Source organism: Thalassotalea sp. G2M2-11 (assembly GCF_017168195.1).
Taxonomy (GTDB): Bacteria; Pseudomonadota; Gammaproteobacteria; order Enterobacterales; family Alteromonadaceae; genus Thalassotalea_E.
The window spans coordinates 230686-288356 of record NZ_JADNYL010000004.1 but is presented as its reverse complement, the minus strand read 5'-3'; the positions used below and the strand labels follow the sequence as shown (position 1 = coordinate 288356).

General features: G+C 40.6%; 56 protein-coding genes and 2 riboswitches (1 of these 58 running past the window's edge). Of the genes, 27 read left to right on the top strand and 29 right to left on the bottom strand.

The window, feature by feature from the left end; translation table 11 throughout:
- Positions 1-63: 63 nt before the first annotated feature.
- A riboswitch (TPP riboswitch) is annotated at positions 64-213 on the bottom strand.
- Positions 214-347: 134 nt separating this feature from the next.
- From IV514_RS15235 to IV514_RS15225, 3 genes are all read left to right on the top strand, one after another.
- Entirely contained in the window at positions 348-2027 is a 1680-nt protein-coding gene (locus IV514_RS15235; protein ID WP_206486165.1) for a M1 family metallopeptidase, read from the top strand.
- Between the two features lie 216 nt (positions 2028-2243).
- Positions 2244-3203, top strand: a complete 960-nt coding sequence (locus IV514_RS15230) for a tetratricopeptide repeat protein (RefSeq protein ID WP_206486164.1) — start codon at positions 2244-2246, stop codon at positions 3201-3203.
- Positions 3204-3432: 229 nt separating this feature from the next.
- Complete coding sequence (locus tag IV514_RS15225) at positions 3433-4320, top strand: tetratricopeptide repeat protein (RefSeq protein ID WP_206486163.1); 888 nt, start codon at positions 3433-3435, stop codon at positions 4318-4320.
- A gap of 11 nt (positions 4321-4331) precedes the next feature.
- On the opposite strand, the gene IV514_RS15220 is transcribed toward IV514_RS15225, so the two are convergent.
- Positions 4332-5963, bottom strand: a complete 1632-nt coding sequence (locus IV514_RS15220) for a methyl-accepting chemotaxis protein (RefSeq protein ID WP_241242400.1) — start codon at positions 5961-5963, stop codon at positions 4332-4334.
- 394 nt (positions 5964-6357) lie between these two features.
- On the opposite strand from IV514_RS15220, the gene IV514_RS15215 reads away from it, so the two are divergent.
- Complete coding sequence (locus IV514_RS15215; RefSeq protein ID WP_241242421.1) at positions 6358-7839, top strand: carboxypeptidase; 1482 nt, start codon at positions 6358-6360, stop codon at positions 7837-7839.
- Between the two features lie 126 nt (positions 7840-7965).
- Here the strand turns inward: IV514_RS15215 and IV514_RS15210 are convergent, their stop codons facing one another.
- The 3 genes from IV514_RS15210 to IV514_RS15200 all read right to left on the bottom strand — a co-directional run bounded on the left by IV514_RS15210 (position 7966) and on the right by IV514_RS15200 (position 10563).
- Positions 7966-8406 carry a hypothetical protein gene (locus IV514_RS15210; protein ID WP_206486161.1) on the bottom strand — a complete coding sequence of 147 codons (441 nt, stop codon included), beginning with the start codon at positions 8404-8406 and terminating at the stop codon, positions 7966-7968.
- 166 nt (positions 8407-8572) lie between these two features.
- Entirely contained in the window at positions 8573-10312 is a 1740-nt protein-coding gene (locus IV514_RS15205; protein ID WP_206486160.1) for a sodium:solute symporter family protein, read from the bottom strand.
- Between the two features lie 2 nt (positions 10313-10314).
- Positions 10315-10563: a DUF4212 domain-containing protein gene (locus tag IV514_RS15200; protein WP_206486159.1), complete on the bottom strand. Its 249-nt coding sequence runs from the start codon at positions 10561-10563 to the stop codon at positions 10315-10317.
- A gap of 294 nt (positions 10564-10857) precedes the next feature.
- Here IV514_RS15200 and IV514_RS15195 point away from each other — a divergent pair, with 294 nt between their 5' ends.
- The 7 genes from IV514_RS15195 (at position 10858) to IV514_RS15165 (ending at position 15716) form a co-directional block, all read left to right on the top strand.
- Positions 10858-12714 carry a putative nucleotidyltransferase substrate binding domain-containing protein gene (locus tag IV514_RS15195; protein ID WP_206486158.1) on the top strand — a complete coding sequence of 619 codons (1857 nt, stop codon included), beginning with the start codon at positions 10858-10860 and terminating at the stop codon, positions 12712-12714.
- Positions 12715-12724: 10 nt separating this feature from the next.
- Positions 12725-13423: an exonuclease domain-containing protein gene (locus tag IV514_RS15190; protein ID WP_206486157.1), complete on the top strand. Its 699-nt coding sequence runs from the start codon at positions 12725-12727 to the stop codon at positions 13421-13423.
- A gap of 30 nt (positions 13424-13453) precedes the next feature.
- Positions 13454-13939 carry a gamma-glutamylcyclotransferase family protein gene (locus IV514_RS15185; RefSeq protein ID WP_206486156.1) on the top strand — a complete coding sequence of 162 codons (486 nt, stop codon included), beginning with the start codon at positions 13454-13456 and terminating at the stop codon, positions 13937-13939.
- A 145-nt stretch (positions 13940-14084) separates the two neighbouring features.
- On the top strand, positions 14085-14543 hold the full coding sequence (locus IV514_RS15180; RefSeq protein ID WP_206486155.1) for a GNAT family N-acetyltransferase: 459 nt from the start codon (positions 14085-14087) through the stop codon (positions 14541-14543).
- 16 nt (positions 14544-14559) lie between these two features.
- A complete protein-coding gene (locus IV514_RS15175) occupies positions 14560-14880 on the top strand; it encodes an antibiotic biosynthesis monooxygenase (RefSeq protein ID WP_206486154.1) in 321 nt (106 codons plus the stop codon).
- Positions 14881-14946: 66 nt separating this feature from the next.
- The gene (locus tag IV514_RS15170) at positions 14947-15285 is read left to right on the top strand and encodes a tRNA-binding protein (RefSeq protein ID WP_206486153.1); all 339 of its coding nucleotides are present in this window, start codon (positions 14947-14949) and stop codon (positions 15283-15285) included.
- A gap of 23 nt (positions 15286-15308) precedes the next feature.
- The gene (locus IV514_RS15165; protein ID WP_206486152.1) at positions 15309-15716 is read left to right on the top strand and encodes a GFA family protein; all 408 of its coding nucleotides are present in this window, start codon (positions 15309-15311) and stop codon (positions 15714-15716) included.
- 68 nt (positions 15717-15784) lie between these two features.
- Here IV514_RS15165 and IV514_RS15160 read toward each other — a convergent pair whose 3' ends face one another.
- From IV514_RS15160 to IV514_RS15150, 3 genes are all read right to left on the bottom strand, one after another.
- Positions 15785-16036 (bottom strand): DUF465 domain-containing protein, encoded by a 252-nt coding sequence (locus tag IV514_RS15160; protein ID WP_206486151.1) that lies wholly within the window; start codon positions 16034-16036, stop codon positions 15785-15787.
- 12 nt (positions 16037-16048) lie between these two features.
- A complete protein-coding gene (locus tag IV514_RS15155; protein ID WP_206486150.1) occupies positions 16049-16363 on the bottom strand; it encodes a TraR/DksA C4-type zinc finger protein in 315 nt (104 codons plus the stop codon).
- 128 nt (positions 16364-16491) lie between these two features.
- Complete coding sequence (locus IV514_RS15150; protein ID WP_206486149.1) at positions 16492-18774, bottom strand: DPP IV N-terminal domain-containing protein; 2283 nt, start codon at positions 18772-18774, stop codon at positions 16492-16494.
- A 342-nt stretch (positions 18775-19116) separates the two neighbouring features.
- On the opposite strand from IV514_RS15150, the gene IV514_RS15145 reads away from it, so the two are divergent.
- On the top strand, positions 19117-20175 hold the full coding sequence (locus tag IV514_RS15145; RefSeq protein WP_206486147.1) for a DcaP family trimeric outer membrane transporter: 1059 nt from the start codon (positions 19117-19119) through the stop codon (positions 20173-20175).
- 109 nt (positions 20176-20284) lie between these two features.
- Here the strand turns inward: IV514_RS15145 and IV514_RS15140 are convergent, their stop codons facing one another.
- Both IV514_RS15140 and IV514_RS15135 read right to left on the bottom strand, forming a co-directional pair.
- Positions 20285-24307: an ExeM/NucH family extracellular endonuclease gene (locus IV514_RS15140; RefSeq protein WP_206486146.1), complete on the bottom strand. Its 4023-nt coding sequence runs from the start codon at positions 24305-24307 to the stop codon at positions 20285-20287.
- 475 nt (positions 24308-24782) lie between these two features.
- The gene (locus tag IV514_RS15135) at positions 24783-27116 is read right to left on the bottom strand and encodes a Tex family protein (protein ID WP_206486144.1); all 2334 of its coding nucleotides are present in this window, start codon (positions 27114-27116) and stop codon (positions 24783-24785) included.
- Between the two features lie 287 nt (positions 27117-27403).
- Here IV514_RS15135 and IV514_RS15130 point away from each other — a divergent pair, with 287 nt between their 5' ends.
- Positions 27404-28057, top strand: a complete 654-nt coding sequence (locus IV514_RS15130; RefSeq protein ID WP_206486142.1) for a hypothetical protein — start codon at positions 27404-27406, stop codon at positions 28055-28057.
- Position 28058: 1 nt separating this feature from the next.
- On the opposite strand, the gene IV514_RS15125 is transcribed toward IV514_RS15130, so the two are convergent.
- From IV514_RS15125 to IV514_RS15100, 6 genes are read right to left on the bottom strand one after another with little or no spacing between them, the layout of a single operon-like run.
- Complete coding sequence (locus IV514_RS15125) at positions 28059-29297, bottom strand: hypothetical protein (protein ID WP_206486141.1); 1239 nt, start codon at positions 29295-29297, stop codon at positions 28059-28061.
- Positions 29297-30019 carry an anti-sigma factor gene (locus IV514_RS15120; RefSeq protein WP_206486140.1) on the bottom strand — a complete coding sequence of 241 codons (723 nt, stop codon included), beginning with the start codon at positions 30017-30019 and terminating at the stop codon, positions 29297-29299. Before IV514_RS15120 ends, IV514_RS15125 begins: the two co-directional genes overlap by 1 nt.
- Entirely contained in the window at positions 30004-30552 is a 549-nt protein-coding gene (locus IV514_RS15115; protein ID WP_206486139.1) for a sigma-70 family RNA polymerase sigma factor, read from the bottom strand. The genes IV514_RS15120 and IV514_RS15115 overlap by 16 nt, the downstream gene beginning before the upstream one ends.
- A gap of 60 nt (positions 30553-30612) precedes the next feature.
- Positions 30613-31689, bottom strand: a complete 1077-nt coding sequence (locus IV514_RS15110; RefSeq protein ID WP_206486137.1) for a hypothetical protein — start codon at positions 31687-31689, stop codon at positions 30613-30615.
- Positions 31673-32476: a hypothetical protein gene (locus IV514_RS15105; RefSeq protein WP_206486136.1), complete on the bottom strand. Its 804-nt coding sequence runs from the start codon at positions 32474-32476 to the stop codon at positions 31673-31675. Before IV514_RS15105 ends, IV514_RS15110 begins: the two co-directional genes overlap by 17 nt.
- A gap of 58 nt (positions 32477-32534) precedes the next feature.
- Positions 32535-34544 (bottom strand): hypothetical protein, encoded by a 2010-nt coding sequence (locus tag IV514_RS15100; RefSeq protein WP_206486135.1) that lies wholly within the window; start codon positions 34542-34544, stop codon positions 32535-32537.
- A 125-nt stretch (positions 34545-34669) separates the two neighbouring features.
- On the opposite strand from IV514_RS15100, the gene greB reads away from it, so the two are divergent.
- The 3 genes from greB (at position 34670) to IV514_RS15085 (ending at position 36140) form a co-directional block, all read left to right on the top strand.
- A complete protein-coding gene (greB, locus tag IV514_RS15095; protein WP_206486134.1) occupies positions 34670-35140 on the top strand; it encodes a transcription elongation factor GreB in 471 nt (156 codons plus the stop codon).
- 183 nt (positions 35141-35323) lie between these two features.
- A riboswitch (cyclic di-GMP riboswitch) is annotated at positions 35324-35416 on the top strand.
- A 111-nt stretch (positions 35417-35527) separates the two neighbouring features.
- The gene (locus tag IV514_RS15090; protein ID WP_206486132.1) at positions 35528-35710 is read left to right on the top strand and encodes a hypothetical protein; all 183 of its coding nucleotides are present in this window, start codon (positions 35528-35530) and stop codon (positions 35708-35710) included.
- A gap of 16 nt (positions 35711-35726) precedes the next feature.
- Positions 35727-36140 (top strand): hypothetical protein, encoded by a 414-nt coding sequence (locus IV514_RS15085; RefSeq protein ID WP_206486129.1) that lies wholly within the window; start codon positions 35727-35729, stop codon positions 36138-36140.
- 66 nt (positions 36141-36206) lie between these two features.
- Here the strand turns inward: IV514_RS15085 and IV514_RS15080 are convergent, their stop codons facing one another.
- Entirely contained in the window at positions 36207-37058 is an 852-nt protein-coding gene (locus IV514_RS15080) for a peptidylprolyl isomerase (protein ID WP_206486127.1), read from the bottom strand.
- Between the two features lie 97 nt (positions 37059-37155).
- Between IV514_RS15080 and IV514_RS15075 the strand changes: the two genes are divergently transcribed.
- The 8 genes from IV514_RS15075 (at position 37156) to recG (ending at position 45957) form a co-directional block, all read left to right on the top strand.
- Positions 37156-37866 carry a DUF445 domain-containing protein gene (locus tag IV514_RS15075; protein ID WP_206486125.1) on the top strand — a complete coding sequence of 237 codons (711 nt, stop codon included), beginning with the start codon at positions 37156-37158 and terminating at the stop codon, positions 37864-37866.
- A 258-nt stretch (positions 37867-38124) separates the two neighbouring features.
- Complete coding sequence (locus tag IV514_RS15070) at positions 38125-39312, top strand: amino acid aminotransferase (RefSeq protein ID WP_206486123.1); 1188 nt, start codon at positions 38125-38127, stop codon at positions 39310-39312.
- Between the two features lie 150 nt (positions 39313-39462).
- Positions 39463-40092 (top strand): guanylate kinase, encoded by a 630-nt coding sequence (gene gmk / locus IV514_RS15065; RefSeq protein WP_206486121.1) that lies wholly within the window; start codon positions 39463-39465, stop codon positions 40090-40092.
- Positions 40093-40146: 54 nt separating this feature from the next.
- Positions 40147-40428, top strand: a complete 282-nt coding sequence (gene rpoZ, locus IV514_RS15060) for a DNA-directed RNA polymerase subunit omega (RefSeq protein WP_206486120.1) — start codon at positions 40147-40149, stop codon at positions 40426-40428.
- 165 nt (positions 40429-40593) lie between these two features.
- Positions 40594-42702, top strand: coding sequence for a bifunctional GTP diphosphokinase/guanosine-3',5'-bis pyrophosphate 3'-pyrophosphohydrolase (gene spoT, locus IV514_RS15055; protein ID WP_206486118.1), 2109 nt, complete (start codon positions 40594-40596; stop codon positions 42700-42702).
- Between the two features lie 16 nt (positions 42703-42718).
- Positions 42719-43108: a RidA family protein gene (locus IV514_RS15050; protein WP_206486116.1), complete on the top strand. Its 390-nt coding sequence runs from the start codon at positions 42719-42721 to the stop codon at positions 43106-43108.
- Positions 43109-43134: 26 nt separating this feature from the next.
- On the top strand, positions 43135-43842 hold the full coding sequence (gene trmH, locus IV514_RS15045) for a tRNA (guanosine(18)-2'-O)-methyltransferase TrmH (RefSeq protein ID WP_206486114.1): 708 nt from the start codon (positions 43135-43137) through the stop codon (positions 43840-43842).
- 15 nt (positions 43843-43857) lie between these two features.
- The gene (recG, locus tag IV514_RS15040; protein WP_346776935.1) at positions 43858-45957 is read left to right on the top strand and encodes an ATP-dependent DNA helicase RecG; all 2100 of its coding nucleotides are present in this window, start codon (positions 43858-43860) and stop codon (positions 45955-45957) included.
- Positions 45958-45992: 35 nt separating this feature from the next.
- Here the strand turns inward: recG and IV514_RS15035 are convergent, their stop codons facing one another.
- The 13 genes from IV514_RS15035 to IV514_RS14975 all read right to left on the bottom strand — a co-directional run bounded on the left by IV514_RS15035 (position 45993) and on the right by IV514_RS14975 (position 54990).
- Positions 45993-47249: an HD domain-containing phosphohydrolase gene (locus IV514_RS15035; RefSeq protein ID WP_241242397.1), complete on the bottom strand. Its 1257-nt coding sequence runs from the start codon at positions 47247-47249 to the stop codon at positions 45993-45995.
- Positions 47250-47731: 482 nt separating this feature from the next.
- Positions 47732-48346 carry a DUF2238 domain-containing protein gene (locus IV514_RS15030; RefSeq protein ID WP_206486315.1) on the bottom strand — a complete coding sequence of 205 codons (615 nt, stop codon included), beginning with the start codon at positions 48344-48346 and terminating at the stop codon, positions 47732-47734.
- Between the two features lie 36 nt (positions 48347-48382).
- Positions 48383-48802 carry a hypothetical protein gene (locus IV514_RS15025; RefSeq protein WP_206486112.1) on the bottom strand — a complete coding sequence of 140 codons (420 nt, stop codon included), beginning with the start codon at positions 48800-48802 and terminating at the stop codon, positions 48383-48385.
- A 57-nt stretch (positions 48803-48859) separates the two neighbouring features.
- Positions 48860-49711, bottom strand: coding sequence for an alpha/beta hydrolase-fold protein (locus tag IV514_RS15020; RefSeq protein ID WP_206486110.1), 852 nt, complete (start codon positions 49709-49711; stop codon positions 48860-48862).
- 96 nt (positions 49712-49807) lie between these two features.
- Complete coding sequence (locus tag IV514_RS15015; protein ID WP_206486108.1) at positions 49808-50194, bottom strand: hypothetical protein; 387 nt, start codon at positions 50192-50194, stop codon at positions 49808-49810.
- Positions 50195-50326: 132 nt separating this feature from the next.
- The gene (locus IV514_RS15010; protein WP_206486107.1) at positions 50327-50680 is read right to left on the bottom strand and encodes a DUF1428 domain-containing protein; all 354 of its coding nucleotides are present in this window, start codon (positions 50678-50680) and stop codon (positions 50327-50329) included.
- Positions 50681-50733: 53 nt separating this feature from the next.
- The gene (locus tag IV514_RS15005) at positions 50734-51333 is read right to left on the bottom strand and encodes a class I SAM-dependent methyltransferase (RefSeq protein ID WP_206486106.1); all 600 of its coding nucleotides are present in this window, start codon (positions 51331-51333) and stop codon (positions 50734-50736) included.
- 20 nt (positions 51334-51353) lie between these two features.
- The gene (locus IV514_RS15000; protein WP_206486104.1) at positions 51354-52106 is read right to left on the bottom strand and encodes an SDR family oxidoreductase; all 753 of its coding nucleotides are present in this window, start codon (positions 52104-52106) and stop codon (positions 51354-51356) included.
- Between the two features lie 111 nt (positions 52107-52217).
- Entirely contained in the window at positions 52218-52850 is a 633-nt protein-coding gene (locus tag IV514_RS14995) for a DUF6058 family natural product biosynthesis protein (RefSeq protein ID WP_206486102.1), read from the bottom strand.
- Between the two features lie 12 nt (positions 52851-52862).
- Positions 52863-53459: a glutathione S-transferase family protein gene (locus IV514_RS14990; protein ID WP_206486100.1), complete on the bottom strand. Its 597-nt coding sequence runs from the start codon at positions 53457-53459 to the stop codon at positions 52863-52865.
- 143 nt (positions 53460-53602) lie between these two features.
- Positions 53603-53950 carry a hypothetical protein gene (locus tag IV514_RS14985; RefSeq protein WP_206486098.1) on the bottom strand — a complete coding sequence of 116 codons (348 nt, stop codon included), beginning with the start codon at positions 53948-53950 and terminating at the stop codon, positions 53603-53605.
- A gap of 340 nt (positions 53951-54290) precedes the next feature.
- Complete coding sequence (locus tag IV514_RS14980) at positions 54291-54473, bottom strand: hypothetical protein (protein WP_206486096.1); 183 nt, start codon at positions 54471-54473, stop codon at positions 54291-54293.
- Between the two features lie 121 nt (positions 54474-54594).
- Complete coding sequence (locus IV514_RS14975) at positions 54595-54990, bottom strand: DUF4019 domain-containing protein (protein WP_206486095.1); 396 nt, start codon at positions 54988-54990, stop codon at positions 54595-54597.
- A 326-nt stretch (positions 54991-55316) separates the two neighbouring features.
- On the opposite strand from IV514_RS14975, the gene ubiE reads away from it, so the two are divergent.
- The 3 genes in view from ubiE to ubiB are tightly spaced (at most 3 nt apart) and all read left to right on the top strand, a layout consistent with a single transcriptional unit that may run on beyond the window.
- Positions 55317-56108, top strand: a complete 792-nt coding sequence (ubiE, locus tag IV514_RS14970; RefSeq protein WP_206486093.1) for a bifunctional demethylmenaquinone methyltransferase/2-methoxy-6-polyprenyl-1,4-benzoquinol methylase UbiE — start codon at positions 55317-55319, stop codon at positions 56106-56108.
- Positions 56109-56111: 3 nt separating this feature from the next.
- Positions 56112-56780, top strand: a complete 669-nt coding sequence (locus IV514_RS14965) for an SCP2 sterol-binding domain-containing protein (RefSeq protein ID WP_206486092.1) — start codon at positions 56112-56114, stop codon at positions 56778-56780.
- Positions 56773-57671: the 5' portion of a ubiquinone biosynthesis regulatory protein kinase UbiB gene (ubiB, locus tag IV514_RS14960; protein WP_206486091.1), read on the top strand. The gene runs 667 nt beyond the window's last position; only the first 899 of its 1566 coding nucleotides appear in the window; its start codon is at positions 56773-56775; the stop codon falls past the right edge of the window. Before IV514_RS14965 ends, ubiB begins: the two co-directional genes overlap by 8 nt.

The window sequence follows — 57671 nt, the reverse complement described above, 5'->3', positions numbered from 1 at the left end:
TAGAATGCAAAAGTGTTACAAATAAAAAGACGGAGTGTAGAGTGGAAAAGCCCCCTATGATTTCAGGCGCTTTACTTTGTTCCCTTACGCAGATATTAGTCTGATCAGGTTCTACGGATCCCGCTAATGCGATCTCAGCTTTATCTTTATTATCAACATCCATAAAATACTGATGAATGTATCAATAAACACAAAGCACTCCGACAAGTGTTGGCCGACAATTTAAGAGAATATTGTCCGAGATGCAAGTAAATAAGCGACAATTCTTGCTCATCCAACGCATAACGATATACATTATACGCGTTTTATTGTACTGATAAGCCAAGTTCAACATAAGAAGAATTACCATGAAATTACTATCAAAATCAGTTGTTATCGGTGCGGCTCTCGTCTGCTCACAACTTAGCTCTGTAAGTTTTGCCGATAATTTATTGGGCACCGCTAATAAAGGTTCTCGCCAAGATGTACTTAGAGGCGCTATTACCCCTGAAAGAGCCTGGTGGGATTTAAGTCATTACGATTTAGCCATTCAGGTTGATCCGAAAGCGCGTACCATTGCCGGTAGCAATACCATGACCTACCGTGTATTGGCACAGCAAAAAGATTTACAAATTGAATTACAAGCGCCAATGACGCTGAATAAAGTGACTCAAAATGGTAAAACACTCACCGTTAAAAAAGATGGCTACAGTTATTTCATTCAACCATTAACAGGGCAAAAAATAGGTTCTGAGCAAACAATCACACTACATTTTTCGGGTACTCCAAGAGTTGCAGAACGCGCACCTTGGGATGGTGGTATTACCTGGAGCAAAGATGAAAATGGTCTCGACTTTATTGCCTCCAGCAACCAAGGCATTGGTGCCAGCATTTGGTGGCCGAATAAAGATCATGGCTATGATGAGCCCGATAATGGTGTTGATATCCGCGTAGAAGTGCCAGAACATTTAGTCGATGTCTCTAATGGTCGATTAATTAACACCACACATAATAAAGCCGCAAAAACCAAGACCTATCACTGGCGAGTAGTGAACCCAATTAATAATTATGGCGTTAACATTAATATTGGCGATTACGTGCATTTTGGTGAAAAGTATCAAGGTGAAAATGGTCAACTTGATATGGATTATTGGGTGTTACGTGACAATTTAAGCAAAGCGAAAAAGCAATTTAAAGATGCCAAACGCACTATAGAAGCGCTCGAATACTGGTTTGGCCCTTACCCCTTTTATCAAGACAGCTATAAGTTAGTTGAAGCCCCTTATTTAGGCATGGAACACCAAAGCTCTGTCACTTATGGTAATGGTTACCAAAATGGTTACTTAGGGCGTGACCGTAGCGATGCAGGCCCCGGCATGTTATTTGACTTTATCATTGTCCATGAATCAGGCCACGAATGGTTTGCCAACAATGTCACCAGCAAAGACATTGCTGATATGTGGATCCATGAAAGCTTTACCAACTACTCTGAAAGTTTATTTCTTGAATATCATTATGGCAAAGAAGCCGCATTCAAATATATTCGTGGTCAACGTATCAATATTGCTAACCAACAACCGATTATCGGTCAATACAATATCCATAGCGAAGGCTCCAGTGATATGTATGATAAAGGTGGCAACATGCTTCATACCATTCGCCAAATTGTCAATGACGATAAAAAATGGCGCAATATTTTACGAGGCATAGGTAAAACTTTCTATCATCAAACGGTGACAACAAAGCAAATTGAAGACTTTATCAGTGAAAAAGCCGGACAGGATTTAAGCCCGTTTTTTGATCAATACTTACGAGATAACCGTATTCCAACATTGGAGTATTACCTGAAAAAAGATAGCATCCGCTTCCGTTGGAGCAACGTAAAACCAGGGTTTAATATGCCTGTGCGCGCCTTTATCAATGGCAAAGCGACCTGGATAACACCGACAACTAGATGGAACGAACTTGAAACGCAGGTTAGTGAGAACAACTTTACTATCGATAGTAATTTTTATATCTCGACCTTAAACTTGCAAGGAAATAGTTAAAACAGGTGAAAATGATTGCAGCATCTATCAGGCGGATCTCCATTAGATGCTGTATCCACTGTCAATAAACTTAGCGCAGTTTCGTTTATCTCTCGGTTCAAATTCAGTTGTCTCACAACATTTGAACCGAAATCACTGCTAATCCAATGTTTTTTGTTGAACTATAAGGCTATTTGAGTGATATTTAAATGAACATACGAAATGTATCGATAGTAGATGAAACAACATAAGCAAGCTCATGTTATCAATATCATATTTACTTTAATTTGTTTTAACACATTTCATGCTTATGCAATCGCAACCCCCCCTTATAATAACGAAATTACACTGAAAAAAATCTCCGCAACCTGTGTAAATTCGCCTTATAATTGCCTGAAAAATATCGATAGATTGTTAGATAATACGTCACCCAATAGTCGGATTTTTTTTGAACTATTACAGTACAAATACGAAGCACTATTTAATTTACAAAAAACTCAAAGTTTATATAAAGAAACCAAACAATGGCTTAACCAACCTGAGCTACCTTTTTTATTCCAGATTTCTAATGCCATTTATTTTGCCAAAACAGCCATTAGACTGGAACTAATAGAAGAAGGAATGGAGAGTTATCAGTTTGCTAAGTCGTTACTGGGCCAAATGAATAAAGAGTATCCATCCCCTATCAGGCTTGTGCAATTTGCCAATTTACAAATGCAAATTGACGAATTCGAACAAGCATATGAATTACTATCATCATTAAAACAAAAGTATGCTAATAGTCCTGATGCCTACTTTATGCTTGAACTTAATGGCAACTTAGCGCATGCAGCAAATCAATTGGGCAAAAAAGAGCTAGCACTTTTACAATGGCAAGAAACAGTGAAGTGGGCAGAAATATATGGTAATCAACAACAATTAGCTGTTGTATTATTTAATCTCGCCGATATTTATGAGCAACTAAAGCAATACCCCAAAGCTGCGAATACATTTGCTAAAGCAAATACAATAGCAACACAAGCAGGTGATACAATTAAAGCAAATCAAGCAAATTACCATTTAGTGCGGGTTTTCATTAAACAAAGGCAATATTGCCAAGCAAAAACCTTGTATCAAAGTATCGATGTAAACATTTTGCCTAATAAAGCTATCTATCCATTTACATCTATCCAAAGTCAACTCACATTGTGTCAATAAAATACACAAACTCATTCATTGTTTTATCATATAGCCTTTTGATTTCATTAATTAATAACACATATGTACAAAAACATGTAAAGTTTAGTGCTTTTTATTATTGCTAATTTCCCCTACTTCCATATTATTAACGGTACGGAGTCGTTTCCATCAAAAGTAGTAAATGCGCAGACTAAAACACATTAATTTTAAATATATAGCTATATTTAAGTTATGTCTTTGCCAACTAATGTTTAGTGCTCAGACATCGGCAAATACCAACTTTACGATGATTAAGTCTGTCTGTCAGAAATCCCCTTTTGACTGCATTGCTAAGGCAGATGATTTTTTACAGACGGTTTCACCAAAAAGTCGAATCTTTTTTGATGTTTTACAGTATAAATACGAAGCATTATTTAATTTACAATATGATCAACAGCTTTATGATGAAACCAAGCAATGGATAAATAACGAACAGTTACCCGTTTTATTTCAAATTACCAATGCCATATATTTTGCCAAAACTGCCATCGCGATGGGAGATAAACAAGCGAGTAAAGCACAGTATTTAAAAGCTAAACAGTTACTTGAGCAACTGAATGAGCAATACCCTTCACCCATTCGTTTGGTACAGTTTGCTAATTTACAAATGGTGCTTAAAGAACATCAACAAGCCTATGAGTTATTACTTAGCCTCACCCAAAAATACCAACATAGCCCAGACAGCCACTTTATGTTGGAGTTATTTGGCAACCTTGGCCATGTCACTGACAAGTTAGGCAAACATGAAGAAGCCGTTAGCTATTGGCTAAAAGCAATAACGTGGAGTGAAGTCTATGGTAATACACAACAAATTGCGGTGGTCAGGTTTAATATCGCCAACAGTTATATGCAGCTGAAACAATACCAAGAGGCGGCTGAACATTATGAAAAAGCACTCGAATTAGCACTCACTGCGCAAGATATAGTCAAAGCGAATATGGCACGATTTCGTTTAGTACAAGTGTTGATCGAACAAGACAAACTATGCCACGCAAAACAGCTGTTCGAACAAATTAATGAAGAGGTATTAGCAAGCAGAGCCGAATTCAAGCAGCCAACGGCATTAACCAAGGTACGCGACTGTCAGCCAAACTAAATTTTAACCCGCTAAGTTGCTTTAAAACCTAAACGAAAACCGCCCCAATGCTTACCATTAACAAATATGGGAGCCGAGACATCATGCATGATTTCACCAGTATCACGCTGATATGTTTGCAATAAAAACTTCTGTTGATGGCTACCACAGCGCCGTCCAGTGGCATCATCAAAAATTCGCTTAGTACGATTATGGATCATATCGATCTGATAATCGCCAGTCAGTGGCTGTGAAAAGCAGTTATTATGGGTAGGAAAATAACCGTTAATATCGACAGCGCCAGCATAAATTACCTGTTTATGTTCAGTTAAAATCGGCTCTTGAATGTTAGGTAATAGCTGATCGGTAAAACGGTCAAAATCCGTGCTATATTTTTGCGGATCCGTCCCTGCAATTTTACGATAGTTAAAATTAAACAGCGCTTGTTCGGTGATTTCACCACTCTTAATTTTATCAGCAAATAATTGGCCAACCTTTGATGCAGATTGCTGAGCAATCTTTGCCATTTTATCGGTGATAGAGTGAGTATCAAAATCAGTCAGTTCAACAAATATCGCTTCGGTACAATTGGCGAGTTGCTCACTTTGCTCAGACGCCTGTTGCGTTTCTTGGCCTTTGGTTAATAAAAAATCATGTATGTTAGTAATTGCCGAAGAAATTTCATCAGTGGTGGCATTATGTTCTTGTAGCGCGAAACTAATTTGATCACTTGCCGATGAGGCTTCTGCCATCACTTGATTGGTTTGCAGCAATGAATCAGATAAATTTTCCATCTCTTCAACGACTTGTTCACTTTGTTTCACTACCGCACTCATCACCTGCGTGCTGGCATGTGTTTCGCTACTCACTTGCTTTAACATTTGCGCAATTTGTTCTGTTGCATCTGCCGTTTTACCCGCTAGCGCTCTAACTTCATCGGCAACCACAGCAAAACCTCGCCCTTGTTCACCCGCACGTGCCGCTTCAATCGCCGCATTTAAGGCGAGTAAATTCGTCTGTTCGGAAATAGCATCGATCACATTGGTAATATTTTGAATTTCAGTGGCTTTTTCAGCCAGAGAAGTAATTTTATCTGACGCAACAGCCACATCTTCATTTAGCCGTTTGATGGTAACGACATTGCCAGACAATAGTTCAACCCCCTGCTGAGTTGAGGTCATTGCTTGATTTGCCTGCTGTGATGCTATCGAGGCATTATCATTAATTTGGTTAGTATTTGAAGACATTTGTTCGGCAGCGGTTGCCAATCGGTCAACATCATCACTTGATGCCTGAATCGCTTTTGCCAACTCACCAAGAAAATAGCTTACCTGAGCAGAATTTATCGCTAACTCACTGGCCTTTTTGTCAATACGTTCGCCCGATTGAGTAATGTTATCTTTTAATTGCACAATCGCTTCAGCAATATTCTGTTCAGTCAGCGTTACTCCCAATACCCTCATTGCTGTATATTGATGATTTTTCGACCGCTTAAGTGAGAGTAATTGATAACTGACTATCGCTCCAAGAAAGAGAATAAAGAACAACAGTAATTGCCCCAACAAGGATTCACCCAGTAGTGGTGAAACAATGTAATTTACCAACATAGCAAAGCTAGCCATCATGGCAGCAACTAAAATAACGACAGGTTTCATTGCAAGCATAACTTTTCTCTAACTGATACACTTTCATCATATCGAGAGACAAAGTAAAAAGGTATTCGACTAAGGTCGGCAACTTTTAATAAATCAGATAGTTAACCTCAGGTTTGTATAACAAATAGTGCTATGTTCAATAAAAGAATAACTTAACAGTATCTTAAATTTCTAGCTTTATCTTATTGTTTGAATTCAAGGCTTTTTGGAGCAGGAATAGCTGCTAGAAACACATGACTTATGCAAAGCTGGGGTTAGTTATATTGCTGCCCAACGCATATAACCCCATATTGAACTAAAATCTCTGACAAAAAATTATCTATACGCTAGTGTATAGTTAGTTTTTTGTCTGCCACAATAATAGGAAAAATCCATGCAAACAAAGTTTTTAGCCCAGCTTGTGATGCTGGTATTATTTTTTGCGACAAGTACTGCTTTTGCTAATGAACGAAAATTAGCAATCGATACCAGTAATACCACTAAACATACCACTAAGATCAACGGAAAAAAAATCGCCTACACAGCAACAACGGGCACCCAACCAGTATGGGATAGTGAAGGCCAACCTACCGCAAGTTTATTTTATACCTATTATCAGCGTAGCGACATTAAAGACAGCAGCACACGCCCTTTACTGATTTCTTTTAATGGTGGACCAGGTTCAGCTTCGGTGTGGATGCATGTCGCTTATACAGGACCGCGTGTGCTAAATGTCGATAGTGAAGGCTATCCATTACAACCATACGGGGTAAAAACCAACCCTTATTCTATTTTAGATGTAGCTGATGTCGTATTTGTTAACCCAGTCAATACCGGCTATTCAAGGGTATTACCTGATAAAGAAGGCAAAATGCCATCAAAAGACAAACAAAAGAAAATGTTTTTTGGCGTTAATGCTGACATAAAATATTTAGCCGATTGGATCACCACCTTTGTTTCCCGCAATAATCGCTGGCGTTCGCCTAAATATCTGATTGGCGAAAGCTACGGCACTACCCGTGTTTCAGGCTTAGCGTTAGAATTACAAAATCGTCAGTGGATGTATTTAAACGGTGTCATTTTAGTGTCTCCAACCGACATCGGCATTAAACGAGACGGCCCAGTAAAAGCCGCTAATCGTTTACCTTATTTTACCGCTGCCGCATGGTACCACAAAGCGTTAGCACAAAATCTTCAAGCGCAAGATTTGGCTGAATTATTACCGCAAGTTGAACAATTTACCATTAATCACTATTTACCTGCACTTGCCAAGGGCGCTTTTATAAGCGAGCAAGAAAAGCAGACAATTGCCGAACAAGTCGCCACATACTCTGGTTTATCTACACAAGAAGTATTACGCAATAATTTAGCCATAGAGACCAGTTATTTTTGGAAAGAGCTGTTACGTGAGCGTGAGCAAACTATCGGTCGATTAGATTCACGTTATTTGGGCATTGATGAAAAAGTTGCAGGCTCGCGCCCAGACTACTACGCGGAATTAACCTCGTGGCTTCACAGCTTTACCCCAGCGATCAATTACTACTTGCGTGAAGAACTCGACTATAAAACTGACATTAAATACAACATGTTTGGTAATGTCCATCCTTGGGATCGCACCAATAACCACACCGGCGAACAGTTGCGCCAAGCCATGGCGCAAAACCCTTATTTACATGTCATGGTTCAGGCAGGCTATTATGACGGCGCAACCAATTATTTTGATGCTAAGTATACCTTATGGCAACTTGACCCGAGTGGCAAAATGAAAGACCGCTTATCTTTTAAAGGCTATCGAAGCGGTCATATGATGTATTTAAGACAACAAGACTTAAAAGCTGCGAATGAAGATATTCGTACCTTTATGAAGGCATCACTGCCTAGTCAACAAACGCCTGCTAAATACTAGGGCGTGTTGTTCTTTGGTCGGAATTTGCTCCACAACCTACATTCAGTATCTTTAGCTAATAAGCAATAAAAAGGAGGTGATTATTCACCTCCTTATGTAATGAAACCTTAAACAAATAACTGACCGTTATTTTATCGTTTGTGTATAAAACTCCGCAAAATATTTACCGCCTTTAATCTCGATAATTAATCGCAATTTTTGGCTATTACCTTTATCCGCAATTAAACTGCCCAGCGGTGTTTCACGTTTCCAATAATAAGGATTATCTTTCATTCCCAGCTGATAATGAGTAGGTTGATCATGTTCATCAACAATAAATATAGTGGCGGTATCTAATGGGTAAGTGGCATTAACCGTAGTAATGCCATTGCTGTCCATTACATTCACTTCAAATTCACCCGACTTTAAAATGCATTTTTCATTCTTGACATCACAATGACCAAAAGGCACTAACTCGATGATCTTAGCTTGGCTGGCTTCATGCTCTAAATACATATCCGATAAAATATAACCACACAAAAGAAGAATGGGGGCAACAAAAATAGCAACCTTGACGTGTCGGTTCATGGTTTTTCCTTTAAAATTCAATGTTTTTTATGCTGGTATTATTTTGTTTAACAAACTCAAAAACAAGAGAACTAAGCAAAATAATACAATAATAATTAAAAAATAAAGGCTCCAATGTACTACAAATGGAGCCTTTAAACTGCGTTTACTTGTTCAGTAAACCCAATTAGTGATCTGCTGCTGCTGCACCAGCACCCGTTGGGATACGCATATGGTCAACAAGGTCTTGAATATGCGCTGGCGCAGGACCTGTTACTCTTAGGACAGCAAATGCCACAGCAAAGTTAATTAATGCACCAACTGAACCAAAGGCATTAGGTGAAATTCCGAAGAACCAGTTTTCTCCCATGTCACCTAAGAATGTTGTACCAGGGATAAACATAATACCTTTATGTTGGAATACATACAGCATAGTAACACTGATACCCGCAATCATGCCTGACACCGCAGCTTTACCTGACATTTTCTTAGAGAATATGCCCATCATTAATGCTGGGAAAATACTTGATGCTGCCAAACCAAAGGCTAAGGCAACGGTACCTGCGGCAAATCCAGGCGGATTCATTCCCAGATAACCCGCAAAGAGAATGGCTATGGTCATGGTGATACGACCAGCCCGCAACTCATTCTTCTCGGACATATCAGGCGTAAACACCCCTTTCATTAAATCATGTGAAACCGAGGAAGATATCGCCAACAATAAACCTGCTGCCGTTGATAACGCTGCGGCCAAACCACCGGCGGCCACTAATGCAATAACCCAGTTAGGTAAGTTTGCAATTGCAGGGTTAGCCAATACCATAATGTCACGGTCAACTTTTACCATTTCATTGGTTGCTTTATCCGCAGTGTACTGAACTTTACCGTCACCATTTTTATCTTCAAACTGCAATAGACCCGTTTTTTCCCAGTCTTTGAACCACTGTGGACGTTCGGCATATGTTAGGTTCTCACCCGCTGCTGGTTCAATTGTGTTCATTAAATTGAAACGAGCCATAGCACCAACTGCTGGAGCAACAGTATAAAGTAATGCAATACATACTAAGGCATAACCAGCTGAAGAACGTGCCGCCTGTACCGAAGGCACAGTGAAGAAACGCATGATAACGTGAGGTAAGCCCGCAGTACCGATCATTAACGACATAGTGTAAGCAAACATATTCAATGTGCCGCCTAAATTAGCCGTGGTGTATTCTTTAAAGCCTAAATCAGTAACCACCATGTCTAATTTATCTAATAAATAGACACCACTACCATCAGCAAGCGTACTGCCTAAGCCTAATTGTGGAATTGGATTACCTGTAAGCTGTAAAGAAATAAATACCGCAGGAATGGTGTAAGCAAAAATCATCACACAGTATTGAGCGATTTGTGTATAGGTAATACCTTTCATACCACCTAGAACCGCATAAACCCATACAACAACCATACCGATCACTAGGCCTAAATCATAATCAACTTCTAAGAAGCGTGAGAATGCAACCCCAACACCTTTCATTTGACCGATAACGTAAGTGACCGATGCGATGATTAAACAAATAACAGCTACAATGCGAGCGGTTTTTGAATAATAACGATCTGAAATAAACTCAGGTACAGTAAACTTACCGTGTTTACGCATGTAAGGCGCTAACAACATTGCAAGTAATACATAACCGCCGGTCCAACCCATTAAAAATACTGAGCCACCATAACCTAAAAACGCGATTAAGCCTGCCATTGAGATGAAAGATGCAGCACTCATCCAGTCTGCACCAATTGCCATACCGTTTTGTAGCGGCGTTACGCCACCACCAGCAACATAAAAGTCACTAGTAGAACCTGCACGAGCCCACCATGCAATCGCAAAATAAAGTGCGAAAGTACCAAAAACGGCGATGTATGTATAAAGCTTTAACTCATCCATTTTTAGCCCTCCGAGTGATATTTTTTATCAAGCTTGTTCATTTTGGCACCATACCAAAAGATCAAACCTAAAAATGAATAAATAGAGCCTTGCTGTGCAAACCAGAAACCCAGTTTGTACCCACCTAGACGAATTGCATTTAACGGTTCAACTAACAGCAAACCTAAACCAAATGAAACTGCAAACCAGATAGCAAGACAGATGAATATTAGGCGAATATTTTCTTGCCAATATGACGTATTGTCTTCCATTGTTCTCTCCTAGCATTGGGCTGTATTGCCCATTAATACACGCTTGTTGTTGTTATACGTGTTCTTATACCTGTTATGTTATTAGCTAGATTGATTAATGATTTACTCTACACATAACCATGTCAGCGCTTAAGCAAGAACATAAATCCATAATGAATCTAAGCTAGAATAAACACTAACAAGGAATTTGAAATTCAGGTATTACACTTTAGTCTAGGTAAGGTGAAATAGAGTTGACGATAGGGTGTGAAATGCTCTACAAACAAGGTGTACCTTAATTAATAGAGAAATGTCATGGACAACGACTTAGCCGATATTTCAGCTTTCATACATGAAATCCCACCCTTTGATCAGCTACCACCCAATTTACTGTCACAGGTGATCAGTGCGTGCACTATCTGCTATGTCGAGCAAGGTTATTCGATGCCTCCCAAGCAATGTGGTGCCAATAAGCTGTATATTTTACGAAAAGGCGCACTGACCCATACCGATCATAATGATGAATTATTGGGTAAATACAGCGAAGCCGATATTTGTACGCTATTTTGCCAGCAAGAAAATGAAGGTGACACCAACGTCCAGGCAGAAGAAGATACTTTACTCTATTGTATCGACTATCAGACACTGCATACCATAGTGATTAATTACCCAGCGGTGATCGAATTTTTTAGCCAAAGTGCTGAACAGCGCCTGAAGCGCAAGATGAGCCAAATTAATGAAGAGGCGGTCATCGCTTCCTCGTTAATGAATACTAGCATTAAGCAGTTTTATCACACCCCTGTAACAACTATCGAAAAAAGCGCCTCGATACAACAAGCGGCAATAAAAATGACCGAACGAGGGTTTTCTTGCCTGATCATCACCGAAGATCAAAGTTCCACCAGCAAACCTTTAGGTATTGTCACAGATAAAGATCTACGTCGACGCTGTATTGCACAAGGCCTCGACTATTCATTACCTGTCAGTGAAGTGATGACCACCAATATGCTGACCATTGACAGTCAAAGTAATGCCTACGAGGCATTAATGATAATGACCGCCAAACGAGTACATCATCTGCCAGTAATGAAAAAAGGCAAACCACATGCCATGGTCACCATCACTGACTTAATGAATAACGAGAGTCAAAATGCAGTTAATGTCATTCACATTATTCGCAAAGCAAAAGATGTCGACGAACTTACCAGTATTAGCACTATGCTACCTAAATTACAGATAAAAATGGCAAAATTAGGTACCACAGCAGATCATGCGGGGAAAAGTATTAGCGCCATTACCACCGCCTTTACCATTCGATTAATTGAGTTGGCAGAACAAACGCTTGGTAAAGCACCTGTCGCTTATGCTTGGCTAGCCGCTGGCTCTCAAGGCAGACAAGAACAATTTGCACATTCCGATCAAGATAACGCCCTTATCATTGCTGATGATATGCAACCCGATGATGATAAATGGTTTGCCCAACTGGCTACATTTGTTTCCGATGGGTTAGCACGGTGCGGTTTTGTCTACTGTCCGGGTGACATCATGGCAACCAACCCCAAGTGGCGCCAACCGCAACATGTTTGGCACAGTTATTTTCAACGTTGGGTGAACACACCCAGTCCTAAAGCGTTATTAAACAGTAGTGTCTTTTTTGATTTAACCACAGTACATGGCGAACCATCGTTACTGGCGCAAGTGAGAGAAAAACTACTAGAAAATACCAAAGGGAATAGCCTGTTTCTCGCCCATTTATCGAAAAATGCCTTATCACTCAGACCGCCATTAGGTTTTTTTCGCGACTTTGTCTTAATTAAAAATGGCGAAAATAAGAATGTGCTGGATCTTAAACATAACGGAATTGCCCCAATTGTTGATCTTGCTCGTATTTATGCACTCAATGAAGGAGTGGCTGCTACCAACACTATCGAACGCTTACAACAAGTGGCAGGAACACCTTCATTAACTAAATCGTCAGCGGCAAATTTAATTGATGCTTATGAGTTTTTAGGACTATTACGTATGGAGCATCAGGCAAAGTTATTACAGGCTAATGAGAAACCGGATAATTATTTAGCGCCCAAGCACATTTCAAAACTGGAACGGGAACATTTAAAAGATGCCTTCAAGGTAATAAAAACCTTGCAAGACAGCCGACAAGCAACATATTAAGGATGTCATAATGTTTACTCATCATCCTTTTTTGAAATGGCTCGTCGGTTATGAAATCGAGCGTAAACGTGATTTATTACGAGCGCCTGAAGGCCCGTTAAAAGAGTTTCTTTCCGTGCCTTTTCCCAGTGTCAACAGCTTGCTGAATCAAGCTAACATTGTTTCGGTTGATTTTGAAACCACAGGCCTAGATGCCGTACAAGATAAATTACTGAGTGTCGGTTTTATCGAAGTACAACAACAACAAATTCACCTTGGTAGTTGCTATCATCAAATCATCAATACCCAACAAAAATTAAAAGCTGATAATGTCATCATCCATCAAATTACCGATCAACAACAATTACAAGGGCTACCGTTAGAAACTGTCATAGAAACCTTACTTAAAGCATTAGCCGGAAAAGTCATGCTAGTACACTTTGCACGTATTGAACGAGAATTTCTCAAACAGGCTTGTTTAGAACTCTATGGAGTAGCTCCCTCTTTTCCTATGATTGACACCTTAGTCATTGCCAAACGAAGATTGGATAAAAAAGATGTCGCTTACGATCCCTCTGAGTTACGTTTAGCCAGTTTACGAGCAAAATACCAGTTACCACAATACTCCGCCCACAACGCCCTTAATGATGCCATTGCCACCGCAGAGCTATTCTTAGCACAAACCGCACACTACCCAGATAGCACACCATTAAAGCAAGTGCTATTGTAATAAATAGGTCTAATAAATCAGGGTCACCAGATGAAATATTTCGCCTATGGCTCCAATATGTCATTGTTAAGGTTGCAGGCAAGAGTACCTAGCGCTCAAAAACTAGGTATGTATATGTTAGCGGATCATCAATTACGCTTTGACAAAGTAGGCGCTGATGGCTCTGGGAAAGGTCATGCAAGTGTTTGCCACAATCAGCAGATTTTTGGTGTGATCTATCAAATCAAAAGTCATGAAAAACCACAATTAGATCAAATAGAAGGCTTAGGTCACGGCTATGAAATAAAGTCAGTCACAGTCAACGATCTTAAAGGTAATAGTGTTGAAGCTTTTACGTACTATGCCACCGAGATTGATCCAAGCTTACAACCCTACTCATGGTACCTTAACCACGTACTGGTTGGTGCAAAAGAGTCAGGATTACCCCTAGAATATCTACAAAAAATTCACGCGGTAAAGACGATTTTCGATAGCAACAAACACCGAGAGAGCCGTGAACGGGCAATTTACGGTTAGCTATATAACTTGTATGCATTTATTGAAGAAAGCATTAAGCAACAGCCAAGGTTTCCTTGATATATAAAATATAAACAAACTAGTATTTAAGCCCGTTTTTAGCGATGATGCCATCGGTAACATTTCAACAACGGATAAGTATACAATGGAAATTAAAATAGGCTTACAAAATCATCCGGCTGTTATGCAATTATTGACCGACCATCATCAGGAAATGATGCGTCATTCTCCACCAGAGAGTGTCCATGCGCTTGATCTTGAAGCCTTATCATCCCCTAATATTCGCTTCTGGAGCTTGTGGGATAATGACAACCTAGCCGGATGTTGTGCATTAAAGGCGTTAGCACATGATCACGGTGAAATTAAATCAATGAAAACGGCTAAGCAATATCTCCGTCGAGGCGTTGCTCGTCAGTTACTTCAACACGTGATAAATGAAGCTAAAAATCTAAAATATCAACGTTTAAGTCTTGAAACGGGCACTATGGCAGCATTTACACCGGCCCATAAACTTTATCAGTCATTTGGCTTTACCTCTTGTGCGCCATTTGCTCCATACCAAGCAGACCCTTACAGCACTTTTATGACCCTACAACTCGTCTAACAATGGAATTTCATCAATGTCATTAATTGCATCAACCCCCGAACCTCCTTATTACGCCGTAATTTTTACCTCGACACTATCGAAGCAACAAGAGAACTACGAAAAAACTGCCAAGCGCATGGTAGAACTTGCCCAGCAACAACCCGGTTTTTTAGGGATTGAATCAGCCAGAGAAGCGGTTGGTATCACAGTGTCATACTGGCAAGATCTCGCATCGATAAAACAGTGGAAAGCCAATACAGAGCATTTAAGCGCACAAAAAACTGGGCGCCAGCTTTGGTATCAATCCTTCAGTGTTCGTATTGCCAAAGTAGAACGTGATTACCGTCTTGATTAACCCAAATTCTGCTGTCATAGTCATTGACCAGAACGAACCGAACATGCAAATAAAAAGGACACTACTATGAAGGAATTACAATGGGATGAATTTCAACGAGTGCAACTGTGCGCTGGCACCATAATCGCGGTAGATGATTTTCCTCAGGCGCGTAACCCAGCCTACATACTAAAAGTTGATTTTGGCGACGCCATTGGGGTTAAAAAATCAAGTGCGCAGATCACTGATATTTATCAAAAAGAAGAGCTCATCGGTAAGCAAGTGATGGCAGTTGTTAACTTTCCACCCAAGCAAATCGGTCCAATTATGTCAGAATGCTTAGTAACAGGATTTCACCGAGACGATAATGCCGTGGTGCTTGCGGTACCAGACAAACTAGTGCCTAATGGCACACGCTTAGCGTAACACAGGATTTAAGGTAGGATATTATGTATAAAGGACAGTGCTTATGTGGCAAGGTACATGTTGCCATCACAGGCACAATTAATGAAATCATTCACTGTCATTGCTCTTTGTGCCGTAAAAACAGCGGCACCGCTTATGCAACCAATGGCTTTGTTAAGACCAAAGATTTTATCATCAGCCAAGGACAAGAAAACTTATCACATTTTTCGTTTAAAGCGGGCCGATATCGTCATTTTTGCCAAACCTGTGGCTCACCTATTTACAGCTCGAATGATGACGATCCAAATCGCATTCGCCTCAGGTTAGGTTTATTGGATTCAGAGATAAACGAACGTCCAATCTCTCATAATTTTGTCAGCTCCAAAGCCAGTTGGGATGATTTAGATGCAGATTTGCCACGATACGATGGCTTTGAACCCAGCAGGCAATAACACAACAGATAAAAAAAGGCTGATGCAGAACATCAGCCAAAAACAACGGAGTGTATCAAGGTGCAGTATTAGGCGACTGCTTGCGCCTGTTTTAACAAGGTAAATAACTGGTCTTTTAGGAGTAATCTTTGCTTCTTCTGTACTTCTAAATATTCATCTGAGGTATTTTCTACCCCTTGTTCAATACGATGCACTTCATGATCTTTCTCGTGATATTCTTTAAATAACCGAGCAAAATGTGCATTCGACATTTTTAATTGACGGATCTCTTGCTCAAACTCAGGAAATTCATGATGTAAGTCGTGTTTTTCAATCGTCATAACGTCATCCTTTTATTGTGCACAATCTATACAAGTTGTGGTGTATGGCACCGCTTTTAATCGCTCTTGTGCAATTGCTTCATCGCACTGTTCACATACCCCATAACTGCCATTTTCTATCCGTTCCAAGGCATGAGAGATTAATGAAAGTTCCACTTTTGCCTCATGATGAATACCGTCTAGCACTTCATCATTTTCACTCTCGGTGGTTTGCTCTGAAAAATCTGCCGATCGCCCCTTTTTAAAGTCGGCTTCTATTGCAGCAATGCGCTTACTTAATTCAGCTTTTTTATTGAGTAAACTCTGTGATAATTGGTCTTTCATCATGGCAATTACCTCCTTGGTTTTCTTTATCATAACCAAAGGAATAACTGATATATTGATCTAGCACAATGAATAACTCATCGGTAAAAAAAAGGAGCCGAAGCTCCTTAATCTTTAATATCGGTTAACGATTATTTTAACGTGGTAAAGTTAAACTCTTTTGGTGGGGTTGCCCCTAGTAAGTGTTTAACAAAATAATCCCAACGTTTGCGCATCATATACGGTTCACGGGCAAAGCCATGGCCACGGTTAGGCAAGATCAACATGTCAAAATCTTTATTCGCTTCGATCAAGGCGTCAACCACCGCTAAGGTATTGTTAGGATGAACATTGGTATCCATAGTACCGTGAGCTATTAATAACTTGCCTTTTAGTTTATCAACAATTAGCTGGTTCGCTTGGCTGTCATAATTACTGGTGCCGTCTTCATTTTTTACTTCCAAACCATGCCACTTTTCACCCCATTCATCGGCGTATAGACGGTTATCATGATTACCTGCTTGTGAAACCGCAACACGATAAAAATCAGGATATGTTAACAGTGCGCGCGTTGACGCAAAGCCGCCTCCCGAATGTCCCCAAATACCAACTCGGTTTACATCTATCCATTGGTGCTTTTGTGCCAACTGCTTAATTGCTGACACTTGATCAGGAATACCGCTATCGCCCATATTGCCATAATAAAACTCATGGAAGCTTTTCGAACGACCTGGTGTGCCTAATGCGTCAATCTCAATGACAATAAAGCCCAATTCGGCGATCGCTTGATTATCTCCTCGCGCACTGCGGAAATGACGACCACGAATGCTGCCTACTTGCGGGCCTGGATACAAATAATTGACTACCGGATAACGTTTATTTTTATCGAAATTACTTGGTAAATACATCAAGCCATAAATATCATGTTCACCGTTTCTGTCTTTAACAACAAACGGCGTTGGCGCTTGCCAGCCAGTTGATAACAACGACTCGATATTCATTTGCTCTAACACCGCACCTTTGCCAGTGTCTGTGCTACGGACATAGGTAGTTTCCGCTTGGTTATAACTTGAAACGCGATCGACAAAATACTGACCATTGTCAGACAAAGTAATGCGATGATGCATTTTTTCAGGCGTCAGTAACCTAAGATCAGAACCATCTTTATTCACACTGTATAGGTAATGAAAATACGGATCACCACCTTCACGACCAGCGCCAGTAAAAATTAACTTACCACTATCATGATCAACATTGAGTAATGAAATCACTGTCCAATCACCTTGAGTGATCTGCTGCTTCACCTTGCCAGTGCTAGCATCTAACAAGTAAAGGTGTCCCCAATCAGAGCGTTGTGAAAACCAAATAATTTCATTGCTCTTATCTAAGTAATGCCAACTCACACTTCCGACACCCGATTCGAAAAAAGTCTCTTCGGTTTCTGTAAAAATTGTATTAACTTTGCCTGTCGTGGCATTAGCAATGCGTAATGTGGCTTTTTTATGGTCTCTTGATGAAGAAACAAACGCAAAGTGTGAGCTATCTTGTGCCCAATCAATATCAAAAAGACTACCATCACGGTCAGCGACATGATCGGTGATGGTTGAGCGATGATCATCTGGAGCCATTTCTAATGGGATCACCTTCGCCGATTCAAGGTCAATTACGACACGATGAATTTTGAAAATATGCTCATCGCCTGGCAATGGATACTTCCACACATCAATTTTCGGATGACCAACCTTAGTAGAGACAACCCCCATTTCACCAACGTTACGGCTATCATGCTTAAAAGTGGTTAACTTTTTGGAATCAGGCGACCATTTCACGACAGGTGTTGTGCGACGTACCCAACCTGCGTTATTGGTCGCATAACCAAAGTTTTCAACACCATCTGTGGTTAATTGCGTTTCCTGATCAGAGGCTATATCACGTACCCATAAATTATGTTCACGAATAAAGACGGCACGCTTACCATCAGGTGATAACAATTCATTGGATTTTTTTGCTAACTTGTCTTTTTTACATAAATAACGACTTAGATCACAACGATAGCTTGCATCTTTTATCAATAAGCTAATGCGATTATCGTCAAGGTACTCAAAGGTGCGAAATGGCAGTTTGTTTTTATCCACATCACTTTCTGTGATACGCGCTAACGCTTCAGCCAATTTTTGATGATCAAACGCTAGTTGTTTTTTTTGCGTCGCAACATCAAAGCGATAAAAACGATTTCCTTCACTTGTGTGACTGCGATAGCTTAACCGCTGATCACCGGACCAATGAGGATAGTCGACAGTACCAGTGACTAATTGACTTGTGGTTGCAGATAGCTGTTGCTCAGCACGTTTATAATCATCAACACTGAGTTGTTGTGCATGGCTTACTTGGCCTAGCATTGCTAACACTGCCGTTGCAGAAAGGAGCTTTCTCATAAAATAACCTTGCATTATTATTAGTAATTACCGATATATAGCCAAACAACTTGGCGATACCATCAGCTATTTGTCAAAATTCTCGCGATTCTACCACAACTTTTCAGTAAGAAAATTAACTCACGTTGAGTGAAAGTATTTACGCGGTGAAATCCCGATTTAGCGTCAAAACGCGACTAAAGTCTAATGAATTTGCTCATAATTTAGACTTAGGTCTAATTCCTTAATCAAAGTAAACCATCTACCTTAATAGCCATAACAATATAAATTTCAAAAACAAAGATAACTCTAGCCAACGAATATTCGGTTGTTGTTCAACGGCTAACACACGGGGAAAGTAGAATGTTTAACAGTAAAAAAAGCTTATTGGCTACTAGTTTATTGGTCATAGCTGGCAGTGCCAACGCCGGCTATGAAATTAAATTGTCGGATCAAGACACCATCACCTTTGGCGGTTATATTCAAGGTGATATCCGTTACATTGACGGTAATGCCGCTTCAACACTCACTAATGACGATTTTTGGATTGGTCATGTGGTTAAAGATGACATTTCGAATGTGCGTTTCCATGCAGATTCTACCCGTATCAATACTAAGTATGTTCATGGTGATGTCACTGGCTTTATCGAGTTTGACTTATTTGGCGGTGGCGGCAATGAAAAACTTACCAACTCAAGACATCCGCGTTTACGCCATGCCTTCATTAAATATAAAAACTGGACCGTTGGACAAACTTGGTCAACCTTTGTTAATACCAGTGCCATAGCTGAAGCTGCTGATTTTGGTGGCCCACTGGTTGCCTCAGCGTTTATTCGTCAAGATCAAGTACGTTACACTAACGGTAATTTTCAGGTGGCAATTGAAAACCCAGAATCATATGGCGGCTATGTAGGCGCTGGGGGCTATGGTTCAAAAGATTCTGTGCCTGATGTTATCGGTAAATATACCTTTAAAGGTGATTGGGGTAATGTATCTGTTGCTGCAGTAGCTAAACAACTTGAAACCGCGATGGGTGAATCAGAATCTGCTTTAGGTTACGGTATTGCTGGTCGTATCAAAACCGTCGGTAAAGATGATTTACGCTTTCAATTCCACGGTGGTAATACGGGTCGCTACGTAGGTGCAGCAGCAGCAACTGATTTAGTTGGCGAAGAAGTCGAAGAATCCACCGCAATATTAGTATCATATCGTCATTTCTGGACAGAAGATTTACGTTCTAATTTCTTCTACGGTAACCAAGAAACGGATGAATCAGATCGTGACCGTACTCACTGGGGCATCAATATCTTCAAACAAATCAATCCAAAACTGTCTTATGGGCTAGAAGTGGGTAATTTTGAAGCAAAAGATCTAACGGCAGATTCTGATTATGCGCAATTTTCTGTGAAATATGTCTTGTAATGACATTATTCACGTAACGTGCTTGCGTTAGTTAACCTCGTTTTTTGAGGTTGTTTGTGGGGAAGCTTAGCTTCCCCTTTTTTATGCTTATCTCATAATATCAGTTGAACTAATTATGATAATAAGCTTTCATATCCACGCCTTGATATCGGCCACCACGAATACGGATATACCAAGTACCTGCCTGTGGCGCATCAAACACACAAGATTGTGTGCTACCTTTTTCTGTTGATTGACAATCAAAGTGACCATAGGTTGGCTTTTTATTGTGCTCAACAAACAACTGTACGTCACCACTACCGTTTTGTGTGGTGATTTCTAACATTTTCATTCCAGCGGGCAAATCAAAACTATAGGTTCTCCAGCCTGGATTACCTGACAAATTATCCCAAGTCACGTCAAATTCTTGATAAGTATCGAGCGCAATCACTACTGGGTCGTGATCAGAAGCACGATAAGCATTGTTGGCATACAAATTTGCCAACTGATAGTCAGACTTATACTCCATATTGTAATCAAGTGTTCGCGGCTCATCGGCATTAATATGCCAGTCAGTAATAGCCTTTACTTTCTTACGCATTGTCGGGGATGAAAAGGCGTGGTCTAAACTGCCAGATTCGCCACGATACACATACGAATAGGATTGATCACCGTGAAACTCTTGCATTAAATGTGCAAAGCCTGCTGCTTTAAAAGTATTAATAGGGTCTTCCATGCTGTAAGCATTCATATCCCCAAGAATAATAGTATCTGCTTCATCAATCCCTGTTGGCTGAGTATCTAGCCATGCTAATAACGTATTAACTGCCAACACGCGGGTGGCATTCCAACATCCTTGACCATCGTTTAAGTCTTTATCATCACCTTGTGCTTTTCGACAGCTGCCTTTTGAGCGCAAATGAGTCACTACAAGGTTGAACTCATCTTGATTAGATAAATCTTTAAATGTTTGTACAACCGGAGGGCGGTTACCGTAATCAAATGGAGCTTGAGTGGTAAATGTTGCCGTACCGACTTCAGCCACCTTATCGCTACGATAGATGATGCCTGAGCTAATTTGATCGGTACCGACATTATCAACATGTAAATTAACAAATGCCCATTGACCCTCAGCCGCATTGGCGTTTAACCCATTCACCAGATCCTGAATGGCACTAAACTCACCAAAGCCATCGTTTTCTAGCTCCATTAAGCCAACAACATCTGCGTTCATGGCAAGTAACGCTGAAATTAACTTATCACGCTGGCGAACAAATTCTTCCGCAGTATCTGCTCCACGTGACGTTGGGAAGCCTGCTCCTTGACCATCACCATTAAAAAAGTTTAAAACATTGAAGCTTGCAAGGGTTAAATCACCTTGTGCTGCTAGTTCAGGTGTCGCTAAACGTGGATTAGCATCAATAAAATTAAGTGCTTGGGTCGGTTGTAAACGATATTGTTTATAAGCATAGGTAATGACCCCTTCAATCCCCGCAACTTGAGTACCAGCACGTAAACTGTTATCAGCACTTAATTCAGGTGCTGGATAAGGCACTGAGTCTGCGTTTTGTACGGTTCGACCATCATCAATTAATAACTGCTTAAGCTTATTATCAGCTTTAACTTGCATCGCCGCTTCACCAGGGCTAGCAATTTGCGTAGGGTTATATAGGCGCTCTGATGCGACGGTAATTTCACCATAACGGCTTAAACTGTCGTTATTCACAACCGTCAACGTTTGTGAAAGTACCACTAACATACCTTCAACGGTTTCTAACACGCTATCATCAGTTAAAGGTAAGGTTAATTCGCTGGCCACTAGAGTGTCTGAGCCACAAGTTAACAAATCTTCTGTGGCACTGACTTGGGTATTACCATAATGCTCACTCACAGCACCAATCACACGTACTACATCACCAACATTTGGCGAAACAGTATTTTGATTGTGATAAACAAAAATGCCCTCAGACGTCAATGAGTTATCGTCTTGATCGGTTAGTTCTTCTTGCATGAAGAAACCGTTTAGATCGGAAAATACCGCGCTAACCACACCTTCAACCACATGCGATTGATCAACTAAGGGGGAAATGTTCGTTTCACCTTGGATCTCATGAATTAGTGTTGCCTGATCATAACATTGACCAAGGGCACTCACTGGTGGTTCACTAGGATCTTGCTCATCGGCAAAGCTGGCGATAGGAAATGGCTTGGCCGCGGTATCATTGCTAGACTCACCATCATTGGCATCCTTACCACTAAAGCTCCAATGGCTAATATCAAATACATTGGCATCATTGCTTGTAGCAGAATTTCGGTATGCCCATCCATCTTTGTATTCCCATGATTGGCCAGTACCATCTTGGTTAATTTCACCAAAGGTATCGATCACTTGATCGTGACAGAATAACTCAACAGCATCGTCACCATTGATGCCAGCTGCACCGGTAATATAGTCAGGAGAGATACCGAAATACGCTTCAAAACCTGCTGTTTCCGTGGCGATATATATATAACTACCGGCAGCTACTGCTTCAGCAGGGAATGTAAACTCTTCACCATCACTACCGCCACCGTTATTAGCCGAACCGATACCACAAGCACTTAAGTCAGCAACACCAAACGGCGCGTATAATTCAATTGCCTTAGGCGTGCCACCTGATAATGGCCCATCGAAAATACCGGTAATAATTAACGGCTCACCCAAAGTAAAACTTTTACTGGGAAAAGGTGTGTCTGCGCCCGCGTTGTTTGATTGACCATCAAGCACGTCTTTACCACTAAATGTCCAATGATTAAGGTTAAAATCAGCACCATCTGCTGTCGTGTTGTCATTACGATAAGCCCAACCATCCTTATATTCCCATGGTTGTCCCGTACCATCGGTATGAATATCACCAAAGGTATCGACAACTTCACCATTACAGAACAGTTCAATGGCATCATCACCATTCACATTGGCTGCACTTGCAGTATAGTCTGGAGCAAAGCCAAAGAAGGCTTCAAAACCTGTGGCTTCTGATGCCACGTAAAGATATGATCCCGCTGTTGCTGATTCTGCTGGGAAAGTAAACTCTTGTCCATCAGTACCACCACCATTATTTGCTGAGCCAATACCACAAACACTTAAGTCCGTAATATCATTGGCGATATATAACTCAACGGCTTTAGGTACGCCGCCAGATAATGGGCCATCAATAACACCTGAAATCATAACGCTGGTTGCTACCGGAGACTCACCGCCTGTATCTCCGCCGCCTGTATCTCCGCCGCCAGTATCTCCGCCACCGGTATCGTTGCTACATGCAGGCGCATCGTACAACACATTGACCCACTCAGGGTGATCGATAAATGGGTTTCTATTGCCCTGAAATTCATAAATACGATTATTTCTATTAATTTCTGTTCCATCGACAGGATCGTTACTATGCCATTCTAATAAACGACATAAACGGCCCAGCGCCGCTTCACCACTAGCAGTTAATCGATCTAATACTGTTAAATCGGGAGTAATATCACCTAAGCCTTCATATCGTGTATCCATATAAAACACCATACGAGCAACGTCACCTTTTACCGCATCTCTGGGTTCAAACGAGTCATCGTCAACCCTATTGCTCGGTGCTTCTGATAGCGGAGCATCACTATTATCAAAATCTAAATTACCACGTGATGAATTAACCGAAATATCTGTCGGTCTTAAATGATGAATATCAGTATAGGCTTCGTTACTTGAGCTCGAAAATCCATGGCTTTTCGCCCAGACATGTTCACGATTCCAATTATCTGGATCACTACTTTGCGTACCACTGCCATTTGACATTTTCGGCAAAGAAGTACCTTTATAAAGTAAAATAACATTGGCACTATTGGCTGGATCTTCATCAGTCTCGGTCAATGCCGTCCAGACTTCTGAATAGGTGAGTACTTTATGATGTTGGCTAATGCTCGTTGTGATAGCCGCTTTGATTGCTGCCGCAGTTTGATTATTGGCAACCGCTGCTAACGCATCAGCATAGTAGCTCGCATCATCAAAAGTGCTGGCATCAGCAACCGTATCTAAAGGCGGGCAATTAAAGCACGCGTTTGTCACTTCTTCAGCTTGTAGCTGTAAAGCACACAAAGAGGCTAGAAGTATCAGAGGTTTTACTTCCATTATATTTTCCTTAGCTAGTGTTATCGCAAGAGATTCTTCCACAAAAGTTTGACACTTTGATGAATACAAAAAGTATGCAAGCTATTTGTTATCGATTTTTTAATATTTATTTACATTTTTATAACACAGTAAAATGCCACAACATAACCAAATGGTCAATAAATGTTCTAACTTTTTAATAGATCACAGCAATAAAAAGCAATGAAAATACTTAATAATAAAAGACTTATCAGACACAAATGAAAACACAGTGAAAAATTATGATATGAGACAAAAAACCAACCACGAGGTCAGCTTTAAAAAATCAAAACAATATAAGTTGGCGAATGAGGGCAAGTGACGTTATCTTGTGAGCATATAGATGAGTTTACTCCACAACATAATTGGCAATTAACACAACGTACCACTAGCTATGTTTTAACTAACATAGCTAGTGGTAGTAACGAACAATAATACGCTAGATATTGAAGTAATATTACTTCTTTAACTTAGCAAAAGCATCGGCAAAGGCATTGCCCATTACTGCATTCGCAGGATCTTTTACTTTATTTTTTGGTTTTTTAGCAGCGTGTTTGGTTGGCTTCTGTTTAGTTACTGCTTTATTTGGCTGATGTTTAGAAGTCGAAGCCGAAGGCTGCACTTTATCGTCTAATCGCATGGTTAAACTAATACGCTTTCTTGCTACATCCACTTCCGTGACTTTCACCGTGACAATATCGCCGGCTTTGACAAAGTCGTGCGGATCACTGATAAACTTATCCGTCATGGCAGAAATATGCACTAAACCATCTTGATGTACGCCTAAATCAACAAAAGCACCAAAGTTAGCAACATTTGAAATAACTCCCTCTAACACCATACCAAGCTGTAAATCATTGATGGTGTTGACGCCTTCTTTAAAGTTAGCGGTTTTAAATTCAGGACGAGGATCTCGTCCTGGCTTTTCCAGTTCACGTACAATATCTTTGACCGTAACCTCACCAAACTGCTCATCGGTAACTTGTTTTATCTCTAATTGATTAAGCGTATTACTTTGCCCGATCACCTGTGACAACTCACAACCTAACGCATTGAGAATTCGCTTAACAACGGGATACGTTTCTGGGTGAACCCCTGATTGATCAAGCGGATTTTCACCATTTGCGATACGTAAAAAACCAGCCGCTTGTTCAAATGCTTTTGGTCCTAAGCGCGCCACTTTTTTCAATTCATTACGATTATTAAAACGCCCTTGTTGTTCACGGTAGGTCACAATATTTTGCGCCATTGTTTTAGTTAAACCAGACACCCGCATTAACAAGGCAGGTGATGCGCTATTAAGATCTACCCCAACGGCATTCACACAATCTTCAATCACATTATCAAGCATCGCCACTAACTGGCTTTGGCTGACATCATGCTGATACTGACCAACACCAATGGCTTTGGGATCAATTTTCACTAATTCTGCCAATGGATCTTGCAAGCGACGAGCAATAGAAACAGCACCACGCAATGACACATCGAGTTCAGGAAATTCATTCGCCGCAAGTTCAGAAGCAGAATACACTGATGCGCCTGCTTCACTGACCATCACTTTTTTTATCGATAAATCGCTGCATTTAGCTAACACTTCAGCCACTAATTTATCGCTTTCACGCGAAGCGGTACCATTACCAATGGCAATTAATTCCACTTTATATTGCTGACATAAATTGACTAAGGTACGGACTGATTTGTCCCAGTGATTTTGCGGAGCATGCGGGAAAATAGTCGCCGTATGTACTAACTTACTGGTGCTATCAACAATGGCAAGTTTACAACCGGTACGTAAACCGGGATCTAAACCTAAGGTCACTTTAGCGCCCGCCGGTGCCGCCATCAGTAAATCTTTCAAATTGGTCGCAAATACATTGATAGCTTCACGCTCGGCACGTTCACGTAATTGGCCCAGTAATTCAGTTTCCAGTGAAGTACTTAACTTAATTTTCCACGCCATTATCACCACTTTAGTTAAAAATGATGCCGCCGCTTGACCGGATAGACGTAAATTAAAATGATCAGTAATAATTTGTTCCGCGCTCGAATAGGCGTTATCTTCTTGCCCAGGGTCTACAGCTAATGACAAGCTTAAATAGCCTTCATTGCGTCCTCTTAGCATTGCCAAAGCTCGGTGAGAAGGCACTGTACTGAGCAATTCACTATGGTCAAAATAATCTTGGTATTTGCTTGCTTCTTGTTGATGTTTCTTAACAACACGGCTCACTAAATGGGCTTGTTTTTGCAAGTGACGACGTAGTTTTTGTAGTAAGTCCGCATCTTCTCCAAAACGTTCAATTAGAATATAGCTAACGCCTTCTAATACCTGTTCGACATTTTCATAGCCAGCCGATGGGTTTAGATAAGCACTTGCTGCTTGCTCAGGTTGTAATGCATGATTTGAAAATAACTCATCCGCTAGTGGCGCTAATCCCGCTTCAATTGCCATCAGTCCCTTAGTACGTCTTTTAGGACGATAAGGTAAGTATAAATCTTCTAAACGCGTTTTATTGTCTGCTTGCAATAACTGGCTTTTCAGCTCAGGCGTTAATTGACCTTGTTGCTCAATATTGGTGATGATCACCTGACGACGTTCATTTAGCTCACGTAAATAACTCAAACGTTGGGCAAGTTGACGCAGATGATTATCATCTAATCCATCAGTTGCCTCTTTACGGTAACGTGCAATAAATGGCACAGTTGCACCATCATCCAGTAAAGTAATTGCGGCATTAACTTGGTTAGTTTTTACATTAAGTTCTTGAGCTAACTGCTCTGCAATGGGTGTCATCAAGGCCATTCCAAAAATTTTTATTCGTCAATTCAAGATTGGGGCGAGATCACAAAAAACAAGCACATTACTCATCGGATATCGCAAATTTACGCAACTTAATCAACCAAAAGCGCCTGACTTATCTAGGGCATGTTGACCTTTGTTGCTGAAGAATACGTTAAAGGTCAACACGCTTTAACCACAGCATTTAAAGATAAAAAGCTGTTTACAAACATGAGATTTAATTAAGATAGGTAATTGATCTACGGCATTTCGCACCTAGCGTCGTTTAAAAGGTAGAGTACATGATAAACATAAGAATAAAACAATGGGCTTGGCTACTGCTTGTGCCATTTTTTGCCCCAGCGGAAACTATTATTGCAGACATAACATTTAAAGACCCTGCTTTTGCAGCATGTGTCCATCAAACAGCTAAACAAAATAACTGGCATAATGCTGAAGAGGTTAACAAACTAAAATGTCATAGCATGGCAATCAAGCATGCCCAAGAAGTAGAACTATTCACTAATCTTGGCTATTTATCTTTATATAACAATCAGCTTTCAACACTAAATTTAACCCCGTTGACGCAATTAACAGAAGTTAACCTCGCGAATAATGAATTAGTGACTTTGCAGCTACATGGCTTGTCGAAACTGAGTAAACTGTATTTATTTAAAAATAAGTTAACCACGCTTAATTTAACCGGACTAGATAGAGTACAGACAATCAGATTAATGCAAAATCAATTAACAAAACTGGATATCACCCCATTAATTAGCTTAAAAACCGGTTATTTGTTCAATAACAAACTTAAAGATTTATCCATAGCCGGGCTCGAACAACTGGAGTTTCTTGATGTGCGCCAGAATCCGATGCCGGACGAACTCTACGATTTCTATGATGAACAAGACGGCATAGTGATCAGTCACGACGGTAATGCTGATGACTGGAAATAAGCTATAAGTTATAAGCGACAGATAGCATCCAAGTTGATAAATCGTACTGAGTAGCGGCAGCGGTTGCCAGCCCTGATCGTGTTTGATAATTTGCAGCGAGTAATTTGAATTCTAATTTTCGGCTGTAGCGCCATGCCAACTCAAAATCGAATTCATAGCCAATATCACTGTGGCTTTCTACATCACTAAAATGATGGCCAACCAGTTTCCAACGCAGTTTGCCATTGCGTCCAGCATACGATAGATAGATATCTTCTACTCCACCCATTGCACTATATCTGGAGAAAATATCGGCCCAGCCTAAAAATTTATGATTAGTTGCTAAATTAGTATTAAAGCCGAAATTATTATCCTGCCCGAGATATTCATAACCTAAATCCCATCGATGACTGCGGTACTGTAAACCAACTTCCGCCGCTAGATACCAGGCATGATATTGTTCGGGGTGATTTTTACCCGCCTGTTGCCAGGCAAGTTCAGCATGGTAATTATATTTTAACTTATTAGGCTTTTCTGCTCCTTCGATGCGAAAACCTAAGGTATCGGTTGACCACGCGGGTAATGATCGATTATCTAACAAATAAGCAAATGCGCTTAAGGTTAATTGTGGCGCCGGATGATACTCAGCGTTGAGCAGATGGCTTTGGTGTTGATGATTACCCCACTGCTCAGGCGAACGAACGGGGTTATACTGATAGCGGTAATCAGACTTAGGCACGGTTGAACGACTGTTATCACCAAAAATACGGTGTACCTTATCGACATAGCTGTATTGAATAGTTAAATCAAAACTATTGTTAAAGCGTAAACTCAGCGCATCATAAGTCTGATCGTTCTGCCAGTAAGCCGCATTCCCAATATGGCGCTCATTATTAAAGGAAATAACTTGTCTACCAATAATCGCACGCCAGTTCGCAGCAAACTGCCAATCAAATTTTAACTGATTCAGCTCTCCTCCTGGCGGATCAGGGATAGGGGAGTGCTTGTTCCAATAAGCAATTGAGTTATAGTCTTCTTTATCTACAGCCCATACCTGATCGTATTGAACCAGAAAGCTTATATCCTGCTCAGACTGCCAATGAACTTCTCCCCGACCAAGTAAAGTGGTTGCTGTCGCATCAGGTAACCAGTGATCATTGACTTGCTGATGGCGCAATCTAAAAGCAACATCATAATCCCAAATGTCGGCACTGACTTTAGTCGTTATTAGCACTAAAGACATGATTAGTATTATTCTCATTAAACCTTATCCTGCCAGCTGGCCATACGAATACATAATCCTTGGGATACTACATCTCCCATCGGTTCTCCAATAGGGGAACCGCCCTTTTCTTCCATGGTTAATAATAAATCTTTTGAGTCTTTAATCAGTCGCCATTCGGCTTCTGTCAATTGCCTATCAAAAATGTTACTAGAAGTTGAAATAACCCCTAAGCTACGAATTTGTTTGTCGGTTTTAGATCTCACCCAAAGCTCAAGATTCATATCTTGTGGTACTTTTGGAATACTCAGTAATTCAATTTTCAAGGTCCGACTTTTACCATAAGTGGCAGCAACTAATTGTGGCTGCTTGAGATTGTCTTTCATTATCGCAATATAGCTTAAGTTATCTTGTGGTACTGCTTGCCACCACAAGATAAACACTAAAGCCAAACATGCCATGGAAACACCACTTAGCCATTGGTAAAAACGCACACCTGCACTGTTTTTTTTCGGTGTAAAAGCCAGTTTTTGCTTAATAGCTTGCCAATTATCATTGGTTGGCATAATTTCCGGCGTTTTGTCGTGTAGTACCGTTAATTTCTGTTCCCAAAAATAAATTCGCTCATCAATTGCTGAATACTCAAGCCTGAGCTTAGCAATTCTTTGACGTACACGTATTGACTGGGTACCTAAGACATATTGATGCGCCAGCTGTTCTATCAGCGCAGGCTGTTGATAGCGCATTATTTTTCCAGACATTGTTGCAACCTCGCTAATCCCCGTCTTAGCCACGATTTGATGGTATTTATCGGTTTTTCTAAGTACTCAGAAATTTCATCTCGGCTAAAGCCAAAGTAATATGCCATCAAAATACCACGCCGATGAACGTCTTCGAGTTGGTTCAGACAATCGGTTAAATCTTGATCTATTTCACACATCGGTGTCGTTGACTGATTGGTTGCTGCTATTTGTTCAATGCTTTCCACTTGCTCTTGTATCTGCTTGTTTTCCAGCCGTCTTTTTTCGCATCTCACCCGGTCATAGCTGCGATAACGGACAATAGAGGCCATCCAGGTAAACGGCTCTGCCTTGTCGATTCGGTATTCAATCGCATTGTGCCAAATTTGGATAAATGCTTCCTGTAATACTTCGTGCGCCAGATCAGAATTATGCAAGATGCGAAAAGCGATGCCATTTAGCTTAGCTGCCGTCAATAAATATAAGTGCTCAAATGCTTGTTGATCACGCAACGCAGTTTTTGCCAATAACCTTGCTAATTCTTTAGACTCCATAAAATACCCTTGGCATTCATTTATCCTTTACTTATAAATTCATATACTTATCAGTATAGGTTAAAAGTAAAAATGGGTTTGAATAAACAACAAATCATTATTACGCTGCTCGAATTGAGGAATACTGTCCATCACTCTTATGCCAGCCCTAAGCTGGATATGAGAAAAAGGCGTATATTCAGTCACCAATGAATAACGGGTTTCTTGATCTTCGCTTATCTCTCTATCAGGATCATGCCACTCGGAAGTCAGTTTGATATTTAGCCCTGACATCCACTGGTAGTTAAGTTCAAACAAGCCAACTAGCTGCTCTTGCGTTTCCCCCGTTGTTTGCTCGCTTTCAATCCAGTCCCACTCTGTTAACAGGGTGAATTTCCCCAGCGAATAAGCACCATACAGATTGGCAATCTGACGTTTACCTTGCTCGCGATCATTGAAGGTGAACGTTGTGCCTACTCTGGCGTTACCGAACAAGTATTCGGCTCGCAGGCCATATAAAAAGTTGTTATCGTCATTGCTGACAGCACTGGTACCATTGGTCATGAAAATATTCAGCGTGCTGTGGTCTTGCTCAAATCCAAGCTCTATACCGTTATCACTACTGTCAAAATTAAATCCAGTTGCTTGCCTTACCAAGGCACTGTCATCTTCTAACCGTATGCCAAACGGGACATAAATTTTCCCCACTTTAACAAAGTCATTATGATTAAATTGATACATGACAAACGCCTCTCTATTGATGGCAGAGCCTGGCGCAAGTTTTTGGTCTAGGTAAAAGGTAAGGGTGTCGTTAATATTAAAAGCAAGATATAGCTGGGCAGAATCAACTTTAAATGTGGTGCTTTCCTGATCGGCTTTATCTTTAACATATTCAGCATTACTGCGGAAATTGCCACCCAACCTAAGATAATCGGACACTTTTCCGATGTCCGCACTATCAGTGCCAAGTCGTTTTTGAGGCAGCACGGAATAACCGTAAGTATTACCAAAACTATTACGTAAGCCGCCACCATCGGGATTGACATGACAAGCACTACATTTCAGCTTATTAAGATAAGCAAGTAATGGTTCAGCGTAGGTTGATGGGCTTATCAACAACAAGACGATAAGTAAACTGAGATTAAAAAGTTGCAACATAACTGAGTTCTCCTCCAGGCCAGCCATCTCGATCGCCGTCCAATTGTTGACCAAATATTCCGGTTATCGTACTGATCGCTGCTCGATTAAAGGTGATAACCATTTGTTCTGCATCACTAGGTTTATTAATCATTACCGTCAGTATTCTTGGGTTTTGCCAAATGATGCCATCTGGCGGAGGTAATACTTGGCTATTCGTTGTTAACAATATTTGTTCCGCTTGCAAACTGTTAGGATCAACATCAACACTAAATTCTATGGTCAAGGTTAGAGTAGACTTATGACTAATGTGAGATAGTTGTTTGACAAACAACGCTGTCTGATTACTATCAATATTCGCCCCATCGTCAATCCATTGCCCTATCGCTGCAATAGCACTGTCAGATAGCGGAGCCTGATTTAATGGCATTCGACTACCAGCCCGCGGATCACCAATCACTTTTAAGTATAAAAAGCTTTGTTCTTTGCTTCCGGGTGCTACGCGTTTGAAATCGGTATTCCCCTCAGCAGCCACATTGATTAAGTTATTAGCACTGTGTTCGAGCGTATCCAGTGCCAAACCTAAAGGCGCATTCGCACCAATATGACAAACCGAGCATATTGGTGTGAATACGTGTTGCTGCAAAGAAGTTAAACTGGCTTGAATTGCTTCATCCCCCTCATTAGGGTTCATCGGCTGCTCATCATTCTCTGCTAATGGTTGGCCATTTACATCGAGTGAACTACCATCTCCTGCTCGACAAGCACTGAGCAACAACAATAGACAAAAACACACAATTACATTCATGATACTAATCCTGTTATACCGCCGGGCACAGCCCGGCAGCTTTGACTACGGTTTAATGCTATGGACGAGCTAACGGCCAGCCAGGGTAATCACCATAAGTATCTCCAAGCTGACTATCTGGGGTATAGAAATACAAAGGCTTACCTTTATAGGCCCATTGCCTAGTGTTGGTATTATCGGTTTCGACGCGATCTATGATAGTAAACAACCCATACGGCTGATCATTGTCGCTTGCATATAGGGGCGGCCAAGTTTGTGCGCAATCATCAAAACAGGCAGATTCACCTGAGTCCTTAACGTCTGAATTAAAGGTATAAAGGGTTAACTCTTTCAACTCGTCAGCTGTTTTTCCCATACTGGGTTGCAGTTCACCATTGGCCACCAAAATATCACCTTTGGGATCATGACTATACACACGAACGGGGGCTGGTCTGGCAACATACCAAATATTATTTACCCCCTCACCACTAACATCTGTGGCGCTGGTATCAGGAGTATAGAAATACAACGGCTTACCATTAATTGCCCATTGTTTATTGCCATCCATGCGGTTGATAATGCTAAATGGTGCCATCGCCGTATCATCATCAGTCGCTAATAACGGCGGCCAAGCTGCAATACAAGAATCGGAATTACAATTTGAAACACCTTGTGTGTCCTGATTAAAAATATACAATGCAAAACCAGTTTTATCCTCAGTCATCGCTTCAAAACCGCCATTGCCATCACTCATCAGTACAGAAGTCATGCCTTTAACGGTTAACACCTCACCAAGAGTATTGCTTTGTGCCATAAACTGGGTTTTCATGATGGGATCGATCACATGCCAAACACCATTGATACCATCACCGTTTGCTTGTCCTTTATCTGTATCACCAATGTAAAAATACAAGGGATCACCTAGATAGCTCCACTGGCGATGACCATCATCCCGAGTGAAAATATCAAAATCACCTATGGCGCTGTCACTGTCTTGGGCTAAGAAAGGTGGCCAGTTTACTGCGCAGCTGCCACTACAATTTGATACATTAGTGTCATCATTATCAAAGATATACAGAGTGAACTGGTCTTGATTTGTTTGTTTATCAACAAAATTACCAGAACCTTCGCTATCTTCTGCCAACACATGAGTGATACCTGTTGATGTGAGTAATGTACCTGCTTGATTCATACGGAAAATAGCAGGGGCTGTACTTGCCAAGTGCCAAACATCAGCGACACCATCTCCTAACATGTCGCCAGCAGCATTGTCGTTGGCAAACAAGTAAAGTGGAATACCATTATATGCCCACTGATAATATTCACCGTGGTCTATGGTTGAGAATTTTCCGTAGGTACGAGCCCCTTGATCGGCGACCAAAGGCGGCCAGTTGTTAATGCAGTTTTCACTGAGACAATTAATTTGATCAATACTATCTTGGTCAAAAGTATAAAGACTAAAGCCGTCTTTATTCATTCGGTTAATAGCGATAACATTGTTACTCATACTTGCCATTAATACCTGACTACTGGCAACAAGCTGCCCCATGACCATATCATCAGAGGTAGTGACCGGTATTGGTCTGGCTAAATGCCATATATCATTCAACCCATCGCCATTAGTGTCGCCTTCTGCACTATCATTGATATAGCTGTACAGTGGATAGTCATGCCACGCCCATTGCATAGTGCCATCCGCTCTTGTAATTAGCGTAAAGTCGCCACTTGCCTGCGCACCACTATCTGCTAACAAAGGTGGCCAAAGTGCAGCACAACTATTGCTATCATTACTCCCTCCCGCAGGTGCTCCATCTTCGGCATTACACGCTGAACTGCCCGCGCTATCATTATCGAAAAAATACAGTGATAAGCCTGAATCTGTAGTGTATATCACACCTTGCTCAGCTAAGGTCACCATGGTTGGCGTACTGCTTTGACTCGGAAAGACAACGGACGGGCTATCGGGTTGATCTGGCGTATAAGGATCTGAAGGGGTATTACTATTGCCGCCACCTCCGCCCCCGCCTCCACAAGCGCAAAGCCCAACAATGATGAATACAGATACGATAAAATTGGATAACTTATTCATTTTTTTCTCCCAAAAAAATATTTAGGTCTCAATAGCAATTACGACAGGGAGCCAAAAAAGTTGCAGCTAGTTACTAATAAATTTCAATATTGTTCCCTGCTCGCTTTACCGATAAAATAAAACCTATGAAAAAATCCAACTACATCACTCGCGCAGGCTGGGATCGCCTCGATAAAGAACTTAAGTTTTTATGGAAAGACGAACGCCCGCGTATCACCAGAGCCGTTTCAGAAGCGGCAGCCTTAGGAGATCGCAGTGAAAATGCCGAATATATCTATGGTAAAAAGCGTTTACGCGAAATTGATCGAAGAGTACGCTTTTTAATGAAGCGTCTTGACGATTTACAAATTGTCTACCCAGAAAAGCAACAAGAAGGTAAAGTCTATTTTGGCGCTTGGGTAACCTTGCTCGATGAACAAGATAAAGAAGTCACTTACCGCTTAGTTGGCCCCGATGAATGGGACGTCAAAAAAGGAGAAATCAGCATAGACTCTCCCATGGCTCGTGCTCTGTTAGGTAAAACCGTTGATGACGATGTGATAGTAAAAACCCCTGAAGGCGAACGCGAGTTATTAGTGGTTAACATCTGGTATTAACCACTAAACAAAGACTAACTTTTTAAGCAAATACATCTTACATACGATAACTGAATCAATGATCTTGAGGAAAGAGAGCAAGGCGTGCAATAACTATTGATATCTTAATGGTTATACACAGTTACCGGCTGTTGTTTGCTTTCTGTACATTTGTATTAAAATCAGTTAAATTTATTATGCATCAGTTGAAAATGGCAAACTAGGTGAAAACCTAGGACGCAAAGCCGACGATCTAAGGAAGCACAATCTAGCTTCTATGATAGCGTAGCTACCAACACTGGAGTATTGAATCATAACCATGTCAATATCCCCTGGTACTTTAGAAGTTCTCTTCTACACATTTCAGCATGCAAACCTTGTAACTTATGTTAAATAAGCGAGTAAATTATGTGTGATGAACAGAAAAAAGCCTATACTGCTAATTGGATAACAATAATTGATAATAAAAGTTTTGTGGCGGGCATTAATAGTCAACCACTTTATCTGACTGAGTCAGAAGCACAGCCACTTTTAGCACTGTGCGCAATCACTGAATTTATTGAATCCAACTATATTGGGAACTATCAGTAAACAACAGGTAGATAAAATGAAATCTATTTTTTTCACTTTTTTTATGGGATTAGCACTTTTCGCTTGCAACAAGAATACTGAAGTATCTGCTGATCAAGTTGCTGTCGCATTTTTCGATGCCTTATACAATCAAAAAGATCTTGATCAAGCCCTGAAGTATTGCACACCTCGTTTTGCAAAAGAAATAAAGCAATTCCACACAGCAAAAAATGTTGCTCGACGAATCTTCAATATGACCTTCGATTCTACCACGATAAATGCCGCTTTAGCTGACTTTAAAGTACGTGAAGAGTTTAATACTTCAGGAAATCTCACCATTTTATTTACCGGTGACCGCAATGGTAAAACCTATAAAGAAATGAAACGCATCAGGTTATTAAAGCAAGGTGATACTTGGCTGGTTGACGAACTACTCAAAGATCCCTCATAAAAAAACTTTCAATGAGTTGCACATTAATGAATGCAACTCATTTGCCTATTTCATCAAACAAGTTAACTATTTAATCAGCTTCACCCCGACAGGCGTTTGGCATATGTCTAACACCGGTGGTGGCTTCTTATAGAAAAACGCATGCTCGCGCTTTCTACGATCTGCCAATTTTTTTGCATAGCTTGGGTGTTCGGTATTTTTAACCGCTAAATGAATTTGTTTTTCTTTCGGTACATCTGACATCAATTGTACCGACACCATTGGTGTATAATCACTCTTATCAACGGGCTCTTCTCCATCAATCACCGATGTCCGGGTAATCGCTTGCACATGATTCATGCCATAAATAACACGGCCGAATACTGTCATAATACGATCTAAGTAACGGGGCGCTTGACCATTAGTGATATAAAAGTGACTGGTTGCCGTATTAGCGCCATTTTCGCGTGCCATGGCAATAACCCCAGGACAATGCAACATCCAGGCTTTTTGTTCATTTGGGCTATAACCTAACGCAAATCCCGCTTTAAATCCCGTTTGCGGGGCAAACATATCTTTGTCTTGCACTAAGGTAAAAGACCAATTTTTTTCTGGAGTAAAATCCCCTTCTATGGCTAAAGGCGAGACCGATTTATCTTTGGCACTACCATCTTTAGGCCCACCTTGGGCGACAAAACCATCAATCACCCGATAAAACTCGGTGCCATCGTAAAAACCTTTACTCACTAAACTTTTAAAGCGCTCTACATGGTTAGGCGCAAATTGTGGTGCTAACTCTATCACCACCTTGCCATGGGGTAATGTCATTAATACCATATTCTCTGGCTTAACCTCACGCCAAACAGACGATGTTGCCTGAGCACTGGTCATGACGACCGCAAGCATTAATGCCAAACTGATAAATACTTTGTTGTTCATTGATTATCCTTATTTTTCTCTTATGCGGCTGTTGGCGCAATAGCTATCGCTTGGTAAACTAACCCGCATTAATACCATAACAGCGTGGAGTAAAACAGTGAATAAAAGTGTAATCACGAATGTGATCGCATTTGCCTTAACCTTAGGCGGCTATCTATCAAATCAAGCAATTATTTATGCGATTGGGTTATTTGCCCTATCCGGCGCAATTACAAACTGGTTAGCCGTGCATATGCTATTTGAAAAAGTGCCTTTTTTATATGGCTCAGGTGTCATTCCGGCAAGGTTTGAAGATTTCAAACACGGTATTCGCAACTTAATGATGGAGCAATTTTTCACGGAAGAAAATATTGATCGCTTTCTGTCTGACAGCTCAGGCAATGCCAGCACGCTCGATTTAGCTCCTGTTATCGAAAAAGTCGATTTATCGCCTGCCTTTGATGAGCTGATCAAGGTAATTGAATCATCTTCATTTGGCGGTATGTTAGCCATGGTCGGTGGCGCAGAAGCATTACAACCATTACGAGAACCCTTTATTGAGAAAATGAAAGCGACCATGGGCGATATATCACAAAGTGAACAATTTAATACCATTCTACGCGATCAATTAGAGCAACCTAATGTGATCACCGGCATGCGTTTAAAAGTCAGTGATATTATTGAAAAGCGCCTAAATGAACTCACCCCTCAAGTTGTAAAGGAAATTGTCCAAGACATGATCCGCAAACACTTAGGTTGGTTAGTTGTGTGGGGAGGTGTTTTCGGCGGAGTTATCGGCTTAATCGCCTCAGTTTCAGGTAATATATGATTTTTTCATAGCTACGCAACGCGTTCTTTAGCTGTATAGAATTCGTTGCGTAAATTTTCATGGTTAACCACAAAATTTGTTCCGCTATTAAATAGTGCTAAAAGTACTATATCTTCTCGGTTTTTTTCATTTAAAGCGCTTTAATTTTACCCAGTTTAAAGCTATGCTGGCGCTTTAATCATTGCGGATTTTATCAACTAATTTTGCGACGGCGTAAAATCTAGTGAAATCCCACATTTAAATAAGGTAAATGGAGACATGTTTGGTAGCTTAAAGGCCTTGCCAGCCGATCCTATTTTAGGTTTATTGGCTAAATATCGTGAAGATGCAAACCCACAAAAAATTGATTTGGGTGTTGGTGTATATAAAGATGAAGCTGGTCACACAGCCATTTTAGATTGTGTGAAAAAGGCAGAAAAATATCGCCACGATAACGAAGATACCAAAGTCTATATTGGCCCAACAGGCTCACCTTTATTTAATGACGAAATGAGCAAATTGATTTTTGGTAATCACAAAGTACTTATTGAAAACCGTGCCCGTACCGTATCAACTCCAGGTGGCACAGGGGCATTACGTGTTGCAGCTGAATTTATCAAATCTTGTAAAGCCGGTGCTACTATTTGGGTCAGTAATCCAACATGGGCGAATCATACTGGTTTATTTGAGGCGGCTGGCTTAACCGTAAAAACTTACCCTTATTATGATTACGAAAATAAAGACTTAGATTTTGATGGCATGCTTGCCGCTCTCAAAGAAGTTAGCGCCGATGATGCCGTGTTGTTACACGCTTGTTGTCACAACCCAAGTGGTATGGATCTTAATCAAGAGCAATGGCAGCAAGTAGCCGAAGTTGCAAAAACAGTGGGCTTTTTACCTGTTGTAGATATGGCTTACCAAGGTTTTGGTAGCGGTTTAGATGAAGATGCCTACGGTTTACGCTTAGTTGCCGAAAGTGTTAACGAGATGATCGTTTGTAGTTCATGTTCAAAAAACTTCGGTTTATATCGTGAACGTATTGGTGCAACTACCATTATTGGTTCATCAGCTAATGCCGCTGATATTGCAAACTCGGTTTTACTCTCTGTGGTTCGTTGTATCTACTCAATGCCACCAGCGCATGGTGCAGCCTTAGTAGAAACCATTTTGAATTCTGATGAATTGCGTCATCAATGGTACGGCGAGTTAAAAGAAATGCGTGATCGCATTAACGGCAATCGCCAGTTGATTGTTGATAAACTCAAAGAACAAGGTGTTTCTCGTGACTTTAGCTTTATCACTCGTCAAAAAGGTATGTTCTCTTTCTTAGGTATAACACCTGAGCAAGTACAACAATTACAAGACGAATACAGCATTTATATGGTGGGTTCAAGCCGCATGAGCATTGCCGGCATTGCAAACTCAAATGTCGATTACTTAGCGCAATCTATTGCAAAAGTGTTGTAAACACCATTTGTTGTGTTTTTAATAAAACCGCGCTAATTAAGGCGCGGTTTTTTTTAAGTCAAAAATAACAACAAGTGCCCAGAGATAATCGCAACGTTTGACGATTTCAGCTATAGTTCGCTTTTTAATACAAACTACTTGAGGTTAGTCGTGGCGGTTACAGGCAACTTATTTATCCTTTCAGCTCCTAGCGGTGCTGGTAAATCCAGTTTAATTTCAGCGCTATTAAAGCAACCCAGCGCACGGGTAATGCAAGTATCAGTTTCTCATACCACGCGTGATCCTCGTCCGGGTGAAATCGATGGTCAGCATTATCACTTTGTTACAGTAGAGCAATTTAAACAACAAATCGCACAAAAAGAGTTTTATGAGTACGCAGAAGTATTCGGTAACTATTACGGCACTTCTGAAACGGCAATTGACGCACAATTAGCACAGGGAATTGATGTGTTTCTTGATATTGATTGGCAAGGTGCACAACAAGTGAGATTAAAAAAACCGGGTGTTACCACCATATTTATCAGCCCTCCCTCTAAACAAGAATTAGAAAACCGCCTACGCAGTCGCGGACAAGACAGCGAAGAAACCATTCAACAACGAATGGCACAAGCACAAGCGGAGTGCTCCCATTATCAAGAGTTCGACTACATCATCATTAACGATAATTTTGATCAGGCACTGGCTGATTTAACCACGATTGTCGAAAATCAACGTTTAAAACGTAGCCAACAAGTCGAAAATCATCAACTTTTATTCAAAGATCTATTGGCTAACGATTAAGCACATAGTAAACTACGCAACTATTTTGTAAATTTTAATCGTTGGAGTGACCAAATGGCTCGCGTAACTGTTGAAGATGCCGTAGATAAAGTCGGTAATCGTTTTGACTTGGTGTTAATTGCATCTCGTCGTGCTCGTCAAATAGCGACGGGTGGTAAAGAACCTTTGGTTGAGTTAGAAAATGATAAACCTACTGTTATCGCATTACGTGAAATAGAGGAAGGGTTAATCACAACTGAAGTGATGGACGACACAGATCGTCATGAGCAAATTGAGCAAGAAACAGCTGAGCTTGCTGCAGTAGCAGCCATTGTTGGTGGAAATAGCCAACAATAACTCAACAGCAGTACTTGTTAAAAAACGCGTAATTATGACATCATAATTACGCGTTTTTTCTAACTAGCACCGCCAAGTGTAGGAACTGTTTGGCTTTCCAAACAATTCGACGTATTCTTATTATTGCAGCCTGTTAATTTCACCATTCTCGAAGGAAAGTATTACGTGTACCTTTTTGAACCTGTAAAAGCACATGTATCAAGTTATTTATCTAAAGTACAAGTAGACTTGCTAAAGCAAGCCTATATTGTTGCCCGAGATGCCCATGAAGGGCAGATGCGCTCGAGTGGTGAGCCCTACATAACTCATCCCGTTGCCGTAGCATTAAATCTAGCCAAAATGCATTTGGATCATGAAACTTTAATGGCAGCGCTACTACATGATGTGATTGAAGATACCGAAGTTACTAAAGATGAATTAGCAGAATTATTTGGCCATACCGTTGCAGAATTGGTTGAAGGGGTTAGTAAGCTCGATAAGTTAAAATTCAATAATAGAGCGGAAATGCAGGCGGAAAACTTTCGCAAGATGTTATTGGCCATGGTGCAAGATATCCGTGTTATTTTGATCAAACTGGCTGACCGTACGCACAATATGCGCACCTTAGGCGCACTTCGCCCCGACAAACGTCGCCGTATTGCCCGTGAAACCCTGGATATTTACGCGCCCATTGCCAATCGTCTGGGTATTCATAATATTAAAAATGAATTGGAAGTGTTGGGCTTTGAAGCCCTTTATCCAATGCGCTCTCGTGCATTAAAATCTGCGGTAAAACAAGCACGTGGCAACCGAAAAGAAATCATCAATAATATTAGAGAAGAAATTTCTGCTCGTTTGACAGAGCATGGCATCGAAGCACAAGTAATTGGTCGAGAAAAACATCTGTTCTCTATTTACCGAAAAATGCTTAATAAAGAGTTGATGTTTAATGAAGTCATGGACATTTATGCTTTTCGCGTGATTGTTGATAATAAACTCGACGACTGTTACCGAGCACTTGGGGCTGTTCATAATTTATTTAAACCGATAGAGACACGTTTTAAAGACTATATTGCCATTCCAAAAACCAATGGTTACCAGTCATTGCATACCTCACTAATTGGTCCTCATGGTATCCCTGTAGAGATTCAAATTCGAACTCATGACATGGACCAAATGGCTGACAAAGGGGTTGCCGCTCATTGGCTCTATAAACAAAACGGGGATGACAGCGGCACTACCGCACAAATGAAAGCAAGACGTTGGATGCAAAGCTTACTAGAGTTGCAACAAAGCGCCGGCAGTTCGTTTGAGTTTATTGAAAACGTTAAATCCGATCTCTTCCCTGAAGAAATTTATGTATTTACCCCAGATGGTCGCATCATTGAATTGCCTATGGGGGCTACCGCTGTTGATTTTGCCTATGCCGTTCATACCGATGTGGGTAATTCCTGTGTTGGGGTCAAGGTAGACAGAAAACCTTACCCATTAAGCCAACCTATTGATTCAGGCCAAACCATTGAAGTAATAACCTCATCAGCAGCTCGTCCTAACGCGACATGGCTAAACTTTGTTGTCACCGCCAAAGCACGATTACAAATTCGAACCTACTTACGCTCACAAGAACAAAACGAGTCTCACTCATTAGGTAAACGATTATTAAGTCATGCATTGGGTAAAACAAAATTAGAAGAAATCGGCCAAGAAAAAATCGAGCAAGTGGTCAAAGAAACAGGTAATGCAAGTTTTGATGATTTACTGGTGAATATCGGCTTAGGTAACGCACTTAGCATAGGTATTGCCCGCCGACTTACCGATGAATTTACCGAAGACAGAGTACTGAATCATTCCAACAGTAAAACCAAAATGCCGATTAAAGGCACCGAAGGTATGTTGGTCAGCTATGCAAAATGTTGTCGACCTATCCCAGGAGATAGCATTCTAGCCTACTTAAGCCCAGGCAAAGGCTTAATCGTTCACCAACAAGGCTGTCGTAATATTAAAGGCTCTCAAGAGAGCCAGTTATTCCCGGTGAAGTGGGACAGTGATATCGATCGCGATTTTATTGCAAAATTACGTATTGAAATCCTCAACCACCAAGGGGCGTTAGCTAAGTTAACCAATGTCGTTGCTAAATGTGACTCTAACGTACATTCACTTAATTCAGGTGAAAAAGAATCTGGCTTATACGTAATTGATATGGAAATTACTTGTCGAGATCGTATCCATTTAGCCGACATTATTCGTAAAATTAAAGTGATGGTTGACGTACAGCGCGTTGTCCGAAACAAGTAAAATTTATAGGAAGCACATGAAAACAATTATTAATACAGAGAATGCACCCAGTGCCATCGGTACATACAGCCAAGCAGTGAAAGTTAAAAATACCGTTTATCTTTCAGGTCAAATTCCATTGGTTCCTAGCACAATGGAAATTGTATCGGATGATTTTACCGAACAAGCACACCAAGTATTCAAAAACTTATCTGCCGTATGTGAAGCAGCCGGTGGCAACTTAAACGACATGGTAAAAGTAAATATCTTTTTAATAGATTTAAGCCAATTTGCCACTGTCAACGAAGTAATGAGCCAGTATTTTGAACAACCTTATCCGGCTCGTGCAGCAGTACAAGTATCACGCTTACCCAAAGATGTTGCTATTGAAATTGACGGGGTAATGGAATTACCTAACGTTGCTTAATCGCATCACAGATAGAGATTGATTGAATGACCCCAGAAAGGTTACAACGCATTAATAACATGCTAGATCAGCGCCAACCTGATCTCACCGTTTGCATGGAAGGTGTACATAAAACCCATAACTTAGCCGCTGTAGTACGTACCGCTGATGCCATTGGTATTAGCGATGTGCATGCGGTATGGAAAAACGAAGAAATGGAAGTGCGTGGCGGTAGCGCCGCGGGCAGCCAAAATTGGGTAGATGTTCATAATTATTCCCGCACAACAGACGCCATTGCTGAATTAAAAAAGCAAAATATGCAGATTTTAGTGACTAACTTATCTGATAGCTCTGTTGATTTTCGTGAAATTGACTACACCAAGCCAACGGCAATTATCCTCGGGCAAGAAAAATTTGGTGCGACTGAAGAAGCCCTTGCGCTTGCCGACCAAGATATTGTCATCCCTATGGTAGGCATGGTGCAGTCATTGAATGTATCGGTTGCAAATGCGGTTGTACTCTATGAAGCGCAAAGACAACGTAAAGCAGCTGGCATGTACGACACTCCGAGCATTTCATATGAACGTCGTCAACGATTCTTATTTGAAGGTGGCCATCCTATATTTGCCCAAGCTTGTAAGCGTAAAGGCTTACCTTACCCGAGTATCGACGAGCACGGTCAGATCATTGCGTCGCAGGAGTGGTGGCAACAAATGCAAATGACCCAAGAAGCTTGGCAAGCAATCGACAACTAACCATGGATTAACCAAGTGTCAGGCACACAACAGGGATTAGGAAATCTTGCTCGTATTGCAATATCAACGCTAAAAGGTGTTGGTCCAAGCATGAAGCTGAAACTAGAAAAAATCGGTTTAGTTTCTGTGCAAGACTTATTGTTCCACCTGCCACTTCGTTATGAAGACAGAACACGCGTCACAGCGGTCAGAGATTGTTTACCTGGCATTTACACTAACATCATTGGTGAAGTCACCCAAAGCCAAATTATTCAAGGGCGGCGACGGATGCTGGTTGTCACTATCAATGATGGCACTGGCACGGTTAACCTTAGGTTTTTTCATTTTTCGGCCGCACAAAAAAATAACCTCAGCGTCGGCTTAAGTATTCGTTGTTATGGTGAAATACAACGAGGTGCACGTGGCTATGAAATCATCCACCCAGAATACAAGCCACTAGATCAAGACAAACCACTCACTGCCGTTGAAGAAACATTAACCCCTGTGTACCCGACCACTGATGGTTTGAAACAAATTACCCTGCGCAATTTAACCAATCAAGCGCTATTAAGGTTACAACGCGGACAAGTAGAAGAATTATTGCCAGCGAACTTTATCAATGAACCCTATTCATTAGCCGAGGCATTAGCTTTTATTCATCGACCAACGCCAGATACTTCGGTTACCCAATTAGAGGACGGAAAACATCCTGCTCAATTACGCCTGATAAAAGAAGAGTTACTTGCCCATAATCTCAGCATGCTCAAACTCAGACAATCCAGTGATGTTCATCAAGCAACTTCGTTAAGCGTTGATCAACAACTAGAAACGAGATTTTTAACCTCTTTACCTTTTTCACCAACAAACGCACAAGCAAGAGTCGTAAAAGAAATCAGAGCTGATCTCCAAAAAGCAATGCCAATGATGCGTTTAGTTCAAGGGGATGTTGGCTCAGGCAAAACCTTAGTAGCTGCACTCGCCGCAATCACGGCAATCAGCCAAGGCTATCAAGTGGCGTTAATGGCGCCCACCGAAATCTTGGCGGAGCAACATGCCATCAACTTTCAACAGTGGTTTGAACCGCTGGGGATATCAGTAGGGTGGCTCGCAGGTAAAACTAAAGGTAAAGCACGTCAACACGCATTAACCCATATTGAAAATGGTGATATGCAAATGATTGTCGGCACCCATGCACTGTTTCAAGATGATGTTACTTTCAACAAACTGGCACTGATTATTATTGATGAGCAGCATCGCTTTGGTGTGCATCAACGCTTATCATTACGAGAAAAGGGCGCGTTTGAAGGCAATTATCCGCATCAATTGATCATGACGGCTACGCCGATCCCACGGACACTTGCCATGACCGCCTATGCTGATCTCGACACCTCAGTGATAGATGAATTACCCCCTGGACGTACGCCTATTACCACAGTTGCCTTACCTGACAGTCGTCGAGATGACGTCATTGCACGTATTCGACACTCTTGTTTAGAAGAAAGCCGCCAAGCTTATTGGGTGTGTACCCTAATTGAAGAGTCAGAAGTATTACAGTGTCAAGCGGCTGAAGATACCGCCATTTATTTACAAGCACACTTACCAGAGCTAAAAGTAGGGCTGGTACATGGCAGAATGAAAGCGCAAGCAAAGCAAACCGTGATGGAATCATTTAAAAACGGGGAGCTGCACTTACTGGTTGCCACCACAGTGATTGAAGTGGGTGTGGATGTGCCGAATTCTAGCTTAATGGTGATTGAAAATCCCGAGCGATTAGGCTTAGCGCAGTTGCATCAACTTCGTGGTCGAGTTGGACGAGGATCCGTCGCCTCGCACTGTGTATTAATGTATAAAAGTCCATTATCAAAAACCGCCACCAAACGGTTAGCCGTTTTACGAGAGAGTAACGACGGCTTTGTTATCGCACAAAAAGACTTAGAAATTAGAGGGCCGGGTGAATTGTTGGGCACTAAACAAACCGGCTTAGCTGAGTTAAAAATTGCCGACTTAGTGCGAGATGCTGATTTGATCCCCGAAGTACAACAACATGCCTTCTTATTATGGAAGCAGCACCCAGAAAATGCCTTAGCATTAATTAACCGCTGGCTTGGCAGCCGAGAACACTACTCCAACGCGTAAAAGCTGTGATGAATACTTAGGCAGCGCCCCAAGGCTTACAAAGAAAATAAATTTAAATAAGCTTGATTCTCATTAGGATCACTGCCTTGTGCTATGGCAAAACACTGTTCGGCAACCCCTTCAACAAGGGTAACGATTGTGTTATCTAATTTTCCAGATTCAACCATTTTGCTAAGGATCACTAGCACCTCATCAAGCGTCATCCCTTTGCGATAAGGCCGATCTTGCACTAATGCTTGAAAGACATCAGCAACAGCGATAATTCTTGCTTCGGTACTTAAATCACGCTCTTTTGGATGAAACGGATAGCCAGCTCCATTGAGCCCTTCATGATGATAAGCTGCCCAGCGAGCCACCTCGCCAAGCCCTTCGATATGGCGCAATATTTCAAAGGTCTCATAACTATGTTGGTTCATCACCGAACGCTCGGTATCATTTAACGGACCTGCTTTTTCAAGAATATCATCCGGTGTATGCAGTTTACCTAAGTCATGTAGTAGCCCCGCAATTTCAACCTTGTGACATTGCGCTTCTGACAAACCACAAGTCGTAGCGATAAATTTGGCAACATCTGCCACCCTTACCGAATGCAGTGCAGTAAAAGGACTTTTCTGATCAACAATATATGCCATGATCAATGACAAATGTTTTATTTGCTCAAGCGATAAAGGACAATCACTCGAGTATTTGCCCATATCCCAGGTATATCGGGTAATGTGTCTATCTTCCAGTGCAATCCAAAACGCCTCTGTGCACTCTACACTTTCAAATGCTTGCACTAACTCCGGCTTGAAAAAAGTGCCCGAATGATCAGTGATAGCTTTTACAACTTGTGCTTTTGCCAGCAAAATATCTGTTTCATAATGTGAAGATGCCAGCACATCAATACGATCTGAGATGAAAATTAAATTAGCCATCAGTGCATCATGCGCACTAATATTTTCATTTGATAAATCAATCCAATGAGTATGGTGATGAAGGATGGGGATTGAAAACTTTGCTAACGGTTCAAATGATTTTAATAACTGATGACCAATACGGCAGTGGATATGAGCATCATTCCAGTCAAAATGATTCACTAAGCTTGAATGCATTTGTTCAGTAGATACACCGCAATCGTGCAACAGCCCTAGCTCAAAGGCAAACTGGATATCTTCATCACTGAAACCTAACTGATTACCTATTTGACTGGCAATATAACCCACTCGTTTACCATGATTGGTATCATTCATGCCCACTAAAGACACTGCCGTTTCGATAGCAATAACCATCTGTCGTAAATCGATATTCAAAGCTTGATACTCCACAGCGTTGAGTCAAAAAAGCTTGGCTCATCATTATTACTCTAGACCAAGAAATTTCTATTGAAAAGTATGACAATCAATTAGGGCGTGTTGAACTTTCAAGTTTGTTTTTGCAGCAGTTTGTTGGAAATTTATACAAGGCAGTGCTTTTGATGTGTGGTTGTTCCACATGATAAAGCACTAAAGATTTTGTGCTCCTGCAAAATCACCTTACCCCACATCCATGTGGGGCAACATAGTAGAAATGACAACAAACACTGCCTGAAAGGTTCGGTTAAAAGCGTTTTATTCTTTGTTGTGAGGAGATTTGCTTAGATGACTAAGCGTCATTCCTCACGCCGCGTTTAAAACGCTTTTGTCTCGAACAAAAATCAAATAACAAAGATCAAAACGCCCTAATTACACTCAATTAACTAGGCAATAACTTTCGCTTAGCATTAGCAAATTGCTACAAGGCAATACGAGGTATTTTAACGATATACTTTTGTACTCTCTGGTTTATTAGCCAGCATTGATAGCTGCTTATCATGCCAAAAAGATAATGCGATTAATGAGCTAATAGCGCCAAGTAATGCTATGCCCATGTCTGATTGAGTGTCCCAGATGTAACCTTGAGTCCCTAAAAATGCTTCGGCATTTTCACCGGTGGCAATAGCAACCCACCATTCAATTAATTCATAAAAGGCACTAAATGCTAAGCAAATTGAAATGATGATAACATTACGCCACATATCACCATTAACCACCTGCTTACGTATCAATATTTCTCTTGCTAATAGTGCTGGGACAAACCCTTGAAAAAAATGCCCCACTTTGTCGTAGTTATTTCGTTCTGCACCAAATAAGCCATCAAAAAAGGGCACTTCGGCATAGGTATAATGCCCGCCAATCATCAACACGATACAGTGCAATAAAATAAAACCGTATAGCATATCAGTTAGCCGAAACGATCGATAAGTTAACGCAAGTATCATAGCGCCAATTATCGCGGGGGCGACTTCCAAGAACCAAGTAAATTGATCCTTTGGATTAATCCCAGACCAAATCAACACAACGATGAAAGTAATACTCCAAAGCAATTTAATACGCAGGTACTCCTATCATCGATACCCATGCCAAAATCATAAGTTTGCCCACTGTTGTTTAACCCCGATCAAATGGATAACCCCAAAGAATAAACAGATCATTGAGCTCCAAAACCAAAATTCTGGCGTGCGCCCCATGGGAGTATTTATCAGAAAAAAGCCGATAATGCCTCGTGCTAAATAAATAATGGTGATCAGCACTAATACGATACGCATAAATGGCAACTTAACCATAAGACCGGCGGCAGAAAATGCATACATTGACCAAATTCCTAACACCAACACGATAAAACTAGTAACAATAGTCGGTTGCAAACTACCTTGTTCAGCAAGTTGCGCCATGTGCTCACCTGCCCCAAAAAAACGATACCAAGGAGCACCAAAATAAATACAGCCTAGATGTAAAAGAGCAGCAATCGCACTTAAAGCGCCTGCAGCCATTAAAAAGATATTCATGTATTCACAATCTCCTATCAGTGAGCATGTATCCAATCTATCAACGTATATACATTGTTATTTTTTTTGAATGCGAAATATCCGCTCAAACGCATCATACACAGCTAAATGTAAGGTGTCGCCATGATTCAGTTGTTCGAAAAATTGAAAATTAACAGAATAATTAGCAGGCTTTTTGGTATTCACTTTTTCAAACAAGGTTTTTGCTAATCGCTCCATGATTGCTCCTTCTTTACCTACGCCAATATAAATGGATTTTTCTTTGGATGATGTTAATGGCGTATAGGAGAATAACGACTCATCATCCCACCATAAACTTGGGCTAATAATAATATAGTTATCAAATAAGTTCGGCGATTTAAACAATACCTCTGTTGCAAGTAAGCCACCTAACGATTGACCAATAAGGGTTCTAACTGAATGGGTACGATAATTTTTTTCAATTAAGGGTTGCAGTTCGGAGCCGATAAATTCAATAAATTGCTCTGACCTTCCACTAGAAGGAAAGTCCTGTTGATCTTGTTGATTATTAGTTGGGTAAGTAAAATCGCGTTTTCTATCAACATTAACGATACCAACAATGATAGTTTCAGGTAGCTGATTTATCCACGACAGAGAGCCAAATTGCACCAGCCCAGCCAAATGGATAAAGTCTTCATTCGCACCGCCATCTAAAAGATAAATCACGGGATATTTTTGCTTGGAATCACCGTGATAGCTACGAGGCAGATAAATATTAAGCTGTCGTTTTTCATTAAGCACGACCGAATCGAACTCAATAATTTCACCGATAGAAAAATCAGCTTTAGTAGAGATCTCCAACTGATTTTGAGCATGAAGTGAGCACATACTCATCATTAATACTAGGCCAATTAAGCATTTTAGCACTTTATCTATTTCCAATATCATTGCATTTCAACAACCTTGCTAAGTTTTAAACAAATATATTAACTTGAACTAAATGTAAAATGTATTCTCGAGCGTTTCATTATCGTTCTAGAATCATTATTCAGTCTTTTCTACTCGAATACCTAATAACAGCGCAACGAGCAAAGTTGGAACGATTGCATACAATAAAGGGACTACTGCCAAACTGAAAAAAGCCATCAAATAAGCTAAAAATAAAATGATTGGCAATGCAAAATAAAACAAGTTTTGCCGAGTAAAAAAAGAAAATACCTTACGCACACCAACGATTACCACACATGAAAAGGTGGCCGCCAAAAGAACTAGCAAAATATTTGAATAATATGAAATAACAAAGTGGTGGTATGGTCTGAGAAGTTCAGGTACCGGCATTGCGGCGACAATACCAGAGAACCAAACAAATAAATAACAGAAAGCACTCCCTAAAAAGTATGAAATTATATTTTTATATGTATTCGTCATCATTGACTCCTTCCTTGTAAGACAACATCCTATTTGTCAGCACGCAATAAAACCGCACAGACTATTATTTCCACCAACAGCTCTTGCTTAGATGCAAATTACAGCATCATTTCAAGCTTAATAGAACTCTATACTCTACTTATCTAAAATGATATCAAAACCACCATAAATCAGCCTTTTTCCATCAAAGGGCATAGGGTTGTTTGCTGGATCCATTCTTGGATCTGCCATCATTGTTTGCCAACCAGCATCCCTTACTTCTTTAGATGGCCAGATAACCCATGAAAATACCACAGTTTCATTATCTTTTGCTTTAACCGCCATCGGAAATGATGTGATTTCTCCATCAGGAACATCATTTCCCCAAGTTTCAACTACCTTTAATGCTCCACACTCTTTGAACATTTCCACCGTAACTTCCGCTTGTTCAAGGTACGCCACTTTATTCGCTGTTGGCACAGCAGCAACAAAACCATCTACATATGACATAGCTAATCTCCTTTGACTCAACTGATAATCTTAGTCTAATGATGCAATAAAAACTAAGTTTTTTCGACAATCAAGTATGCATGTAATTCTGGAAATTGTTCATATTCTAGGTGCCTTGGTATACAACCTAAACCTATACATAAGTTAACAAAATCATTAACACCTAAAGTTGAGTATGAAATTTCAGGTCCCATGGCATTATTGGAGTGCTCATCAGCTTGATTAGTTCCCCCAAAAGAAAAGATTAAAATACCGCCTTGGTTGAGACTAGAGACAAGCTTTTCCATCACCTTTGTTTGCTGTGACAAAGGAATATGCCAGATGCTATCCCATGCGGTAATAAAATCATATTTAGCTGAAATTTCCCACTCACAGATATCTTGATGATGAAAAATAACCTCAGGATGGCGCTTTCTGGCAAGGCTTACCATCTTTTGTGATACATCTACGCCCTCAGGTATAAAGCCTTCACTCTTAAGCAGGTCAATAAACCTACCCGTACAGCCACAACCGACATCCAAAGCGCTACCTTTATTTTTGGCAAACGCCAAAGCTCGCCTATGCTGTTCCATGCCATTTTGTCGATCAAATGTACTTCTTTCCCAAAGGTGGGTAATTTGATCGTAAGCGGTGCCAATATCATTAGGATCCATATATTAATAACCTAAGTCCATCATAAACCACCAGATACATTCAAAAAGCTCCCTGTAGCAAATGACGATTTATCAGACGCTAACCAAAAAATAGCTTCAGCAACTTCTTCAGGCAAACCGCCTCGTTGCAATGGAATGTTCTTTGCTAACCTCGCAATGCGATCGGGTTCACCGCCGCTGGCATGCATATCGGTATAAATTAATCCCGGACGAACACAGTTAACTCTTATACCTTCAGCGGCCACTTCTAACGATAGACCTTTAGTTAATGTGTCTACTGCTCCTTTAGATGCAGCATAATCGATATACTCATTGGGAGAGCCAGAGCAAGCTGCACCTGACGAGACATTGACAATAACGCCACCCACCCCACCATGGCGAGTTGACATCCGCTTGACTGCCTCTCGACAACACAAAAAATAACTGGTGACATTGTTGATTAGCACAGCATTGATCCGCTCTGCACTCATTTCTTCTAAACGCATCTGCTTTTTTAATATGCCTGCGTTATTGACCAGCACAGAAATCGCACCTAATTCTCGCTCAACCGTTGCAAATAAACGTTCCACATCAGACTCATTAGAAACATCCGCTTGTACAGTAATACATTGACCGCCTTGAGCTTTGACTTCTTGCGCTAATTGATTAGCAGCCTCAACGTTAGACTGGTAGTTAATACATACGGCATAATCATTTTTGGCAAAAAGCCTGACAGTCGCAGCTCCTATGCCTCGGCCACCACCGGTAATGATTGCGACTTTTTGATTATTCATCCTCTATCCTTTAACTGCTGAATGAAAAGTAATAGTTATTATCACTAACATACTGGCTATCATAAATGCAGCGTGACATATATTGTCAGGCTATTGAGTTATCTGATTCAGTCAGGCTGCTGCCACAACCGAGCGTAAATCATCAACCAGCCGCTTTCGACTGCTGCGTTCATACTCCGCAGGCGAAAATGGCATTGCCGATGCTGCGTAATCATCGATTAACTGAAGCAGTGCATCCTTTGAAGTACCTACTGGTGACGATACATTCCCATTATCAGTGATGGCTATCAGTTTCTCTTGCAGCATTTCTTTCTTGATTATGCTGGCTCCACAGGAAGGATCGGCGACACAAAGCCCAAAAGTGCCATTAAAAAAATACGGTAGGTAACTTTGTATTTTAGCGTGAACCGCTTGCTCAGACTGTCCATAGCTTGCGAGTGCAGCTCTAAACTCTTTGGTTAGCTGTGTGATAACAGCTGCACGTTCAGCTCCGCAGGGAGCCTGATGAGCAATGTGCACCCATCGCACACACTCAGGTCTGAAATACTCTCCTGTTAACAGTGTTTCGATTTGCGTGCTACCAAAAATTGCTGAGTAAACTGAATCATCATCACAAATATAGGTGGCGCTAGGTATCGCTTTGATGTCAATGAGTTGCTCAAGCCGACTAACAGACAGCCCAGCTAGCGCGGCAAACTCACTTTTTTCAACAAAATACTGCTGTAAATATTGTGCTAATGACATTATTTGCTCCAATTACGCAATACCAATATAGTTAGGGTGAGACTGAATACGAACTAACCATGCTTGAATAGCAGGGTAGCTATCTAATTCAAAGCCACCTTCATGTGCAACATGTGTGTAGCCATATAAAGAGATATCAGCAGCGGTTAGTTTATTACCAACTAAATACGGCGTTTTAGTTAACTGCTCTTCCATGACTTTTAACGCTTTATGACCACCTTCCTGTTTGGCTTCATACTCGGCTTTACGAGCCTCAGGTAAACCAAGGTATTTCGCAATAAATCTGGCAACTGCAATAAATGGTTCATGGCTGTATTGCTCAAAAAACTGCCATTGTTGTATCTTTGCATTTTCATAAGCGTCTTGTGGTTCAAATGCAGTTCCCGAGACGAGAAAATTTAAAATAGCATTAGATTCAGAAAGGTAACGACCATCATCTAATTCAAGTAATGGTATTTTGCCGTTAGGGTTCTTCTCAAGGAATGATTCAGATTGTGTCTCATTTGCCAGAATATCAACATCAATCCACTCATGCTCAATGTCAACTAACGCGGTTAACAGTTTTATTTTATAGCAATTACCAGAGTGAACATCGCCATATATTTTCATTACATCCTCCTTGGTTTACAACACTTCATTATGAGGCAAGATCATATTGTCAAATGTGCCACAAACTCAAGCGCTAACATTGTTTAGGTTATGCTAAATCGTTATTTCAATATCCATAGGAATAAATTGCAGCACGTTTTATCTCATATACCAAGAGACATATTGATTATCAGACATGACATACCAAGGATGATAAAACCTAAAAAACCAATAATAACAGTACGTTCAGGTATGGCATGAAGCGCTAATGAAGGCATTTGCCTTAACGCTGATATCGACGGCACAAATAAAACGGAATGACGTTCAAACTTTTGATATTTAACCATAAGCTTAGTAAACAGTAATTTTACTCCTGAAAAGTACATTAATACGAATGTTGAAGCCCCTAGTAGCTCTATCATGGCCATAAGTTCCATGCTCATCATAAGCTCTGGCCCAGCAACCAATGCAACAATGATCACAGCTAATGAATGCCAAACTCCTTTTGACATGAATTTTTTCAGCCTATTAAACACCTCTTTATCCTTATTTTTCTCTCAGTACAATAGACATCAGATAACGAGAAGCAACCTGATATTATCACTCTAGTACGCAAAAACTTTAATACCGTTAACACATCAAAACCTCTTTGAGGTGAGTAGTCAACGGCTATTTCATCAAGTGTTGGGGGATATTAAATTAAAGCTAATACCTAGCTCAAAAGTAACTAATTATTCGTTATTATTTCGCGGTGGTTTTGGGCAAGGTTTTATATTACAAGTCATAGAAAAGACAAACAGTGTCTGAAACTAAGATGAAATACTTCACGTAACCATCCTTATTAGCCGTCGGTTAACGATGAGGTTTATCGTGATATTGTTTTCTTTGTCCAAAAATACCAAACCAAAACGTCAGCTCTAACACCATACCCAAGAAAACGAAAAAAGCTGCACTTTGAGAAAGGCCATAACCATAAGAAATTAAAGCCGCTAGCAATAAACAAGCTAGAATTATCCATTTATGTAATATGTTCATAAATCCCTCTGATTAAACTAATGACATACTAGTTAAAGATATATGCGAGATATTTTTCAAGCAACACCAAGTTTGTAATAGTATGTTACATCAATAGTAACTTCATCTGATCAGAGTAAATTTACTTAATAAAATAACCAATAGGAAGCCATTGGCCACTATTTTTACTCAGTGTTAATGTTTCTATTGCTAGTTTTTTATTTTGAAATTCAGTTTGAAATTGAATCACTAGATACTCGCCATCTGGAGCACCAGGAAGAGATGTATACGCTTTCTCACTAACCTCTTCGCGAGATATAACATGCCCTAAAGGAGAACGAACGCCTTTAAGCGCAGTATTCCATTTTGTTTGAGAAAGTTGTGATTTAAAGAAAGAGTCCGACTTCTGCCAACTTTCAATGTACTGACCTGCATCAACTATTTTAAGCCACTGTTTCGCCACAATTGAGCCTGAAAATTCATTAGCCCAAACAAAAGAAAAACAGCACAGTGATAAAATTAATATCAGTTTTTTCATAATAATTCCTTTTATTTTTCAGTTTATTAATATTGCCATACTGAAGAGGCCGTTAACAACTGAAAAAATGACTCTTATAACTCACCAAGAAAAAAATTCCTTTTCTATCTGAACACAGTCAGAAACATCCCTTTTTATTTATTATATCAATGAGATATTAAGTCATTCCCTCACTTTTACCTTCGATGTGCATTTATCTTTATTCACAATTAAGATAAATGCCGCCGTTAAATCGTACAGCCATTCAGATAACTTGATCTGAATAGTTAATTATTGCCAAAAAATACGGTAGACTACGATTAATTTTTTAGTATAGTGAAAGTGTTATGTCATCTTCTGAACAAGCCCCTGTGAACCCCAAAGAATCTTCTGATTCTGATAACACCACACATTTTGGCTTTCAAACGGTCGAAAAGCACGAAAAAGAGTCGAAAGTTGCCGGTGTTTTTCATTCTGTGGCGCAACAATACGACATAATGAATGATTTAATGTCTTTTGGCCTACACCGTTTATGTAAACGATTCACCATAGACGCCAGTGGTGTCCGCCCAGGTAACACCGTTTTGGATTTAGCAGGTGGAACAGGCGATCTAACCGCAAGATTTTCTAAATTAGTCGGTCGTGAAGGTAAAGTCATACTGGCAGATATCAACAGCTCAATGCTCAATGTTGGTCGTGATAAGTTACGTGATCAAGGGCTAGTGCAAAATATTGAATATGTACAAGCGAATGCTCAGTACCTTCCGTTTGAAGACAACACCTTTGATATTATCACCATTGCCTTTGGTTTACGGAATGTCACTGATAAAGAAATGGCGTTGCGTTCTATGCACCGTGTGTTAAAACCCGGTGGCCGCTTATTAGTGTTAGAATTTTCTAAGCCTGAATACCCACTACTCGATAAGGCCGGTAAATTTTTCTCCTTCAATGTACTGCCTAAAATAGGCAAATTAGTGGTGAACGACAGCGAAAGTTATCAATACCTTGCTGAATCGATTCAAATGCACCCTGATCAGGAGACCTTAAAAGCCATGATGGAAGAAGCAGGCTTTGAGCAAACCACATACACCAATTTAACCGGTGGCGTTGTCGCTTTACATAAAGGGTATAAATTTTAACTTATGTCGTCGCTCCATTTGCCGCAACAAATGTTGTTATTGATCATTGAAAAAATTATCAATAACGCATTAGCATTAAATATTAATCATAACAATGCTTTGCGAGATCTTGCTGGCAAAACCTTAACCATTAAGCTCAGTGAGTTAAATTTTCCTATTACGTTAACTGCTAACGACACGCAACTATTAGTGACCAGTATAGATGGAGAGAGTGATTGTCAATTATTTGCTAACATTGCAGCACTACAAGAGTTACAGCGGCATCAGCAACTGACTGAATTGATCAAACAAGACAAACTCGATATTCAAGGAGATTTAAAAGTTGCTCAGCGCTACGCAAGCTTGTTTGAAAATATCTCTATTGACTGGCGAACCGAACTTGCCAAACACATTGGCGATGTTCCCACCTACAAAATTGAACAGTTTAGTTTATGGTTATCCGCTAAATTTAAATTTGCTGCTGAGCAAATCCAAGCCGATGCCAGCGAATGGTTAGTTCATGAAAAACAACTTGCCGTTACTAGCGATCAAATTGAAGACTTCTCCACGCAAGTTAACCAATTATCACAACGTTTACAGCAACTAGAGTCGCAGATGAATCAGCTGGAAAAAACACTTTCAACCGACCCTGCACTAGCGGCAGCAAACAATAAAGGGCAAACTGTTGAGTAGTTTTCGCTTATATCGCATCGTCAAAACCTTCCTCAATTACGGGCTGGATGAGCTATTACCAAAGAACACCTTACCTTGGTACGTAAAATTTGCCCGTTTAAGTGTCTTTTGGATCAGAAATAAGCATAAAAACCAGCCATTAGCATTACGCTTTCGTTTGGCAATTGAATCACTAGGCCCTGTGTTTATTAAGTTTGGTCAAATGCTCTCTACTCGGCGAGACTTACTGCCTGAAGATTTTGCTCATGAGCTAGCGATGTTGCAAGATAGAGTCCCTGCATTTGATGGTGAACAAGCTAAGCAGATTATTGTACAGGCGATTGGTCAACAAACTTTTGATGAACTTTTTAGCAATTTTGAGTTACAACCATTAGCCTCGGCATCTATTGCGCAGGTACATACGGCTGATTTATCGCTTGATGGCACTGATAAGCAAGTGGTGATCAAAGTATTACGGCCTAAAATCGAAAAAGTGATCAATGCGGATATTCAAGTGATGGCATTATTTGCCAAGATTTTATCGCGCTGGTTGCCAGATGGAAAACGCCTGCGCCCAAAAGAAGTGGTAGCAGAATACAAAAAAACCATCTTAGACGAGCTTGATCTTAATCGAGAAGCCGCCAACGCCATTCAACTGCAGCGTAATTTCAGTCAAGGTCGAGAGTTTGACCATATTATTTACGTACCTGAAATTTATAGCCAATACAGCACTAAAAATGTCTTAGTAATGGAGCGCATTTATGGCATAGGAGTAGGTGAAGTAGATAAACTCCATGACTTAGGCGTGGATATGAAATTGCTCGCTGAACGCGGGGTTGAGGTATTTTTCACTCAAGTATTTCGTGACAGCTTTTTTCATGCCGATATGCATCCTGGTAATGTGTTTGTTGA

Bases quoted from the DNA above. Each gene is read 5' to 3' on its own strand.
- IV514_RS15235 (WP_206486165.1), top strand. From the start codon at position 348: ATGAAATTACTATCAAAATCAGTTGTTATCGGTGCGGCTCTCGTCTGC.
- IV514_RS15230 (WP_206486164.1), top strand. From the start codon at position 2,244: ATGAAACAACATAAGCAAGCTCATGTTATCAATATCATATTTACTTTA.
- IV514_RS15225 (WP_206486163.1), top strand. From the start codon at position 3,433: ATGTTTAGTGCTCAGACATCGGCAAATACCAACTTTACGATGATTAAG.
- IV514_RS15220 (WP_241242400.1), bottom strand. From the start codon at position 5,963: ATGCTTGCAATGAAACCTGTCGTTATTTTAGTTGCTGCCATGATGGCT.
- IV514_RS15215 (WP_241242421.1), top strand. From the start codon at position 6,358: ATGCTGGTATTATTTTTTGCGACAAGTACTGCTTTTGCTAATGAACGA.
- IV514_RS15210 (WP_206486161.1), bottom strand. From the start codon at position 8,406: ATGAACCGACACGTCAAGGTTGCTATTTTTGTTGCCCCCATTCTTCTT.
- IV514_RS15205 (WP_206486160.1), bottom strand. From the start codon at position 10,312: ATGGATGAGTTAAAGCTTTATACATACATCGCCGTTTTTGGTACTTTC.
- IV514_RS15200 (WP_206486159.1), bottom strand. From the start codon at position 10,563: ATGGAAGACAATACGTCATATTGGCAAGAAAATATTCGCCTAATATTC.
- IV514_RS15195 (WP_206486158.1), top strand. From the start codon at position 10,858: ATGGACAACGACTTAGCCGATATTTCAGCTTTCATACATGAAATCCCA.
- IV514_RS15190 (WP_206486157.1), top strand. From the start codon at position 12,725: ATGTTTACTCATCATCCTTTTTTGAAATGGCTCGTCGGTTATGAAATC.
- IV514_RS15185 (WP_206486156.1), top strand. From the start codon at position 13,454: ATGAAATATTTCGCCTATGGCTCCAATATGTCATTGTTAAGGTTGCAG.
- IV514_RS15180 (WP_206486155.1), top strand. From the start codon at position 14,085: ATGGAAATTAAAATAGGCTTACAAAATCATCCGGCTGTTATGCAATTA.
- IV514_RS15175 (WP_206486154.1), top strand. From the start codon at position 14,560: ATGTCATTAATTGCATCAACCCCCGAACCTCCTTATTACGCCGTAATT.
- IV514_RS15170 (WP_206486153.1), top strand. From the start codon at position 14,947: ATGAAGGAATTACAATGGGATGAATTTCAACGAGTGCAACTGTGCGCT.
- IV514_RS15165 (WP_206486152.1), top strand. From the start codon at position 15,309: ATGTATAAAGGACAGTGCTTATGTGGCAAGGTACATGTTGCCATCACA.
- IV514_RS15160 (WP_206486151.1), bottom strand. From the start codon at position 16,036: ATGACGATTGAAAAACACGACTTACATCATGAATTTCCTGAGTTTGAG.
- IV514_RS15155 (WP_206486150.1), bottom strand. From the start codon at position 16,363: ATGATGAAAGACCAATTATCACAGAGTTTACTCAATAAAAAAGCTGAA.
- IV514_RS15150 (WP_206486149.1), bottom strand. From the start codon at position 18,774: ATGAGAAAGCTCCTTTCTGCAACGGCAGTGTTAGCAATGCTAGGCCAA.
- IV514_RS15145 (WP_206486147.1), top strand. From the start codon at position 19,117: ATGTTTAACAGTAAAAAAAGCTTATTGGCTACTAGTTTATTGGTCATA.
- IV514_RS15140 (WP_206486146.1), bottom strand. From the start codon at position 24,307: ATGGAAGTAAAACCTCTGATACTTCTAGCCTCTTTGTGTGCTTTACAG.
- IV514_RS15135 (WP_206486144.1), bottom strand. From the start codon at position 27,116: ATGACACCCATTGCAGAGCAGTTAGCTCAAGAACTTAATGTAAAAACT.
- IV514_RS15130 (WP_206486142.1), top strand. From the start codon at position 27,404: ATGATAAACATAAGAATAAAACAATGGGCTTGGCTACTGCTTGTGCCA.
- IV514_RS15125 (WP_206486141.1), bottom strand. From the start codon at position 29,297: ATGAGAATAATACTAATCATGTCTTTAGTGCTAATAACGACTAAAGTC.
- IV514_RS15120 (WP_206486140.1), bottom strand. From the start codon at position 30,019: ATGTCTGGAAAAATAATGCGCTATCAACAGCCTGCGCTGATAGAACAG.
- IV514_RS15115 (WP_206486139.1), bottom strand. From the start codon at position 30,552: ATGGAGTCTAAAGAATTAGCAAGGTTATTGGCAAAAACTGCGTTGCGT.
- IV514_RS15110 (WP_206486137.1), bottom strand. From the start codon at position 31,689: ATGTTGCAACTTTTTAATCTCAGTTTACTTATCGTCTTGTTGTTGATA.
- IV514_RS15105 (WP_206486136.1), bottom strand. From the start codon at position 32,476: ATGAATGTAATTGTGTGTTTTTGTCTATTGTTGTTGCTCAGTGCTTGT.
- IV514_RS15100 (WP_206486135.1), bottom strand. From the start codon at position 34,544: ATGAATAAGTTATCCAATTTTATCGTATCTGTATTCATCATTGTTGGG.
- greB (WP_206486134.1), top strand. From the start codon at position 34,670: ATGAAAAAATCCAACTACATCACTCGCGCAGGCTGGGATCGCCTCGAT.
- IV514_RS15090 (WP_206486132.1), top strand. From the start codon at position 35,528: ATGTGTGATGAACAGAAAAAAGCCTATACTGCTAATTGGATAACAATA.
- IV514_RS15085 (WP_206486129.1), top strand. From the start codon at position 35,727: ATGAAATCTATTTTTTTCACTTTTTTTATGGGATTAGCACTTTTCGCT.
- IV514_RS15080 (WP_206486127.1), bottom strand. From the start codon at position 37,058: ATGAACAACAAAGTATTTATCAGTTTGGCATTAATGCTTGCGGTCGTC.
- IV514_RS15070 (WP_206486123.1), top strand. From the start codon at position 38,125: ATGTTTGGTAGCTTAAAGGCCTTGCCAGCCGATCCTATTTTAGGTTTA.
- rpoZ (WP_206486120.1), top strand. From the start codon at position 40,147: ATGGCTCGCGTAACTGTTGAAGATGCCGTAGATAAAGTCGGTAATCGT.
- IV514_RS15050 (WP_206486116.1), top strand. From the start codon at position 42,719: ATGAAAACAATTATTAATACAGAGAATGCACCCAGTGCCATCGGTACA.
- trmH (WP_206486114.1), top strand. From the start codon at position 43,135: ATGACCCCAGAAAGGTTACAACGCATTAATAACATGCTAGATCAGCGC.
- IV514_RS15025 (WP_206486112.1), bottom strand. From the start codon at position 48,802: ATGAATATCTTTTTAATGGCTGCAGGCGCTTTAAGTGCGATTGCTGCT.
- IV514_RS15020 (WP_206486110.1), bottom strand. From the start codon at position 49,711: ATGATATTGGAAATAGATAAAGTGCTAAAATGCTTAATTGGCCTAGTA.
- IV514_RS15015 (WP_206486108.1), bottom strand. From the start codon at position 50,194: ATGATGACGAATACATATAAAAATATAATTTCATACTTTTTAGGGAGT.
- IV514_RS15010 (WP_206486107.1), bottom strand. From the start codon at position 50,680: ATGTCATATGTAGATGGTTTTGTTGCTGCTGTGCCAACAGCGAATAAA.
- IV514_RS15005 (WP_206486106.1), bottom strand. From the start codon at position 51,333: ATGGATCCTAATGATATTGGCACCGCTTACGATCAAATTACCCACCTT.
- IV514_RS15000 (WP_206486104.1), bottom strand. From the start codon at position 52,106: ATGAATAATCAAAAAGTCGCAATCATTACCGGTGGTGGCCGAGGCATA.
- IV514_RS14995 (WP_206486102.1), bottom strand. From the start codon at position 52,850: ATGTCATTAGCACAATATTTACAGCAGTATTTTGTTGAAAAAAGTGAG.
- IV514_RS14990 (WP_206486100.1), bottom strand. From the start codon at position 53,459: ATGAAAATATATGGCGATGTTCACTCTGGTAATTGCTATAAAATAAAA.
- IV514_RS14985 (WP_206486098.1), bottom strand. From the start codon at position 53,950: ATGTCAAAAGGAGTTTGGCATTCATTAGCTGTGATCATTGTTGCATTG.
- IV514_RS14980 (WP_206486096.1), bottom strand. From the start codon at position 54,473: ATGAACATATTACATAAATGGATAATTCTAGCTTGTTTATTGCTAGCG.
- IV514_RS14975 (WP_206486095.1), bottom strand. From the start codon at position 54,990: ATGAAAAAACTGATATTAATTTTATCACTGTGCTGTTTTTCTTTTGTT.
- ubiE (WP_206486093.1), top strand. From the start codon at position 55,317: ATGTCATCTTCTGAACAAGCCCCTGTGAACCCCAAAGAATCTTCTGAT.
- IV514_RS14965 (WP_206486092.1), top strand. From the start codon at position 56,112: ATGTCGTCGCTCCATTTGCCGCAACAAATGTTGTTATTGATCATTGAA.